This window comes from Nonomuraea candida (assembly GCF_000725485.1).
GTDB lineage: Bacteria > Actinomycetota > Actinomycetes > Streptosporangiales > Streptosporangiaceae > Nonomuraea > Nonomuraea candida.
Genome location: NZ_JOAG01000009.1, coordinates 54,122 through 111,792, shown reverse-complemented (window position 1 = coordinate 111,792; position 57,671 = coordinate 54,122). Strand labels below are relative to the sequence as shown.

Below are 57,671 nucleotides of genomic sequence, written 5' to 3'. Positions count from 1 at the left end.
CTCGTCGTGCTGGTGCTCGTGCTGGATCACCAGGCCGAACACGAAGCCGTCGCGGTGCAGCGGGGTGGGCCCCTCCAGGTCGATGGCGTCGAGCACGTCGAGGACGCGGCCGCGCACGCCCTCGATGTAGCGGCGGGCCTCGGCCGGGCGCAGGAACGGCAGGGCCGGGCGGTCTTTACGCGGGGTCTTGAACGCGTCGTAGATGTCGTCGATCTCCGGGCGCAGCGGCGTGATGCCCGCGGCGGCGCGCAGCACCCACAGCTCCTCGTAGTTGCCGACGTGCGCCAGGTCCCACACCAGGGGGGACATGAGGGGCGAGTGCTGGCGCACCAGCAGGTCGTCGTCCGCCTCGGTGTAGGCGAGCGAACGGTCGCGCACCGCGATCAGCTCGGCGGCGATGCGTTCCTTGAAGTCGTTCATACGCGTGCTCGTCCTCCGTCGTGAGGCCCGTCGTGAGGCCCGTCATGAGATCCGTCGTGGGGTCTGTGATCGAGTCCGGTGCCGAGGCCGGCACCCGGTCCGGGGTCGAGGCCGGTGCCGGTGCCGGCCGGCCGGGCGGGGGTGGGGTGGCGCGGGGCCGGGGGCAGCAGGTAGGCCGCCGGGGAGCGGCCGGTCGAGACGTGCCGGTCGGCGAACGCGGCCACCGCGCCGACCAGCTCGGGGCCCGCGCCCAGCCGGGGCAGCGCCTCCAGGGCGGCCCGGAAGCCCGCCTCGGCGGCCGTACGCAGCCGGGGATCGGCCAGCCCGCACCGCGCCGCCCGCTCCCACACCCCCCGGCACGCCTCCCGGTACCCGCCCCTGCCCGCCTCCCCGGACGCGCCGCGCCCCGCCGTCCGGGACGCGTCCCACCCCGCCTCCCAGGGCCCGCGCCGGCCCGCCGCCTCCCGAGACGGCAGCAGGGACGGCTCCAGGGCGGCCATGGCGGCGACGGCGGCGCGGTCGTCGGTGACGAGGGCGTGCGTGACGGCCGCGCACACCGGCCAGAGGTCCGGATGCTGCGCGTCCAGGTAGCGGATCTCCAGCCACCCCCGTGGCCGCACCGGCGGGAAGACGGTGGTGGCGTGGTAGGCGAGGTCCTCCAGGGTGGGCGTACGGGACGGACCGCCCCGCGTGGCGGCGCCGCGTTCGAGCCAGTCGCGGAAGGTCGAGCCGTCGCGGACGGGCCGGTAGTGGCCGGCGTGCTCGCGTACCAGCATGAGCCGGGCGTCCAGCAGGTACGCGGCCCAGTCGGCGGCGGGATCGCCCGTGACGGGCACGGGCATGGTCCTGGTCGGGTCGAGGCGGTCCCACACGGCCTGCCGGCCCGACATCCACCCGCACGGCCGGCCACCGCTCAGCGGCGAGTTGGCGAAGGCGGCCAGCAGCACCGGCCCGAACGCGTGCGCGCGCTCCCACCGCTCGGCGGGCCGCTCCCCCAGGTCCAGGTTGATCTGGACGGAGGCGGTCGAGCACATCATCAGCGCGCCGTACGGCACACCGAGGTATTCGGCCATCGCCGCGTAACGGGGCAGGTCGAGCTGGCGGCGGGCGGGCCGGACCGGATCGAGCCCCACCCCGGACAGCGACAGCCCGGCGGCGCGCAGCGAACCGCGCACCACGGCCACGTCGGCCGCCATCCGCGCCACCGCGTCGGGCAGCGGCCCCGCCGGCCCGGACAGCTCCACCTGCCCGCCGGGCTCGAACGTCACCCTGCTGCCTCCGGGCAGCTCGGCGGGCAGCAGCCGCCGGACCCGGTCCAGCGGCACCTGCCCGGCGGGGTCCGCACGATCCACGACCAGGAACTCCAGCTCCACACCCACCCGATCGGTGGCGGCCGGGACGTCCGTCCGGTCACCGGTGGCCGGGACGTCCGTCCGGTCGGCGGCGGGCTGGAAGCAGCGGCGGGCGAAAGCCGCGACCTCCGCGATGTCCCGCAACGGCGTGCTCTCGGCCGTAAGCCCGATCATCGTCTCCCCTTCGCCGGCTGCGCAGGCACGCGCGGTTGCGCGCGTGACTACAGACCCGGGAGGCGCGCGATCGTTACACCCGAATTTCCGTGTAACGGATGGGGGCCGGCGGGCACTAGGTCACATGGAGCGGGGATCACCGGGCTGCGACGAGGTGCTCGCGCTGCTCACCGACTATCTGGACGAGGCGCTCCCGGCCGACCGGCAGCCGGGCGTGGCGGCGCACCTGGACCGCTGCCCGCCGTGTTCCGCCGGGCTGGCGCGGCTCGTGGCGACGATCACGGCCCTGGCCGGGCTACGGGAGGCCGGCGCCCCCGCACCACTGCGCGCCCTCCTGCTGGAGCGCTTCGGCACGCGGGCCCGTACGGTCACCCCGCATGGGCGTCACGAACGACGGCACTCCTGAAAGACGGCCATGAACCGCAACGCCCGCGCCGAGACTCCCGGGCAGGAGCCGCACCCCCACGTCACCGAGGCTCCCGTCATGAGCGGCGGCGCTCGCGGAAGGCGGACATGAGGCGGTCGCGCACGTCGGCGGAGAGCTTCTCGGGGGGCTGGTCACCGAGGACGTTGATGGTGGCGCGGAACTGGTCGAAGTAGCGTTCGCACCCCTCGCAGCACGACAGGTGCGCGCGCACGCCCGCGCGGGAGGGCTGGTCGAGGGCGTCCTCGAGATAAGCGGTGAGAAGTTCCGCCAGTTCGTCGCAGGTGAACCGCTTCACGACGTTGACCGCCCTCGTCTCTGGAATGAACCGTTTCACTTATTGTCGCCGCTACCCGGCCCGATTGGGCCGCGAACTCATTCCGGCTGGGTGACGGACTCGTAGTAGGAGGCCAGCAGGCCGCGCACGGCGGTGCGGGCGCGGTGCAGCAGGACCCGCTGGTTGGCCGGGGAGATCTCCAGGATCTCGCAGACCTCGTCGGAGGTGCATCCCTCCACGTCGCGCAGGCTGATCACGACCCGCTGGCGCGGCGGCAGGCGGGCCAGCGCCTCGGCGATCAGCGCCCGCACCTCCCCCGCCAGCGCCTCGCCCTCGGGCGTCGGCCAGGCCGCGACCGGATCGGCGGGGCCGCCGGGCCCCTGCCCGGGCCCCCGGCCGCGCCCCCGGAACGAGCCCTGGCCGGGCTCCCCGTCCTGCTCGAACGTGCTCCACGGCAGCGTGCGGCTCTCCCGCACGCCCCGCTTCTTCGCGGTGTTGACCAGGATGCGGAACACCCACGTCTTGACCGAGGACCGCTGCTCGAAGGCGTCGATGCCGTCGATCACCGCCAGCCACGTGTCCTGGACGACCTCCTCGGCGGAGTGGTCGGTGGACACGTAGGACCTGGCGACCCGCAGCATGCCCCGGGACCAGGTGTCGAGCAGCGCCGCGAACATCGCCTCGTCGCCGGCGCGCAGGGCGCTGACGACGACGTCATCCGGGGGCAGCGCACCGCCCGCGAAAGACCCCACGATCGCTCCCCCTCCGGTCGAACGCCGCGTCATCACAACCTCGGGCCGGGGCCCGCGCCGCCCCCGGCTCGGGACGGCACGGCCCACGTTAATCTCCCCCACTGACGTTTCCCCGACTGCGTGCCGCCTAGCCGTGACATATGCGCATTGTGGAGATCTCGGTCCTGCCGGAACGGTCGGCTTCCGTGGCGGGCGGGGGGCAACACTGTGGCGCCCCCGCCCGCCGCCCACCACCCGCCACCCGGCGAGCGGTGTCGCTCGCCGGCCGGGTGGTGGCTAGCGCTCTCCGGCCGGTTCTCGTTCCGGGCCCTGGCGCGCGCCGTCCGGGACGACGGCGGCGCCGGAGGCGCCGGCCGGGGGAAGGGACTCGGCGCCGCCCGGGATGCGAGCGGGGCCGGGGACCTGCGCGGGGTCGGCGGTGACCCCGCGCAGGCGGTCGCGGCGGTTGGCGAGCAGGCTCGTGATCGTGACAGTGGTCAGGACCACGATGATCACCCCGAGCGAGGCCAGCGTCGGGATCTCCGGCACCCACGTCCAGATGCCGTGCCCCCAGTGCAGGATGAGCTTGACCCCGATGAAGGCCAGGATGACGCTCAGCCCGTGGTTGAGGTGGCGCAGCTTGGTCAGCACGCCCTGCAGCACGAAGTACAGCGCCCGCAGGCCGAGCAGGGCGAAGGCGTTGGTGGCGAACACCAGGAACGGGTCCTCGGTGACCCCGTACACGGCCGGCACCGAGTCCACCGCGAACACGATGTCCGTGGCCAGGATCGCCACCGCCGCCAGCGCCAGCGGGGTCAGCGCCCGCCGGCCCTTCTCGCGCACGACCAGCCGCGAGCCGCGGTAGTCGTCGGTGACCGGGATGAAGCGGCGGACCAGCCGGACCGTGCGCATGGAGGAGATGTCCACCTCCTGCTCGTGCCCGGAGAGCACGTCCTTGAGGATCTTCCCGGCGGTCACGATGAGGACCCCGCCGAACAGCAGGAACGCCCACGTGCCGCTCTGCAGCGCGGCGGCGCCCAGCCAGATGAAGATCGCGCGCAGGACGAGCGCCCCGACGATGCCGTACAGCAGCACCTGCCGGGCCAGCGCGGTGGGCACCGCGAAGGCCGCGAGCAGCAGCATGAACACGAACAGGTTGTCCACCGACAGCGACTTCTCCACCACGAACCCGGTGAGGAACTCGACCGCCGGCCCCGTCCCGTGGTCCACCCACAGGTAGACGCAGAAGAGCACGGGCAGCAGCAGGTAGAAGACCGACCAGCCGACCGCCTCGCGCATCCGCTCCTCGCGCTGACGGCGGGTCAGCATGAGGTCCAGCAACAGCAGCAGCAACAGAGCCGCCACCGTGATGCCCCAGAGAGTCGGAGATGCGATGGTACGCAAATCGACGGCATACGAAATTGTCCCCGCGGACATGGGATACCTCCCTCGAACGCCAGATCCGTTCGAGGTCTCCTTCACCCATGCGGGTGGTCGTCCGGGGACGCGCGGGACGTCCGTACTGACCGGGCCGACTCTTGCGAAGTACTCCCCTCGCGGGTTCAGAGTAGATCAAACGAGGACATCCCTCCACCCCGGGGGTACGAACCGGACCCGCCCTTGACGATCCAATTGAACGAATTTTTAAATTCGTTCATGGGACGCATCCCGGGAGTCACCGCCGCCGAGACGCGCGAGCGGCTGCTGCGCGCCGCCGCCGAGGCGTTCGCCGAGCGCGGCTACGACGGCACCCGCGTGGCCGACATCGCCGCGGCGGCGGGGGTGAGCAACGGTGCCCTGTACGCGCACTTCGGCTCCAAGGCCGACCTGCTCGTCTCGGCCCTGCGGGCGCACCGGAGGCTGCTGCTGTCCAGCCTGTTCTCGGCCGATCCCGACCGGTCGGCCACGGAGCTGCTGCTCGCGCTGGGCCGCGGCCTGACCCACACCGACGAGCTGCGCCGCCACCTCATCGTCGAGGCGCTGGTCGCCGCGCGCCGGGACGCGGACGTGGCGGGCGCGATGCGCGACTACCTGGGCGAGCGGATCGCCTGGCTGGCCGACGTCGTACGCTGCGGGCAGGCCGACGGCGAGCTCGACCCCGCGCTGTCCCCGGAGGCGGTGGGCACCTTCTGCCTCCTGCTGGGCATGGGCAGCACGCTCATCACCCCCGATCTGCACACCGTCGGCAACGACGAGTGGTCCGCGCTGCTCACCCGCGTGGTGACCGCCCTGGCCCCGCCCGCCGGCCCCACCACCGCGCCGACGGAGGCGACACCGTGAAACTGAGCATCGACCCCGGACGCTGCCAAGGGCACGGCCGCTGCCACACCCTCGCGCCCGAGCTGTTCGGCGAGGACGACGAGGGGTACGGGCAGGTGCTGGGCGACGGCCTGGTGCCGCCGGACGGGGAGCGGGCGGCGCGCCTGGCCGTGGCCAACTGCCCCGAGCGCGCGATCGACACAGGAGAGTAGCGCGAGGGTAACGCGGAAGAGCGGGCAGCGCGCCAGAGCGGAGAGCGGAGAGCGGAGAGCGGCGCGGGAGGGTGGAAATCGCCGTTCCCGTGGTGTTCGCTGGCGGTGCCCCGCCCGCCGGTGGCGGGGCGCCCCGGCAGAGGGAGAAGCCATGAGCGCCACGCCGCACCCCCTTGACCTGCTGACGCCCGGCGAGATCGCGGCCGCCCGCACCGTGCTGGCCGCCGCCGGGCTGGTCAAGGACACCACCCGCTTCGCCTACCTGGGACTGGCGGAGCCGGACAAGGACGCCCTGCTCGCGCACCAGCCCGGCGCCCCGGTCGACCGCAGGCTGCGCGTCCTGCTGTCCGACACGGGCGGCGCGGCCCCCCGCGACGTGATCGTCTCGGTCACCCGGGGGGCCGTCGACGCCGACCGCACGCTGGACCCCGCGACCGACGGCCAGCCGCCGGTGCTGGAGTCGGAGTTCGGGGTCGTCGAGGAGGTGCTCTCCACCGACGAGCGGTGGATCACCGCGCTCAAGAGCCGGGGCCTGGACGTCGCCCGGGTCAGGGTGGCGCCGCTGTCGGCCGGCGTGTACGCGGAGGAGTACCCCGGCGAGTCGGGCCGCCGCATCCTGCGCGGGCTGGCCTTCGTACAGGAGCACGAGAAGGACCACGCGTGGGCGCACCCGGTGGACGGCCTGGTCGCGTACGTGGACGTGCTCAACCGCACCGTGGACCAGGTGCTCGACTCGGGCCCCGTCCCCGTGCCGTCCGGATCGGGCAACTTCGACGACCCCGCCGTCACCGGCCCGGCGCGCACCACGCAGCGGCCGATCGAGATCACGCAGCCGGAGGGCCCCAGCTTCACGCTGGAGGGCAACCTGCTGCGGTGGGAGAACTGGTCGCTGCGCGTCGGGTTCGACGCCCGCGAGGGGCTGGTCCTGCACCAGCTCGCCTTCGCCGACCGGGACGCCGGCCGCGTGCGCCCGATCGTGCACCGCGCCTCGATCGCCGAGATGGTCGTGCCGTACGCCGACCCGTCCCCGGTGCGCTCCTGGCAGAACTACTTCGACGTGGGCGAGTACCTCCTCGGCCAGTACGCCAACAGCCTCGAACGGGGCTGCGACTGCGTCGGCGAGATCACCTACCTCGACGCCGTCATCGCCGACGAGCACGGCGCCGCCCGCACGCTGCCGAACGCGATCTGCCTGCACGAGGAGGACCACGGCGTCCTGTGGAAGCACTCGGACCTGTGGACGGGCTCCTCGGAGGTGCGCCGTCAGCGCCGCCTGGTGTTGTCGTTCTTCACCACGGTCGGCAACTACGACTACGGCTTCTTCTGGTACCTCTACCTCGACGGCGCCATCGGGTTCGAGGTCAAGGCCACCGGCGTGGTGTTCACCTCCGCCTACCCGGAGGGCGGGTCCGCGTACGCGACGGAGGTCGCGCCCGGCCTGGCCGCGCCCTACCACCAGCACCTGTTCTGCGCCCGGCTGGACATGGCGGTGGACGGGCCGGACAACCGGGTGGAGGAGGTGGAGGTGGCCAGGGTGCCGATGGGCCCGGGCAACCCGCGCGGCAACGCCTACACCTACCGCCGCACCCCGCTGACCAGGGAGAGCCAGGCCCAGCGCATGGCCGACCCGATCGCCGACCGCGTCTGGCACATCACGAACCCGGGCTCGCGCAACGCCCTGGGCCGCCCGGTCGCGTACGTCCTGCGTCCGGAGGGCCGGCCGGTGCTGCTGGCCGATCCGGGCTCCTCCATCGCCGCGCGGGCCGCGTTCGCCACCCGGCACCTGTGGGTGACCGCCTACGACCCGGACGAGCGCTACCCGGCGGGCGACCTGGTCAACCAGCACCCGGGCGGTGCGGGGCTGCCCGCCTTCGCCGCGGCCGACCGCGACCTGGACGGCCGTTCGCTGGTCGTGTGGCACGTCTTCGGGCTCACGCACGTGCCGCGGCCCGAGGACTGGCCGGTCATGCCGGTGGAGCACGCGGGCTTCACGCTCAAGCCCGCCGGCTTCTTCGACCGCAACCCGACCCTGGACGTCCCCGCCCACCACCTCCCCGCCCAGCACGGGCACGCCCAGCACGGGCACGCCGGCTGACCGGCCGCGCCGGCGGCAGAACCATGCGCGCCGGTCACACCGTTCTGGCGGGTGCGGCCGTGGAGGTGCGGGCCATCAGGTCGGGCTGGAAGATGACCTGGCGGTGCTCGTGGCCGTCGGGGTCGTTGGCCTCTTCGAGCAGGAGCTGGGCGGCGGTCTGGCCGAGCTGCTCGCGGGGCTGCCTGATCGACGACAGCGGCACCGCGGCCGCCGCGGCGAAGTCGATGTCGTCGTAGCCGAGGATGGCCAGGTCGGCGGGCACGCGCAGGCCGCGCAGCGTCATCTCCTGCAGCACCCCGATCGAGACCAGGTCGTTGGCGCAGAAGACGGCGGTGGGCCGCTCCTCCGGCGGCAGGTCGGCGATCCGCCTGCCGACCGTGCGGCCGGTGGCGACGGTGAGGTCGGGCAGCGCGATCACGGTCAGCGGGTCGTCGGGGCCGAGCACGCTCGCCAGGCCGTCGCGCCGCTCGCGCACCTGCCGGACGGTGAACGGGCCGCCGGCGAAGGCGATGCGGCGGTGGCCGCGCTCGCGCAGGTGCAGGCCGGCCAGCCGCCCGCCGAGCACGTCGTCCACGGCGACGGCGCAGCCGCTGCTGTGGATGGCGGAGCTGTCGAAGCGCACCACCGGGATGCCCCGGGAGACGAGCCGGCGCAGGCGCTCCTCCTCGCCGCTGTCGTTCACCGGCGTGATGAGCAGGCCCAGCGGGCGCTGCTCCTCGAACGTGTCCAGCAGGCTCGCCTCGCGGGCGGCGTCCTTGTTGCTGTTGAAGACCATCACGGTGACGTCGGCCTGCTGGGCGGCGGCCTCGACCCCGCGCAGCACGTCGATGAAGAACGGGTTGGCCAGGTCGAGCGCGACCACCCCGATGGTGCGGCTGCGCCCGGCGCGCAGCTGCCTGGCGGAGCCGTTGCGCACGTAGCCGAGCCGCTCGATCGCGTTCCGCACCCGGTGGAGGGTGTCGGGCGCCACCACCTCGGGGCGGTTGAGCACGTTGCTCACGGTGCCGACCGAGACCCCGGCGAGGCGGGCGACCTCTTTGATGCTCGACATCGTTCCTCGTGTCCCGTGAGCGGCGCGGCGCGCTGTGATCATAGCGCAGCGATCCCGTACGGTTCCGGAACGATTTGGTCACCCGATCGGTCACCGATAGTGATCTTGGGCGTCCCGGCTTGACCCCCGTGGTCATCCGTGCCTAGATCTGTAAGGTTCGCCCGCCCGACTCCCCCCGGAGGACATCCCTCATGGCATCGGCAGGAAAGAGCCGCAGATGCTGAACGACCCGGCCACGGAGCGGCGGGGGCGGGTGCTGCGGATCGTCGCGGTGCTCGCGGGCCTCCTCAGCCTGGCGCTGGCCGCCGTCCTCATGGGCCTGCCCGGCCCCTTCCGCACCCTCGACCCCGTCCCCGGTCACGCGCACGACGGGGAGCCCAGCAGGCGGCCCGTGGCCGCGCTCACCGCGCACCCGACGGCCTCGCCCCGCGCGACCGGCCCGTCCCCTTCCCTCGCGCCGCCGCCCCCGGCCGACCCGCCGCCTTCGACCGGCCTGACGGCCTCCGCCGACCCGCGGCCCGGCGGAGCCTCCGCGGCCAGCGCGCCGCCGGCCACGCCGCGCGCCACCCCCACGGCGGCCAGCGGCCGGAACGCCGTGCCGCCGTCCGGGAGCCGGGTCTCGCCGCGGCAGTCGCTGGTGATCCCCCCGGTCGCCCCCTCGCCCGCCAGGAAGCCGCGGCTGACCGTCCGGCGCGGCAGGATCGTGGTCCCGGCCCCGGCGCTCACCCTCGGCCCCGACCGGCTGCCGCCCGGCCTGACGGACGGGAACGCGGTCCCCGGCAGCGGGCCGGCCGGGAAGCCCGCCGCGGGCCGCGGCAGGTAGCCCCGCTCCCACGCGACGGCCCGCGGCAGGTAGCCCCGCTCCCTCGCGGCAACCCGTGGCGGGCCGCGGCGGGTGGCCCCGGCAGGCGGCGCGACCCGCTGAGGCGGTAGGGGGCGGCGCGGCGGGCACCGGTAGATTCGCTCTTCGGACCGGGCGTCACACCTGCCCGCCGATGCTGAAGGAGCCCCCGTGACCATTCCCCCTGTGCCTCCCGCTGTGACTCCGCCCGTGACTCCGCCCGTGACTCCGCCTGTGCCGCCCGCCGTGACCGGCGTCCATCCCGCGTGGCTGCCTCCCGAGGCGTTCCGCGCGGTCGGCTCGCGCCGCGTGCTCGTGCTCGGCGACGGCCCGCTGGCCGAGACCGTGCGGGCCGAGGTGGCGGACGCCTGCGCGCGGCACGGCGGCGCGGTGGCGGCCCCGGGCGAGGCGGCCGACCTCGTGCTGGCGCTGTCGTCCGGCGGCCCGCTGCCGCCCGCGGCGCAGGCGTTGCGCGGGCCCGAGGTGGGCGAGGAGGGCTTCGTGCTGGGCCGCCGTGACGGTGTCACGGCGGTGCTGGCCGACGCCCCGGCCGGCCTGTTGTACGGGTTCTTCGCGGTGGTGCGGCTCGGCGAGGAGGCGTTCGGCGACGGCCTGCCCGCCGGGACGCACCGGCCCGCGCTGGCCAGGCGCATGCTGGACCACTGGGACAACATCGAGGTGCACCCGGTGATGGGCCAGGTCGAGCGCGGCTACGCGGGCGGCTCGATCTTCTGGCGGGACGGCGTGCTGCGCGAGGACCTGACCCGGGTGCGCGCGTACGGCCGGCTGCTGGCCGCCTCCGGCGTCAACGCGGTCGCGATCAACAACGTGAACGTGCACGCCGCCGAGGCCCGCCTGCTGACCGACCGGCTCGGCGAGACCGCGGCGATCGCGGCGGAGCTGCGGCCGTACGGCATCCGGGTGCACCTGTCGGTCAACTTCGCCTCCCCCATCGCGCTCGGCGGCCTGGACAGCGCCGACCCGCTGGACGAGGGCGTGCGGGAGTGGTGGGCGCGCACGACGGAGCGGGTCTACGAGACCATCCCCGACTTCGGCGGCTACGTGGTCAAGGCCGACTCCGAGGGGCAGCCGGGGCCGTTCGCGTACGGGCGCAGCCACGCCGACGGCGCCAACATGCTGGCCGACGCGCTGGCCCCGCACGGCGGCGTGGTGTTCTGGCGCGCCTTCGTCTACGACCACCGTCAGGACTGGCGCGACCGCTCGACCGACCGCGCCCGCGCCGCCCACGACCACTTCGCGCCGCTCGACGGGCAGTTCAGGGACAACGCGATCCTCCAGGTCAAGTACGGCCCCATGGACTTCCAGACCCGCGAGCCGGTCTCCCCGGTGATCGCGGCCATGCCGGCCACCCGGCTGGCGGTGGAGCTGCAGGTGACGCAGGAGTACACCGGCCAGCAGCGGCACGTCTGCTACCTGGGCCCGCTGTGGAGCGAGGTGCTCGGGTTCCGCTTCTGGGGGCCGGACGGCCGCACGGTGGCCGACGTCGCCACCGGCGGCGGGCTGGTCGCGGTCTCCAACGTGGGCGACGACCCCTACTGGACCGGCCACCCCCTGGCCCAGGCCAACCTGTACGCCTTCGGCCGCCTGGCCTGGTCCCCCGGGCTCGACCCGGCCGCCGTGCTCGACGAGTGGATCGGCCTGACCTTCCCCGACGGGCCCGAGGAGGTGCGCGGCACGCTGCACGCGATGATGGACGACTCCTGGCGCACGTACGAGCGGTACACCGCGCCGCTGGGCGTCGGCTTCATGGTGCGCCCCGGCCACCACTACGGCCCCGACGTGGACGGCTACGAGTACACGCCGTGGGGCACCTACCACTTCGCCGACCGCGACGGCGTGGGCGTGGACCGCACCCGCGCCACGGGCACCGGCTACACCGGCCAGTACCCGGCGCCGTGGTCGGAGGTGTACGAGTCGCTGTCCGAGTGCCCCGACGAGCTGCTGCTCTTCTTCCACCACGTGCCGTACGAGCACGTGCTGCACAGCGGCACGACGGTCATCCAGCACATCTACGACACCCACTTCGCGGGCGCCGAGGAGGCGGCCGGCATCCGGCGGGCCTGGGAGAAGCTGGCCGGCTCGGTGGACCCGGCGCTGTACGCCCGGGTCCAGGAGCGGCTCGACGAGCAGGTGCGGTCGGCCGAGGAGTGGCGCGACCAGGTCAACACCTACTTCCTGCGCAAGTCGGGCGTGCCCGACGCGCACGGCCGCCGCATCTACTGACGGGTGAACCGCTGCTGGACCTCGGTGATCATGGCGCGGCTGTTCCACAGCAGGGTCGCCGCGAACGCCGAGGCCAGCAGCGCCAGCGCCGCCTCGGTGGCGGCCAGCGTGACGCCGGCCGCCACGATGAGCAGGCACGCGTTGGCCAGGGTGGCGGCGGGGAAGCGGCCCAGCGCGTACGCCGCCAGCTTGGCCACGTCGACCGCCCTGAACGCGAACAGCGAGGTGATGACCAGCGCGTTGACCACCCACAGCGTGCCGCCCGCCGCGAGGACGACGAGCAGCACCGCCCACCAGCCGGGCACGCCGGCCGCCGCGAAGTTGCTCAGGTTGGTCCCGACCAGGGCCAGCACGAGCAGCCAGGGCGCCCAGACCTTCAGGGCCGCGCCGAAGTTGAGCCGGTAGCCGCGCCAGAAGGCCGCCGCGGGGCGCAGCTCGGTCAGCTCGGTGCCGCGGTGGCGCAGGGCGTACAGGGCGGCGGAGAGCGCGGGTCCGGCGGGCAGCAGGCAGGCGGCCATCAGCGGCACGTTGGCGGCGTCCCGGTCGAGCAGGACCAACGCCACCAGGCCGGGCACGGCGGTGAGCAGGACCAGCAGCTCGACGATCAGCAGGGTGTAGACCAGCGCGGAGACCCGGGACAGCGGTCCGGTGCCGAACCGCCGCGTGCCCGCCGCCCCGCTCACCGCCGCCCCCGCACGACGCGGCCGCCCACGGCACGGCCCCTCACGGCACGGCCCCTCACCGGGCGGCCGTCTCTCGCGCGGCCACTCACCGGGCGGCCGTCTCTCGCGCGGCCACTCACCGGGCGGTCGTCCATCGCGTGCCCTCCTACAGGCCGAGGATCCGGCTGTCGTCCCACCACGGCGGGGTCTCGTCCGTCACCGGCGTCAGCTCGGCCAGCGTGACCTCGTGGCGGTCGAGCGTCAGGTCGAGCTCCACCACCCCGCCGGTGATCGGCAGGCTCCGGTGACGGCGGACCGGTTCCGCCGCTTCCCGGAGAATATCGAGCTGTTTGGGGTGTGGTGACCGGGGTCGCCCCATTTCGCACCAGGCCGCCCACGCGTTGCCCATCTCCTCGCTCACCGACGAGCGCAGCAGGAAGGCGGCCTGCCCCGGCATCGGGACGGACAAGCGCACGGTGTGCCCGGAGATCGCGGGACCGCCGGTGACGTCCACGGGCGCCCAGGCCAGCACGGTGACCCGGCCGGCGGCGTCCCTGGTCACCAGGTGGTCCTCGCCCCTGGCCAGGAGCTGGTCGCCCATCCGGGCCATGAACGCGTACAGGTGGTAGGTCGGCTTCTTGATCTGCCGGTGGGTCAGCAGGCCGAAGCCGCCGTGGAAGATCGAGGTCGGGATGCCGACCTCCTCGAACATGTCGCTGAACGTCCAGTACGAGAAGGAGTCCACCAGCTCGCCGCCCTCGGCCAGGACGGGCGCCAGATAGGCGGCGTTGAAGGCCGTGTCGTGGATCGGGTTGTCGGGGCGGTAGGAGGAGTTGAACTCGGTGATGTGCACCGGCAGGCCCTCCAGCGGGCCGCCCTCGACCTGGCGGCGCGTGGTGGCGAACTGCTCCAGCAGGCCGGCGGCCGGCCCCATCGTCTGGTGCACCCCGAACGGCACGTGCTGGGCCGGGCCGGAGGTGTAGGCGTGGCGGCTGAGGAAGTCCACCGGCACATCGCGGGAGGTGACGAAGTCGGCGAAACGCGGCATCCACTCGTCGGAGCCGGGCGAGATGGCCGGGCCGCCGACCTGGAGCGAGGCGTCCACGTCCTTGATCGTGCGGGCGGTGACCTCGTACAGGCGGTGGTAGGCGGCCTCGTCGGCGTCCTGCCAGAACTCCTTGAGGTTGGGCTCGTTCCACACCTCGATCGGCCAGCGGCGCACCCGGTCGAGGCCGTAGCGGTCGATCAGGTGGACGAGCGTGGCCCTGACCAGCTCGGCCCACTCCCGGTGGGAGCTGGGCGGGGTGACGTTGCCGCGCCACCAGAAGACGGTCCGGTCGCCGGAGGCCAGCCCCGAGGGCATGAAGCCCAGCTCCAGGAAGGGCTCGACGCCCAGCTCCAGGTAGGCGTCGATGACCTGGTCCACGTAGGTGAACGAGTGACGGACGCGCCGCTCGCCCTCGTACTCGTAGGGGCGGTGCACCCCGACGCCGTCGCTGAACAGGCCGTGGCCCCTGATGTGCCGGAAGCCGATCTCCCGCTGGACCAGCGCCAGCGAGTCCTGGTAGTCGCGCCGCAGCGCGAGGTCGAAGCGCCCGGTGCCGACGCAGAAGCGCCAGGCGCCGGACAGCCGCCCGGAGGGCTCGCCGGGGACGAGGTGTCGCATGGGTCAGTCCTTGAAAAGTAGGCGGCGTGAGCAGGCGGCGTGAGCAGGCGGCGTGAGCAGGCGGCCGGGCGCCCCCGGGCAGGAGGGGGCGGCCCGGCCGGGTGGGGAGATCAGCCGCCGTGAGCCTTCTTGAACCGCTCGTGGGCGCCGTTCACCAGGTTCACGTACTGGGTGGAGTTCTTGGACTCCAGCTCCTTGACGTAGGCGTCCCACTCGCCGAGGTCGCGCTCGCCCAGGATGAACTTGAGCGTGTTCTGGGTGACGTGGTCCTTGAGCGGCGTCTCCCAGAGCGAGACCTGGTCGCGCTCCTCCTCGCTGAGCGGGGCGGCCGGCTCGACGGGCCACTGCTTCCTGGCGTTCATCACATTCTGGAACTCCATCTCCTCGTCCGAGAACGTGGACTGGAGCAGCTTGGTGGGGCCGCCGTAGGCGAAGACGCCGTTGCCGAAGCCGAAGTCCTTCTGCAGGTGCTTGGGCGCGCCGGGGTTGAGCCCGACGTAGTCGACGTCGTCGGCCAGCTTGTACTTGTCACCCTCCTTGGTGTACGTCGTGCCCTCGACGCCCCACTTGGCGAACTCCAGGCCGGCGTCGGAGTACCACAGCCAGTCGATGAACTGCATCATGGCGACGAAGTTCTTGTTCTCCGTGGCCTTCTTGGAGATCATGATGCCGTTCTCCAGGCGGCTGGCGACCTTGACCTCGCCCGCCGGGCCGATCGGCACCGGGATCTTGACGATCTTGGCGTCCTTGTTGTTCTCGGTCAGCGGGCCCCGGTAGTCGTTGATCAGGGTCTGCGCGTTGGTGCTGATCACGAAGGACTTGCCGGAGATGAACTTCTGCTTGGCGGCCTCGTCCTGCTGGGTGAAGCTCTCGGGGTCGAGCAGCTTCTCCTTGACCAGCTTGTTGAGGTATTCCAGTGCCTGCTTGTACTGCGGCATCGCGCCGGTGTAGGCGAACTTGCCCTGCGCGGCGTCCCACGTCGCGTGCTGGTACTCCCAGCCGCCCTTGGTGCCGTACGCCTGCGCGATGAGCTTGATCAGGTTACCGCCGGGGGTCGGCACGCCCCACCGGTCGGTCATCGGGTAGAGGTCCGGGTACTCGGCCTTCATGGCCTTGAGCATGTTGTAGAAGTCGTCGAGGGTCTTGGGGACCTCGATCTTGAGCTTCTCCAGGATGTCGGTGCGCACCGCGAAGGAGTAGTCGGCCCAGGCGGCCTCGTGCAGGCCGGGCAGCAGGTAGATCTTGCCGTCGGACTGCATGATCGAGTTCAGCTCGGGCTGGAGCTGCCACTTGGCGACCTTGTCCTGGAAGTTCGGCATCAGGTTGAAGTAGTCGCTGACCGGCAGGATCGCGCCGGAGGCGACGAACGCCTCCTCCTGCGGGTGGTAGGTCTTCGGAATGATCAGCGGGGCGTCGCCGGAGGCGATGAGCAGGCTGCGCTTCTTCTCGTAGTCGCTCAGCGGCACCTCGACCGGCTTGAGCGTGACGTTGGTGCGCTTGGTCAGCTCCTGCCAGAACAGCCAGTCGGCCTTGTTCGGGTAGAACGAGTGGTTGTTGTAGAGCACGTCGAACGAGAGCGGCTCGGTGGCCTTGAACTGCTGGCCGACGCCGTAGCCGGCCATCGAGCCCGCCTTGTTGGCCGCGTCCGTCGCCTTGGCCGGGGTCTCGCTGTCGCTGCCGCAGGCGGTCAGGGCGAGGGAGGCGAAGGCGCCGAGGCCGAGGATCGCCTGACGCCGCGAAATCTCGCGCATGGGGGGAATTCCTTTCTGGGGGTTGAGAGGCGCCGGGAGGGTCAGCCCTTGACCGCGCCGAGCATGACGCCGGAGACGAAGTAGCGCTGGACGAACGGGTAGATGACCAGGATCGGCAGGACGGTGAGCACGATCGTCACCGCCTGGATGTTGGCCCCCGCCTGCGTCACTTCCGCGGCCGCCGCCCCGAAGGAGTCGGCGCCGGTGGCTCCGGCGATGAGGTTGCGCAGATAGACCGTCACGGGGAACAGGTCCGACTCGTTCATGTAGAGGAACGCGGCGAACCACGAGTTCCAGAACGAGACCGCGTAGAACAGGATCATCGTCGCGATGACCGCCTTCGACAGCGGCAGCACGATCTTCCACAGGATGCCGTAGGTGTTCAGGCCGTCGATCGCGGCGGCCTCCTCCAGGTCCTGCGGCAGGCTCTCGAAGAACGCCTTCATGACCAGCAGGTTGAAGACGCTGATCGCGTTGGGCAGGACGATCGCCCAGATCGAGTTCTTCAGGCCCAGGCCGCTGATCAGCACGTAGTTCGGGATCAGGCCGCCGGAGAAGAACATGGTGAAGACCGCGACGCCGACCAGGAACTTGCGGCCCTTGAGGTGCTTCTTGGACAGCACGTACGCGTAACACGTCGTCATCACCATCGCGATGACGGTCGCGACGACCGTGTAGACCACCGTGTTGCGGTAGTTCGTCCAGAACATCGGGTCCGACGCCACGATCTTGTACGTCGTGAGGTTGAACCCCTTGGGAATGAGGTTCACCTCGCCCGCGCTGATGGCGGCCTGGGAGCTGAACGAGCGGGCCAGGATGTTGACGAACGGATAGAGCGTCACCACCACGACCAGGGTCAGGATGACCCCGTTGAACCACTGGAAGACGCGGTAGCCCCGGGTCATGTCGTGCGTTGTCACCACAGGCTCGTCCCAACTGTGCGACGGGAGATCACATTGGCCGAGAGGATCAGGACCAGGCCGACCAGCGCCTCGAACAGGCCGATCGCCGCGGCGTAGCTGAAGTTGCTGGCCTCCAGGCCCATCCGGTACAGGTACGTCGAGATCACGTCGGCGGTCGGATACGTCAGCGGGTTGTAGAGCAGGAAGACCTTCTCGAAGCCGACCGCCATGAACGTGCCGATGTTGAGGATCAGCAGCGTCACCGCCGTCGGCCGGATGCCCGGCAGTGTCACGTGCCAGATCTGCCGCCACCGGGAGGCGCCGTCCATCCTGGCGGCCTCGTAGAGCTGGTCGTCGATGGTGGTCAGGGCGGCCAGGTAGAGGATGGTGCCCCAGCCGACGGTCTGCCAGACCTCCGAGCCGACGTAGATCGTCCGGAACCAGTCCGGGTCCTGCATGAACGAGATCTTCTCGCTGCCGATGTAGCTCAGGAACGAGTTGATCGGCCCGTCGATGGCCGTGATCTGCATGACGAGACCGGCCACGATCACGATCGACAGGAAGTGCGGCAGATACGACACCGACTGCAGGAACCGCTTCAGCGTGCGCCGGCGGACCTCGTTGAGCAGCAGGGCCAGCACGATCGGCAGCGGGAAGCAGAAGATCAGGGTCAGCGCGCCGAGGATCAGCGTGTTGCTGAACACGTTCCAGAACGTCGGGTCGTTCAGGAACATCTTCACGTAGCGCAGGCCCACCCACTCTTCGCCGAAGATGTTGCCGCCCGGCTCGAACTTCCTGAAGGCGATGATGTTGCCCAGCATGGGGGCGTACCGGAAGATCAGGAAGAACAGCAGCGGCAGCACCGCCAGCGAGTAGAGCTGCCAGTCGCGGCGCAGCGCGCGCCCCCAGGAGCTGCCGCCCTTGCGGCGGTGGCCCTTCGCCGCCGGCTCGGCGGCCTCGGGCTCCGGCGTCGTGCCGACGCTCAGCGTTTCGGATGTGCTCATCCTCGGCCCTCCGGTGGGTTGCGGTCGATGTGCGCCGGCGCCGTGAGCTGCCGCCGGTGGCCGACCTCGCGCTCGGCGCCGGTCAGGCGCAGCGGCAGCACCGCCGCGGCCCGCGCGCACGAGGGGCCGAGCCGCAGCTCGACGTCGCCCGGCTCGACGACGCGCCGGCCGTGCGCGCCGGTGAACGACGTGACGTCCGCCGGGACGGTGAAGGCCACCCGCGCGGACTCGCCCGCCTCCAGCGGCACGCGGGCGTAGCCGATCAGGCGCACCTCGGGCCTGGTCGTCTGCGCCACCGGGTCGTGCAGGTAGAGCTGGACGACCTCCGCGCCCGCGCGCGTGCCGGTGTTGCGCACGGTGACCTCCACGGCCACCTCGCCGTCCACCGCCCACTCGGTCACGCCGTCGCGGACGCGCGCCTGGCTCCACTCGAACGTGGTGTAGCTCAGGCCGTGCCCGAACGGGTAGGCGGGCGTCGGGTCCACCGACGACACCTCGCTGCGGCGGCCCAGCGGCGGGGCCAGGTAGGTGGCGGGCAGGCCGCCCGCGTCGCGCGGCACGCTGACCGGCAGCCGGCCGGACGGGTTCACCGCGCCGGTCAGCACCTCGGCCAGCGCCTGGCCGCCGCGCTGGCCAGGGAAGAAGCCGAACACGACGGCCTTGGCCGCGTCCACCTCGGGGCCGATCGCGTACGGGCGGCCGGCGAGCAGCACCAGCACCACCGGGGTGCCGGTCGCCAGCACGGCCCGCACCAGCTCGGCCTGCACGCCGGGCAGGCGCAGGTCGGTGGCGTCGCAGCCCTCGCCGGAGGTGCCGCGCCCGAACAGGCCCGCGCGGTCGCCGACGGCGAGCACGCACACGTCGCTGCCGGCGGCCAGGGCGGCGGCCTCGGCGATGCCGGAGGTGTCGGCGCCGGTGATGTCGCAGCCCTTGGCGTAGGCCAGGTCCGGCACCAGGCCGGCGAGCGCCTCGCGCAGCGACGGCAGCTCCATGCCGAGCCCGTGCTCGGGATGCGGGCCGACGTGCGCGGGGAAGGTGTAGCAGCCCAGCATCGCCATCGGGTCGTCGGCGACCGGACCGACGAGCGCGATCCGCCGCCCCGGGGCCAGCGGCAGCACGCCGTCCTCGTTGCGCAGCAGCACGATCGCCTGGCGAGCCAGGCGCAGGGAGACCTCCCGGCTCTCCTCGTCGTCGAGCCTGACCTCCTCGGCCGGGCCGGGCAGCGGCTGCCAGTCCGCGTCGAGCAGGCCCTGCTCGGCCTTCTGCGTCAGCACGCGGCGCAGCGCGCGGTCGATCAGCGCCTCGTCCACCGCTCCCGACTTGACCGCCTCGACCAGCGGCGCGCCGAACGTGTCCACCGTGGGCAGCTCGACGTCGATGCCGGCCTTCAGCGCGATCCCGGCCGCCTCCCCGCCGTCGGCGGCGACCTTGTGCAGCCGCTCCAGGAACCGGATGGCGAAGTAGTCGGCGACGACCGTGCCCTCGAAGCCCCACTCGTCACGCAGCAGGCCGGTCAGCAGGCTCTCGTCGGCCGCCACGGGCACGCCGTCGATCTCGGCGTAGGAGTGCATGACCGAGCGGGCGCCGCCCAGGCGCAGGGCGATCTCGAACGGCGGCAGCACGACGTCCGCCAGCTCCCGCCGCCCCATCGGGACGGGGGCCAGGTTGCGGCCGCCCCGGGAGGCGGAGTAGCCGGCGAAGTGCTTGAGCGTGGCGACGATCCCGGCGCCCTCCAGGCCGCGCACGTACGCGGCGCCGAGGGTGCCGACCAGGTACGGGTCCTCGCCGATCGTCTCCTCCGTGCGCCCCCAGCGGTAATCCCTGGTCACGTCCACCACCGGGGCCAGGCCCTGGTGGATGCCCGCGGCCCGCATGGAGCGGCCGATCCGTCCGGCCATCTCCTCCACCAGGTCGGGGTCGAAGGAGGCGCCCCAGCTCAGCGGCGTCGGGTACACCGTCGCCCGCCAGGCCGCGAAGCCCGTCAGGCACTCCTCGTGCACCTGCGCCGGGATGCCGAACCGGCTGGCCCGGACGATCTCGGCCTGGGAGGCGGCCAGCGAGCGCGCCCCGGCGACCGGATCGACCGGCGCGGTGCCGAACGGGCGCGTGAGCTGGCCCAGGCCCAGCCGGATGGCCTCGCCCCACTCGGGGCCCGCGCCCATGTCGGTCTGGTGGGGGGCGACGCCGCCCCCGGACGCGTCCGCGCCGACCCACACGCCGACGAGCTGGGCGATCTTCTCCTCAAGGGTCATGAGCGGGATGAGCGCGTCGGCCCGCTCGGCGGGCGACAGCCGTGCGTCCCGCCACAGCTCGCTCTCGCCGGACGCCGAGCGTGTGTCGATTGGTTCCTGGCCCCTCATGCCATCCCTTCGGCCATGACGGCGCCGCCCGCGGCGAGAGCGGGGGGTGTTACGCGGGAGTGACGCCGAAACTTTCAAGCAGATCTGTTTAATATTGCGGCAACATAAGGGGCCCGTTGTGGCCTGTCAAGAGTGGCAACAACCTGCTATGTTGCAGATCCTCCCGACGGCCGGTCCGCGCAAGCCGGCGGCTGGTCGAGGCTCGGGCGGGCGTTAAGTTGCCCGAAAGTTTCGGAAACTCGAGAGCGGGGCGCCGGATGACGAACACCGCACCTCGGTGGTCCGCACCGGCCCCGGCCGTCCCGTCACGACACGAGGGCCGCGTCCGGTCACGGCACGCAGGCCATCTCCCGTGACCTGCGGGTCCCGTGACGACGGGCGGGCCGCGTCCCGTGATGACATGCAGACTAGCGAGTGGCCGCCGCGCGGGCGGCGGCGGCCCAGTGCGGGGCGCCGGCCCGGCCGGCGACCTCCTCCGCTTTCCGGAAATGTCCGGCGGCCTGCTCGTGCCGTCCCAGGGCCGCGGCCAGGCGGCCGAGGTACAACGCGACCGGGCCGAGCGTGACCAGCCCGCTGCCCGCCCCCGCCAGCTCGTCCTCGGCGGGCAGCAGCCGCTCGTGGAGGCGCTCCATGGCCGCCCGGTCACCGGCCGTGACGGCGGCCACGGCGTGCAGGCCGGTCCTGGCCTCGAAGAGCAGGTCCTGCGGAGAGTCGGGGATCGCGGCGACGGCCCGCACCGCCTCCTCGCGCCGCCCCTCCCCGAACAGGGTCAGAGCCCTCCCCCACGCCTCGTACGGCCCCCACCTGCCGGCCGTCCCGTCCCACCGGTCGCCCATCGCGCCGGGGACGCCGGGGTCGTGCCCCGCGACGGCCCGCCGGGCCCCCGCAGCCGTCCCGGAGACGGCACCGGGCACGTCCAGGTCGTGCCCCGCGCCCTTCCGGGAGGCGGCACCTGGCGCGCCGGGGTCATGCTCCGCCACCCGCAGGCACAGCAGCGCGAGAGGCAGGATGCCCTCCTCGACGCCCGGCATGCCCGTGCCGCTGAGCCGGGCGGCCGCCGTCCGGTACGCCGCACGCGCCGCGTCACCCCCGCCGCCCCTCACGGCCAGGCGGAGGGCGGCGTACCAGGTGGTGAACACGCCGACGAGCGGCAGGTCGTACCGCTCGGCCAGGCGGTCGGCGGCGGCCGCGTGCCGGTCGGCGGCCTCCAGGTCGGCCAGCGCGGCCCTGGCCTGGAGCAGGACGAGATGCCCGAGCACCTCGAACGTCACCAGCCCGTCGTCACCGGCCGCCACCTCCAGCATCTCCGCGCCGATCGCGGCCCGCTCGGGCGCGAGGCCGGCCCGCTCGAAGGTCTGCATGTACCGGCCGTTGAGCGCGTACGCCAGCAGCGTGCGGTCGCCCAGGCGGCGGGCGATCGCCTCGGCCTCGCGCGCCGCCTCGGCCCCGCGCCGTGCCGGGTCGGCGCGCCGCTCCATGGCGATGGTGATCAGCAGCCGGGCGCGTTCGGCGTCGTGGCCGGTGGGCGGCAGGGCGGCCAGCGTACGCTCGGCGGCGGCGGCCAGCCGGGCCGACAGGGCGGGGTCGTCGTTGGCGGTCCAGACGGCGGGCACGTCGAAGGCGCCGATCACCCGCGCGGCCAGCACCGGATCGCCCAGCGCCTCGGCCGCCGCGGCCGCCTCCGCCCGGTGGCGGCGCGACTCGTGCAGCTCGCCGATCACGGCCAGCGCCCTGACCAGCCCCATGACCGCCTCCAGCCGCACCGGCCCGCCACCGGTACGGACCACCTCTCCTCCGGGCCACTCCTCTCCGGCCCCGCGGACCGTACCGCCGCCGGGGAGAACGGACTTCGCACCGCCGTCAGGAGAGCCCGCGGGGGTCGCGCGGTCGAGGGCGTCGAGGGTGGCGCGCCAGAGGCGGGCCGCCTCGTGCGGGGCGGACCTGCGCTCCGCCCGCTCGGCGGCGGCGCGGGCGTAGCGGGCGGTGCGGGCGGCGTCGGCCCTGCCCCCGGCGCGGACGCAATGGTGCGCGATGGTCTCCACGTCGCCGGGCCGGACGCGTTCGACGATCTCGGCGGCCCTGGCGTGCCAGCGGGCGCGGCGGGCGCGCGTGACGTCGTCGTAGAGCGTCTCGTGCACCAGCGCGTGGGCGAAGCGCAGCCGGTCGGCGTCCCGCTCGACGAGGAAGCCGGCGATCAGGGCGGACTCGACGGAGTCCAGGACCTCGTCCTCGTCGCCCGCCAGCGGGATCAGCACGTCGAGATCGACCTCCTGGCCGACCACGGCGGCCTGGCGGAGGTGGGTGCGCGCCGCCTCCGACAGCCCGGCCAGGCGGTGCCGGATGACGTCGCGCACGCCGGCGGGGACCGTGTGCAGCGCCGCGTCGCCCTCGCTCTCCCACAGGCGGGTGAGCTCCCGGACGAAGAAGGGGTTGCCGCCGCTGCGCGCGTGGATCGTCCGGGCCGCGCCGCCGTCGCCCGGGTCGCGGCCGGTGATGGTCTGGACCAGCTCGCGCACCTGGGGCTCGGTCAGGCCGCCCAGGTAGACGCGCGCCGGCTCGGCCCGCGAGATCCGGCCCAGCGCCTCCGACAGCCCGGCGGAGATCTCGGTCGAACGGTACGTGCCGACGATCAGCACCGGCGCCGCGCCCAGGTCTCCGGCCAGCGTGGTGAGCAGCGCGAGGGTCTCCTCGTCGGCCCAGTGCAGGTCGTCGAAGACCAGGAGCAACGGCGCCCGCCCGGCGACCTCGGCCAGCCCGGCGGCGATGGCGCGACGCCGCCTGAACCGCGCGGCCAGCGCCACACCCCCACGCCCTTCCGGGCCCCCTTCCTCCCGCCCCTCCCAGCGGTCTGTCTCCCGCCCTTCCCGGCGGGCCTCGCCCCGGCCTTCCCGGTGACCTGGCCGTCCGGGTGCGCCGGGGGGCTCGTGCGGGTCGGCGGGTGAGGGCTCAGGGGGCAGGTGGCCGGCCGCGGTGAGCTGGTCGCGCATCTGCGTCCACGGCCAGGCGGCGGGCGCGCCCCGCAGTTCGGGACTGGCGCCCCACGCGGCGGTCCAGCCGCCGGACGTCAGGCGCCGGGCCAGCATCCCGGCCAGCGAGGTCTTGCCCGCTCCCGCCGCACCGGACACCAGCACGAGCCTCGCCCGCCCGTGTGCCACGACGTCCGCCGCGACCCCTTCCAGTTCGCCCAGCTCCGCGACCCGCCCGACGAACGGATGCCCGCCCGGCTCCGCCCCCGACGAGCCAGAGGGCGGGGACTCCGGCCGGGAGGCGGACGCCGCTCCGGAGGCAGGCACCGGTCCTGAGGCGGGTGCCCCCGCCGGTCGGGGGGTGGAGGGTGCGGAGGGCGGGGTGTCGGTGAGGTGGGGGGACTGGAGGAGGATGTCGGATTCGAGGCGGCGCAGCGCCTCCCCCGGGTCCACCCCGAGCTCGGTCCGCAGCACCTCCCTGGCCCGCCGCAACTGGGCCAGCGCGTCGCCCTGCCGCCCCCTCCGGTACAGCCCCAGCGCGAGCAGCCGCCACCCGTCCTCGCGCAGCGGATGCCCCGCCACGTGCGCCTCCAGGTCGGGCACCGTCTCGGCGGCCCGCCCGGAGGCCAGGGCCGCCTCGGCGCGGCGTTCGACGGCCAGCAGCCGCAGCTCGTCCAGCCGGGCCGCCTCGCCGCGCGCCCAGTCCTGCTCGGCGAACTCCGCGTACGCCGGCCCCCGCCAGAGCCCCAGCGCCTCGGTGAGCAGGGTGTAGGCCTCCTCGGCCGGCAGCCGGGCGGCGCCGGCGACGGCGGACTCGAACCGCCAGGCGTCCACCGCCTCCGGCTCGGCGCGCAGCGCGTAGCCGGGAGGCGAGGTGACCAGGAGCCGCGCGGGGGTGCGCGGCGGGCGGCCGGGTTCGAGGGCCTTCCTGAGCGCGCCGACGAACGTCTGCACGGCCCCGAGCGCCCCTTCCCGCCGCTCCTCCCACAGGTCGTCGATCAGCCACGACACCGGCACGACCCGGCCCCTGGCGATCAGCAGCCGGGCCAGCACGGCACGGTGCCGCGCGCCCCCGAGCTTGACAGGGCCGTGGTCGTCGTCGGCCGTCAGCGGGCCCAGCACCCCGAAAGTCACCATCCTGACCTCCAAGTTATCCGCAGGTGGGAGCGGTGCGGCCATCGCTGACCCGCCACTGACCGGGCGCTGATCGGAGGACGGCAGGTTGGGTGACGTCACCGGCCGGACCACGGGCCGGGGCCGTCCAGACGGACGTCACGAACCTCGTACGGACACAGGGAGAGCCGACATGGCACCTCAGATCACCGGATTCACCCAGCGGCGCGTCACCGTCGCCGACGGCGTGGCGCTCAACGTCGCCGTCGGCGGCTCGGGCAGCCCGATCGTGCTGCTGCACGGCTTCCCCCAGACGCACCTGATGTGGCGGCACGTCGCCGCCGACCTGGCCGCCGACCACACCGTCATCTGCCCCGACCTGCGCGGCTACGGCGACAGCGACAAGCCCGCCGACACCGGCGAGACCTACTCCAAGCGCACGATGGCCGCCGACGTCGTCGCCCTGGCCGGGGCGCTCGGGCACGACCGGTTCGCGCTGGCCGGGCACGACCGGGGCGCGCTCGTGGCGATCCGGGCCGGGCTCGACCACCCGGAGGCCGTCACCCACCTGGCCTCCCTGGACGTGCTGCCGACGCTCGACTCCTGGGACGTCATGCGCGGCCGCTCGGCCGCCGTCGGGTTCCACCTGTACCTGATGGCGCAGCCCCCGGGACTGCCCGAGGCCATGATCAGCGGGGCGGCGGACGAGTTCTTCGGCTACTTCCTCGACCTGTGGGCCAACGACCCGAACGCGATCCCGGCCGACGTGCGCGCCGCCTACCTCAAGGCGTCGCGCGAGGCCGTGCCGTCGATCGTGGCCGACTACCGGGCCACGGCCACCGTGGACGTCGAGCACGACGAGGCCGACCGGCGGGCCGGACGGCGGCTGGGCATGCCGCTGACGGTGCTGCAGCAGGACTGGGGCGCGGCGCTGGGCTTCGACGCGGCCGAGCGGTGGCGGGCCTGGGCTGACGACCTCGACCACCGTACGGTCACCTGCGGCCACTTCATGGCCGAGGAGGCGCCGGCGGAGGTGGTCAAGGCCCTGCGCGAGCTGCTCACCCGGTAGCCACGCGTCTCCCGGCGGGCGGCGTCTACTGGCTCGCGGCGGGACGCGCCTCGTCGTACTCGACGGCGTAGTCCTGCTGCGAGCGGTCCTTGAGGGCCCAGGCCGCCACGACGCTGATCGCGGCGCAGATCGCCATGTAGATCGCGATGGACAGCGAGCTGCCGTACGTGGCGTACAGCCAGACCGCGATCAGCGGCGCGGGCCCGCCGGCCGTCACCGAGGCGAGCTGGTAGCCGAGCGAGGCGCCGCTGTACCGCAGCCGGCCGGTGAAGCTCTCGGCGATGAACGTGGCCTGCGGGCCGTACTGGATGTCGTGGATGGGCGCGGCCAGCACGATGGCCAGGAAGACCAGCGCGGGCACGCGCGTGTCGAGCAGCGGCCAGTAGACGAACGACCACACCACCATGAGGGCGGCGCCGATCATGTAGAGCCGCCTGCGTCCCACCAGGTCGGAGACGTAACCCCAGAACGGCACGGTGACCAGGGAGACCAGACCGGCGGCGATCACGTACGAGTAGACGTCGCTCCGCTCGAAGCCGAGGGTCGTGGTGGCGTAGGTGAGGATGAAGACAGTGAAGATGTAGAACGGCGCCTGCTGCCCGGTGCGCAGCAGCGCGCTGAGCACGATCTCCCGCCAGTTCCTGGCGATGACCAGCCGCACCGGCACCCGCTCGACCCGGTTCTCCCTGACGACCTTCTCGAAGACGGGCGTCTCCAGGATGCCGAGCCTGATGTAGAGGCCGATGGCCGCCATCACGATGCTGAGCAGGAACGGGATGCGCCACCCCCAGTAGGGGTGCAGCGGCTGGAACACCTCCAGGGCCAGGTAGCCGAGCACGAGCCCGACGGGCACGCCGAACTGCGGCCAGCTCCCCAGGAAGCCGCGCCGGCCGCCGCGCGTCCTGCCCCATTCGGTGGCCAGCAGCACCGAGCCGCCCCATTCGCCGCCGACGCTGATGCCCTGCAGCAGGCGCAGGAGGGTGAGCAGGATGCCGCCCCAGATGCCGATCTGCTCGTAGGTGGGCACCAGGCCGACGAGCGCGGTGGCGACCCCCATGGTCAGGAGGGTGATGATGAGGGTGGCCTTGCGGCCGATGCGGTCGCCGTAGTGGCCGAAGATCGCCGCGCCGATGGGGCGGGCGGCGAAGCCGCCGAAGTAGGTGCCGAGGGCGAGCAGCAGGCCCGTCGTGGGGTCGCTGGTGGGGAAGAACAGCTCCGCGAAGATGGTGCCGGCGGCGAAGCCGTAGAGGAAGAAGTCGTACCACTCGATCGAGGTGCCCACGGCGGAGGCGACCACCGCCCGCACCAGTTGCCGCCGCCTGCGCTGATCTGTCGCCTCTGATCCTCGCTGCTGGGCCATCTACCGCTCCTGGGGTAGGTCACGCCGTCAACCGCGACGGTACATGACGGGACATGGATGGTCACCAGGGCGAACACCGTTCCGCCCGGCCCCGCCGCGACTCCCGCGCGGCCTGATTCGGGGCGGCGTTTCGGGGGTAGCGGAAGGACGACGTCTCGGGAGGAGGGCAGAGCGATGCGTCCCATCGCCTCCGCCGCGCTGGTGCTGGCCGTGCTGGCCACGGGGTGCGCGAACGCGGGTTTCGACAAGGCCAACAGGATGCCGCAGAACGACGGCGCCAACGCCAACGTGGGCAAGACCCTGTCCCTGCGCAACGCCTTCCTCCTCGGCGGCGACGACCCGGCCTCGCCCCCGCCCCAGCTCCCCCTGTACGCGGTGCTGGTCAACGACGGGCAGCGGCCCGACCAGCTCGAACGGATCACCGTCGAAGGGGGCGGCGACGTGCGGCTGGCCGGTCCGGTCGCGCTGCCTCCCGGGCAGGCGGTCGGCATGAACAACCAGGTCATCGGCACGGTCACGGGCGCGCGCGGCAACACGGTGCCGATGACGTTCACCTTCCGCGAGGCCAAGTCGGTGCGCGTGATGGTGCCGGTCAAGGCGCGGATCGGCCAGTACGCGAGCCTCACCCCGTCGCCGGCGGGCCCGCCCTCGGCCACGCCCGGCGTCACCGAGCCGCCCAGCCCGGGGCAGACCAGCCCGACGAGCGGGCCGCAGAGCCCGTCGAAGAACCCGGTGCAGCCGGGCCCGGGCACCGACGTCCACCCGGAGTGACGGAACCGGCTCGCCGGCCGCCCACAGTGACGGAACGGGCTCGCCGGCCGTCCGCAGTGACGGAACGGGCTCGCCGGTCCGCCCGCAGTGACGAGGCCGCTCCGGGGGCGGCGGGCACGGCGCGTCAGCCGAGCGTCTCCCCCAGGGTCGCGGCGGCCCGGCGGACCAGCTTGCCGTACTCCGCCCGCAGCTCCTCCGTCATGCGGCTGGCCGGCGTCGAGACGCTGAGGCTGGCGACCGGGCCGGCCGGGCCGAGGATCGCGGCGGCGACGGCGGCGATGTCGGAGCGCCACTCACCCCGGTTGTCGGCGTAGCCGCGCTCGGCGACCGCCGCCAGCTCGGCCCGCAGCAGGCGCGGGTCGGTGATCGTGGTGTCGGTGTAGCCGGGCAGCTCGGCGAGCGTGCGGTCGAGATGGGCCAGGACGGCCTTGCCGTTGGCCGAGGCGTGCAGCGGCAGCCGGGTGCCCAGCGGCAGCACGATGCGCAGCGGCTTGTCGGTCTCCAGCCGCTCGATCAGCACCACGGCGTCGCCCTCGGGCACCATCAGGTGGATCGTCTCGCCGGTGCGCTGCCGCAGCTCCTCCATGACCGGCACGGCCGCGTCGCGCAGCCCCAGCTCGGTCCTGCGGGCGAGGCGTAACGCCTTGCTGGTCACCTGCCAGCGCGTGACCTCGCCCCCCGGCCTGATCCAGCCCGCCTCGTGCAGCGTCACGAGCGAGCGCTGCACGGTGCTCTTGGGCAGGCCGAGCGCCCGGGCCAGCTCGCCCACGCCGATCGGCTGGCGGGCGGCGACCTCTTCGAGCACACGGAGGGCGTTGATCACGTTCTGCATGCATTGACTCCTCTGGGGGGTGATTTTAATGTTAATGAACCGCTACACGGCACGCCGTGCCGTGTCATGGCACGGAGGTGGCAAGACAGTGGGCCGGCACTTCCTGCAGATCCCTGGGCCGACCAACGTTCCCGACCGGGTGCTGCGCGCGATCGCCCGGCCCACGATCGACCACCGGGGCCCGGCGTTCGCCGCGCTAGCGGGCGAGCTGCTCGAACGGCTGAAGACCGTCTTCCGCACGGCGGGCCCCGTCGTGATCTATCCGTCGTCGGGGACGGGGGCGTGGGAGGCGGCGCTGGTCAACACGCTGTCGCCGGGCGAGAAGGTGGTCGCGTTCGAGACCGGGCACTTCTCCTCGTTGTGGTGCGAGATGGCCGCCAGGCTCGGGCTGGTGGTGGACCTCGTGCCCGGCGACTGGCGGCACGGCGCCGACCCCGGCGCGCTGGCCGCGCGGCTCACGCCCGACGTGGCCGCCGTGATGGTGGTGCACAACGAGACCTCGACCGGCGTGCGCAGCCGCGTCCCCGAGCTGCGCGCCGCCCTCGACCGGGCCGGGCATCCCGCGCTGCTGCTGGTGGACACGATCTCGTCGCTGGGCTCGATGGACTACCACCACGACGAGTGGGGCGTGGACGTGACCGTCGGGTGCTCGCAGAAGGGGCTCATGCTGCCGCCCGGCCTGGGGTTCAACGCGGTCAGCGAGAAGGCGCTGGCGCGGCGGGGGCGGCTGCCGCGCTCGTACTGGGACTGGGAGCCGGTCATCGCGGCCAACCGGCGCGGCTCCTTCCCGTACACGCCGCCCACCAACCTGCTGTACGGCCTGCGCGAGGCGCTGGTGATGCTGGCGGAGGAGGGCCTGGAGGCGGTCTTCGCCCGGCACGACCGGCACGCCGAGGCGACCAGGCGGGCGGTGCGCGGGTGGGGGCTGGAGGTGCTCTGCGCCGACGAGCGCGAGCACTCCAGCTCGCTCACCGCCGTGCTGCTGCCGGACGGGCACGACGCCGACGCGGTCAGGCGGCTGATCCTGGAGCGGTACGACATGTCGCTCGGCACCGGGCTGGGCCGGCTGGCCGGGCGCGTCTTCCGCATCGGGCACCTCGGCCACTTCAACGACCTCATGCTGGCGGGCACGCTGAGCGGGGTCGAGATGGGCCTGGCGGGAGCCGGGGTGCCGATCAAGGAGGGCGGGGCGCGGGCGGCGCTGGCGTACCTGGAGAAACCGGCCGGCCCGCCAGGCGCGGGCGCGGCAGGCGCGGGCGCGGCAGGCGCGGGCGCGGCGGGATCGGACGGCGCGGCGGGCGCGGAGGGGGTCGGATGAGCCTGGCCCGCGCGCTGGGCCCGCTCCTGGCCGGCGACGTCAGGGACGACCCGTACACCAGGCACCTGTACTCCTCCGACGCCAGCATGTACGCCATCGAGCCGCTCGCCGTCGCCTTCCCCCGGCACGCCGACGACGTCCAGGCCCTGGTGGCGGCCTGCGGCGAGCTGGGCGTGCCGGTGCTGCCGCGCGGCGCGGGCACCAGCCTGGCCGGACAGACGGTCGGCGCGGCCGTGGTCGTCGACTTCTCCCGGCACATGAACCGCATCCTGGAGATCGACGGCCGGACCGCCAGGGTGCAGCCCGGCGTGGTGCAGGACCAGCTCAACCGGGCCGCCCGCCGGCACGGCCTGATGTTCGGGCCCGACACCTCGACCAGCGACCGGGCCACGATCGGCGGCATGATCGGCAACAACTCGGCCGGCAGCCACTCCGTCCGCTACGGCTCCACCATCGACCACGTCCAGGCGCTGCGCGTGGTGCTGGCCGACGCCACCACGCCCGACCTGGCCACCGACGCCCGGCTGAAGGCGGCGGTCGCCGGCGTGCTGGACGGGCTCGACCTGTCGGGGTTCCCACGCTTCTGGCGCCACTCGGGCGGCTTCCGCCTCGACGCCGCCGCCGGCGGAGACCTCACCAAGCTGATCGCCGGCTCCGAGGGCACGCTGGCCGTGGTGACCGAGGCCACCGTGGGCCTGGTGGACCTGCCCCGGGCCAAGGCCATCGCCGTCGGCCACTTCACCTCCACCCCGGCCGCGATCGCCGCCACCTCCGACGCCCTGTCCCTGGGCGCCGCCTCGGTGGAGCTGCTGGACAAGGCCATCCTCGACCTGTCCAGGCGGCGGGTGGACTACGCCGGGCTCGGCGGCCTGCTGGCGGGCGAGCCGGAGGCGCTGCTGTTCGTGGAGTTCTTCGGCGACGCCCCCGCCGAGGTGGCCGACCGCGTGGACAGGCTGGCCGCCGCCTGGAAGGCGAACGGCCACGGCTACCACACGCTCAAGGCCGTCACCGCGCGGGAGCAGGCGGCCGTGCTCAAGGTGCGCAAGGCGGGGCTCGGCCTGCTGATGGCCTCCAGCGTGGGCAGCCGCAGGCCGCTGGCGTTCGTGGAGGACACGGCCGTGCCGCCGGAGCGGCTGCTGCCGTACGTCGAGGAGTTCGCCGCCGTGCTCGACCGGCACGGGCTGCGGGCCGGCTTCTACGGCCACTGCTCGGTCGGCTGCCTGCACATCCGCCCGTTCGTGGACCTGCGCGCGCCCGGCGAGATCGGCCGGATGCGGAAGGTGGCCGAGGAGATCGCCGACCTGGCGGCCAGGCACGGCGGCGTGAACTCCAGCGAGCACGGCGACGGGCTGGCCCGCTCCGAGTTCAACCGGCGGCTGTTCGGCGACCGGATCTACGAGGCGATGCGGCAGGTCAAGCACGTCTTCGACCCGCACGGCCGGCTGAACCCGGGCAAGATCGTGGACGCGCCGCCCATGACCGAGCACCTGAGGGACCCGGCGGCGCCCGAGCCGCGCCCGCTGGCCACCGCCCTGTCGTTCGGGCCGGGCGGCCTGCACGGGGCGGCCGACCGGTGCATGAACATCGCCGTGTGCCGCAAGGACGACACGGGCGTCATGTGCCCGTCGTACATGGCCACCCGGGAGGAGGAGCACTCCACCAGGGGCCGGGCCAACGCCCTGGTCAAGGCGCTGTCCTCGCCCGATCCGGGCGCGGAGCTGGGCGACGAGCGGCTGCACGGCATCCTCGACCTCTGCCTGGAGTGCAAGGCGTGCCAGTCGGAGTGCCCGCTCGGGGTGGACATGGCGGCGATGAAGAGCGAGTTCCTCCACCAGTACCAGGCCGTGCACGGCGTGCCGGCGCGGGCGCGGGCGTTCGGCGCGATCAGGACGCTCAACCGGCTCGGCTCGGCCACCGCGCCGCTGTCGAACTGGCTGGCCGCCGCCGTGCGCGGGCCGCTCGGCCTGAGCACCCGGCGCCCGCTGCCGCGCTTCCGGCGGGACAACCTGGTGCGCTGGTTCGCCCGCAGGAAACCGCCACGCCCGGGCGGCGAGCAGGCGCGGGAGCCCGGGACGGCGCGGGAGACGCGGAAGCCCGGGACGGCGCGGGAGACGCGGAAGCCCGGGACGGCGCGGGAGGTCATCCTGCTGGCGGACTCGTTCACCACCTACACCGAGCCGGCCGTCGGCCGCGCGGCCGTGGAGCTGCTGGAGCGCGCCGGCTACCGGGTGCGCCTGGCCGCCGAGGGCTGCTGCGGCCGGGCCGCCATCTCCAAGGGCCTGCTCGACCGGGCGCGGGCGACGGCCGGCGATCTGCTCACCCGCCTGTCCGGCTCGGACGCCCCGATCGTCGGCCTGGAGCCGTCCTGCCTGCTGACGCTCAAGGACGAGTACGCCGCCCTGCTCCCGGGCGACCCCCGCGTGGCGGCGGTGGCGGCCCGCGCCCGGCTCGTCCCCGAGCTGCTCGTCGCGGCCGTCGACGAGGGCTCGCTGGTCCTGGGCGACGCGCTGCGCGGGCGCGAGATCCTCCTGCACGGCCACTGCCACGAGAAGGCCGTCACCGGCACCGCCGCCACCCTCGCGCTGCTGTCCAGGATCCCCGGCGCGAAGGTACGGGAGATCGACGCCGGCTGCTGCGGCATGGCCGGATCGTTCGGCTTCGAGGCCGAGCACTACGACCTGTCCATGAAGATCGGCGGCCTCCGGCTCTTCCCGGCGATCGCCGCGTCCGGGCCCGGCGTCCTGCTCGCGGCCACGGGGGTCTCCTGCCGCCAGCAGATCGCCCACGGTGCGGGACGCGCCGCCCGCCATCCGGTCGAGCTCGTCCATCGGGCGGCCGGCCTGCCATGACGTTCGGGGGAGATCGGAGTACGCAGTGTCCGCAGAACTCCTGTCCATTCTCGCCCTTATCGTCATGTTCGTCGTGGCCACGATCTTCCCCGTCAACCTCGGGGCGCTGGCCCTCGTCGGCGCCTTCCTGGTCGGCACGCTGGCCGCCGGCATGGAGACCGACGCCATCCTGGACGCGTTCCCCGGCAGCCTGTTCGTGATCCTCGTCGGGGTGACGCTGCTGTTCGCGATCGCGACCGGCAACGGCACGGTGGACTGGCTCGTACGGGCCGCCGTGCATCTCGTACGGGGCCGCCTGGCCGCCATCCCGCCCGTCGTGTTCGCCATCTCCGCCCTGCTGACGGCCGTGGGCGCGCCGGCCCCGGCGGTGGCGGCGATCCTGGCGCCGGTCGCGTTCGGGTTCGCGGCCGACCACCGGATCCACCCGATGCTGATCGGGCTCATGGTCGCGCACGGGACGCAGGCCGGGGCGTTCTCGCCGATCAGCGTGCTGGGCGGGATCGTGAACGGGGTCACCCGCGAGTCGAACCTGCCCGCCGACGACCTGGTGCTCTTCCTGTCCAGCTTCGCCTTCAACACCGCCGCCGCCGTGGCCGTCTACTTCGTCTTCGGCGGCCGCGACCTCGTACGCCGAGGCGCCATCACCCCCGCCCCCGCCCCCGCCCCGGCCCCCACCCCGGCCCCGGCCACGGCCGGCGGCGCGGGGAGCGCGGTCGCGCGTGAGGCTCCTGCGGGCGCCGGCACCGAGGCCGCCTGTGAGGGCACGGGCACCGAGGTCCCCCGTGAAGGCGCGGGCACCGGGGTCGCCCGTGAGGGTGCGGCCGGTGGCGGGCTGCGGCTGACCCCGCACCAGGCGCTGACGCTGGCCGGCATCCTGGCGCTCTGCGTGGCCGTGCTGGCGTTCAAGCTGGACGTCGGCCTGACCGCCGTCACCGTGGCGGTCGTCCTGTCCCTCACCTCCCCCCGGTCCGGCAAGGGAGCCGTGGAGAAGGTGGCCTGGCCGACCGTGCTGCTGATCTGCGGCGTCGTCACGTACGTGGGCGTCCTGCAGGAGATCGGCACCATCGGCTACGTGGGCTCGGCGGTGGCCGCGATCGGCATCCCGCTGCTGGTGGCGCTGCTCATCTGCTACGTTGCCGGCGTCGTGTCGGCCTTCGCCTCGACCGTGGGCATCCTGGGCGCGCTGGTGCCGCTGGCCGTGCCGCTGCTGTCGCAGGGCACGCCGGGGCCGATCGCGATGATCGCGGCGCTGTCGGTGTCGTCGGCGATCGTGGACGTCAGCCCGTTCTCGACCACGGGCGCGCTGCTGGTGGCCAACGTCAGGGGCATGCGGCGGGAGGTCTTCTACCGCAGGCTGCTCGCGTACGGCGCCGTGATCGTCCTGGCCGGCCCCCTGGCCGCCTGGGCCGTCCTGGTGGCCCCCGGCCGGCTCGGCTGACCCCGGCCCGCCGCCGAGGCCGGGCTCAGTGCTCGCGCGGGGCGCGGCGGGCGGCGGCGTCCGGGCTCGCGCGGGCCCGGCGCGCGTCAGGGTTTGCGGGCGACGCCGCCCAGCCACCACGAGGTCCCGCCGGCCGGCTCCGAGCGCCACTGCCCCACCCCGACCAGCCCCGGCGCCACCAGGTCGAGCCCGTCGAAGAAGGCCTCGATCTCCTTGCGCGGGCGGAAGTGCAGCCCGCCGTTGTAGAGCGCGCGGGTCCGGGCGATGCGCGGGTCGTCCGGCACGCCCCCGTCCGACAGGTGCGTGATCACGACGTGGCTTCCGGAGGGCAGCCGGTCGAGCAGGCGGTGCACGAGCCCGGCCGGGTCGTCGGAGCCGGGCACGAAGTGCAGGACCGCGATGAGGATCACCGCCACCGGCCGGTCGAGGTCGATCAGCCCGGCCAGGTCGGGGGCGGCGAGGATCGCCTCCGGCTCCCGGACGTCCCCCGCGACGACGGCGGTGCCGAGACGCCGGCCCAGCAGCGCGCGGGAGTGCGTGAGGACGATGGGGTCGTTGTCCACGTACGCGACCTTGGCGTCGCGGTCGATGAGCTGCGCGACCTCGTGAACGGGCCGCTCGGCCGGAATTCCGGCCCCGATGTCGACGAACTGGCGGATGCCCGCGTCCCCCGCGAGGTATTCCACCGCGCGGACGAGGAATTCCCGGTTCTCCATGGCCGCGACCCGCACCTCGGGCGCCATCGAGAGCACGGTCTCGGCGGCGGCCCGGTCGGCGGCGAAATTGTCCTTGCCGCCGAGGAAATAGTTGTAGATCCGCGCCGCGTTCGGGGTCCTCGAATCGACCCCCGGTAACCCTGCCTCATTCTCCGACATATCGCAGAGAATAGATCATTTGGGTCTTGGCAGAAACGGTTCACTTACGGGATCTTGTCCGAATGGACCACGCGGTGGTGTTCGGGGCCGGGCTGGCGGGCCTGCTGTCCGCACGAGTGCTGGCCGACGGCTTCACGCGCGTCACGGTCGTCGAACGCGACCGGCTGACCGGGGGACCCCGGCGGGGCGTGCCCCAGGGCAGGCACGCGCACGCGCTGCTGCCGCGCGGCCGGCAGATCATCGACGAGCTGTTCCCCGGGGTGGTGGCGGAGCTGGTGGCGGCGGGGGCGGTGCCGTACCGGCCGCTGGAGCAGGCGCGCATGGTGCTCGGCGGGCAGCGCATGTGCCGGGCCGAGACGCCGGAACGCGGCCTCGCGCTGACCCGGCCGTTCCTGGAGGACCACGTGCGCCGGCGGCTGCTCGCGCTGCCGAACGTCACCCTCCTCGACGGCTGGGACGCCGTCGCCCCCGTCGTCCGCGACGGCGCGGTGACCGCCGCCCGCATCGCCCGCGCGCCGCACGACCACCGGGTGCTCGACGCCGCGCTGGTCGTGGACGCGATGGGCCGCGCGGGGCGGGCCGCGACCTGGCTGGCCGAGGCGGGGCCCGGGCGGCCGCCGGTGGAGGAGGTCGAGGTGAACGTCGGCTACGGCACCTGCTCCCTCGAACTCCCCGACGACGCCCTGGGCGGCGACCTCCTGCTCCTCGTCGGCGCCACGCCGGCCAACCCGCGCGGCATGGCGCTGTTCCGCGTCGAGGGCGAGCGCTGGATCCTCAGCGCGGGCGGCATGTGCGGCGACCATCCGCCCACCGACCCGGCGGGCTTCCTCGACTTCGTGGCCACCGTGGTCCCCGCCGCGATGACGGACGTGATGCCCGCCCTGCGCGCCGCCCCGCCACCCGGGCGGATCCTGCCGGCCCGCTTCCCGAAGGCGGTCCGCCGCCGCTACGACCGCCTGCGCGCCCCGCTGCCCGGCCTGATCGCGGCCGGCGACTCGACGTGCAGCGTCGATCCCCTGTACGGCCAGGGCATGAGCGCCGCCGCCCTCCAGGCCGTCGCCCTGCGCGACACCCTCGCCCGGGGCCGCCACGACCTGGAGCGCCGCTACTTCCGCGCCGCCCGGCGCGCCACCGAGCCCGTCTGGCAGCTCGCGCTCACGGCGGACCTGGCCTTCCCCGGCGTCCCCGGCGCGCCGCCCCTGCTGTCGCGCCTGGCCGGCCGGTACGTGGCCCGCGTCCAGCGCGCCGCCACCCGCGACCCGTCGTGCGCGCTGGCCTTCGCCCGCGTGGTCGGCCTCATGAACCCGCCCTCGGCCCTGATGCGCCCGGCCGTCATGCGCGCGGCCGCCCGCCACGGATCACCCACGGTCCGGAAGGACCGGAATCGCCGCCGCTTAACCGATTCATAGCGTACGCCGCCGTAACGCAGGGCGATTCACCCCAGCTCATCCCCCCGACGAGGCGCCCGAATCTGACAAAGCACCCCGTGAACCAGTTAACCAAGATCTTGACGCCTGCCGACCGCGTCTATAGCGTCCCCATTCGCTACCGCATGTCACCCCCTGGAGGCGCATGATGCGGAAACGGGGACGGCCTTTACGACGCTCCCTCGCGGCTCTCACCTCGTCCTTGGCACTCGCCTGGTCCCTCGTGCCGGCCCCCGCACAGGCGGCGGAGCTGTCACCGGCGCCGGCCCCGGCCGCCCGGGCGACGCCACCGGCCCTGGCCATGACCCCGCCGATGGGCTTCAACAACTGGAACGCCTTCGGCTGCGACGTCAACGAGAAACTGATCAAGGAGACGGCCGACGTCCTCGTCTCCAGCGGCCTGAAGGACCTCGGCTACCAGTACGTCAACATCGACGACTGCTGGTCCCTGCGCGAACGCGGCCCCGACGGCAGGCTCGTCCCCGACCCCGTGAAGTTCCCCAGCGGGATCAAGGGCGTGGCCGACTACGTCCACGGCAAGGGCCTCAAGCTCGGCATCTACGGCGACGCCGGCACCAAGACCTGCGCCGGCTACCCCGGCAGCCTCGGCCACGAGGAGCTGGACGCGCAGACCTGGGCGGACTGGGGCGTCGACTACCTGAAGTACGACAACTGCAACAACCAGTCGGACGGCTCGCAGGAGGACTACGTCCGGCGCTACACCGCCATGCGCCAGGCCCTCGACAGGACCGGGCGGCCGATCGTGTACTCCATCTGCGAATGGGGCACCTCGCGGCCCTGGACGTGGGCGAAGGGCGTCGGCCACCTGTGGCGTACGACGGGTGACATCAGCGACGACTGGGCCAGCGTGCGCTCGATCATCCGGCAGAACGCGCCGCTGGCCGCGTACGCGGGGCCGGGGCACTGGAACGACCCCGACATGCTGGAGATCGGCAACGGCGGGATGACCGCCACCGAGTACCGCACCCACATGAGCATGTGGGCCATGATGGCCGCGCCGCTGATCATCGGCACCGACCTGCGCAAGGCCACCCCCGAGACCCTGGCCATCCTCGGCAACCGGGAGCTCATCGCCATCGACCAGGACCGGCTCGGCGTGCAGGGCGCGGTCGTCTCCGACGCCGGCGGGCTGATGGTGCTGGACAAGCCGCTCGCGAACGGCGACCGGGCCATCGCGCTGTACAACTCCACCGACACGCTGGCCACGGTCAGCGTCGCGACGGGCGAGACGGGGTTGCGGGCCGCGCGGGCGTACCGGCTGACGGACGTCTGGACGGGGCGTACGACGCAGGTCAGGTCCACGATCTCGGCGGCCGTGCCGGCGCACGGCACGGTCGTCTACCGCGTCCGGCCATTGCGCGACGCCTCCTCCGTGGCCCCGGCGGTCACGGTCGGCGCGGAGCTGGGCACCGTCGTGCCCGGCCCGGCCGGCGGCGGCGAGCTGACCACGGCCGTCACCAACCGCGGCGTCGGCGCGATCCGCGACCTGTCGGTGTCGGCGCGGGTCCCCGACGGGTGGACGGCCACCGCGACGACCGAGCGCCGGCGCGCCCGGCTGGGCACGGACGCCACGCTGGAGACGGCCTGGCGGATCGGCGTGCCCGCGGCCACCCCGGCGGGCCGCTACCCGATCGACGTCACCGCCTCCTACACCTGGGGCCCCAGACGGCGGCCGGCGGTCACGTCCAGCCGGGTCGTCGCCGTGGTGGTGACCGCCCCCGGGGACGGGCGCCGGCACCTGAGCACGATCGACCCCGTCACCAGCGTCAACGCCATCGGGCCCGTCGAGACCGACCAGAGCAACGGCGGCGCGCTGGAGAACGACGGCAGCCTCATCACGATCGGCGGCCGGGTCCACACGCGCGGCCTGGGCACCACGACCGGCAGCGAGCTGCGCTACTACCTGGGCGGCCGCTGCTCCCGGCTGGTCACCGACGTCGGGATCGACGACACGGCGGCGGGCGGCCCGGCTGCGTCCCCGGCCACGTTCACCGTGTACGCCGACGACGCGGCGGTCGCCACCAGCGGCCCCGTCTCCTCCGGCGCGGCCGAGCCCCTCACCGCCGACCTGACCGGCGCGGCCTGGCTGCGCCTGGTCGCCGAGTCGGCGGCGCCCGGCGTGCCGGCCGACTGGGCGGCACCGGTGCTGACCTGCGGCGGCGTGCCGGACGACAGCCCGGTCCTGCCGGAGTCGCAGACGCTGTTCTCCTTCGAGTCCGGCACCGACGACTTCACCATCGCCAACCCCGGCGACGGCGGCACCGTGGCGCAGTCCCCGCTCTTCCACACCGACGGCGCGCACGGCCTCAAAGTCTCCACTCCCGTCGCCGGCAACTGGTTCGGCCGGGCGCTGGCCGCGCCGCTCGACCTGAGCGGCAAGACGATGCTGAAGTTCGACGTCAAGGCCGGGGACGTGGGCACCGTCGGCGAGATCGCCGTCCAGATGGGCGAGAACTGGACCTGGTGCCAGGGCGGCCTGTGGACCTGGACCAACGCCGGCGCCAGCAGGACCGTCACCGAACGCTTCGACCAGATCAGCTGCCCCGTGGGCGTGACCCTCGACCCCGGCGACATCCGCGCGGTGTGGGTGTTCCTCAACACGGGCGGTGACGTCCACATCGACAACCTCCGCGCCGAGTGACCCGGCCGGGGAGCCCCCTCTCCCCGGCCACCCGCCCGTGCCGGGCGCGGCGTCTCACGCGCCCGGCACGGGGTGGCCGAGGGGGGAGAGAGGGTCAGCGGTACGCGGTCGCCTGGAGGCTGTAGAGGTCGGCGTAGAGGCCGCCCTGCGCCATCAGGGTCTCGTGGTCGCCCTGCTCGGTGATGCGGCCGTGGTCGAGGACGTAGATGCGGTCGGCGTAGCGCACGCTGGCCAGGCGGTGGGTGATGAGCAGGACGGTGCGGCCGTCGGAGTGGGCGCGGATGCGCTCGAAGAGGGCGTGCTCGGCGCGGGCGTCGAGGGCGGCGGTGGGCTCGTCGCAGATGAGCAGGGCGGCGTCGCGGTGGAAGCCGCGCGCCACGGCGATGCGCTGCCACTGGCCGCCGGACAGCTCGCAGCCGTCTTTGAAGCGACGGTCGAGCAGGGTGCGGTAGCCGTGCGGGAGCTCGGCCACGACCTCGTCGGCCCCGGCCACGGCGGCGGCGGCGCGCAGGGCGGGCTCGCCCTTGTCGGTGCCCATGGTGATGTTGTAGCGGGCGGTCAGCGGCCAGCGGGTGTGGTCCTGGGCGATGACGGCGGTGCGCAGGCGCAGCGCCTCGGGGCTGACCTGGCGCAGGTCGGTGTCGTCCCAGCGGACGGTGCCGGTGTCGGGTTCGTAGACCCCGACAGGATCTTGGCCAGGGTGGTCTTGCCCGAGCCGTTCTCGCCCACGAGGGCGATCACCTCGCCCTGCTTGATCTCGACCGACACCTCGCGCAGGGCGGGCGTGTCGGCTCCGGGGTAGGTGAAGGTCACCTTCGAGGCCGAGACGCACTCGAAGCCGTCGGGGACGGCGCCCGGGCGCGGGCCCGGCAGGCGTCGCTCGGCCTCGGTGCAGAAGTCGAGGAAGTCGGTGAAGTAGAGGCCCTCCTCGTAGAGCTGGTTGGTGGCGTACATCAGGTTGGCCAGCGAGGTCTGGCCCGAGCGGATGGCCAGGACCGCGGTGCCGGCCACGGCGAGGGGGATCGCGGCGACCGCGAGCAGGACGCCCAGCGCGACGTAGACGAGGGCGGCGCCGAGGCCGCCGAGGGCCTCGCCGACGAGCCGCGTCGCCATCTGCCGCCTGGCCAGGCGGAGCATGACGTCCTGCTGGGCCTTGGCCACCGCGTCGTACATGCGCAGCAGGAAGCCGCGCATCGTGAACGCGCGCACCTCGGCCGCGGACGAGCGCTCGGCCAGCAGGTCGGCGATGATCCACTTGCGGCGGGTGGCGGGGATCAGGGCGTACATCGTCGCGTAGCGCATGCGGGCGCTGCGCACCGCGGCCCAGGCGTCGGGCAGCACGGCCAGCAGGAGCAGCGGGAGCAGGACCGGGTGCAGCACGCCCAGCACGCCCGCCGCGGCGACGATGCCGACGGCGGCCGAGACCACCTCGACGGCCGAGGTCACGACCGCGCCGGCCATGGACACGCCGCGGCTGCCCGCGCGCTCCATCGAGTCGTGGAAGTCGGGGTCGTCGTAGGCGACCAGCTCGACCTGGCTGGTCAGGCCGTAGAGGCGGGCCTCGGTGAGCCGGGCGATCTGGGGGGTGAGGCGGGACTGCGCCCAGCCCGCGAGGGCCTGCGTCGTGGTGCGCAGCACGGCCGCGCCGCCGACCAGGGCGAGGCTGGGCAGCGCCGCCAGGACGCGGTCGGGGGTGGGACCCTCGCTGAACAGGGCGGTCAGCACGCCGGTGGTGGCCAGCAGGCCGAACGCGGTGAAGACCCCTCCGAGCAGGTTGAGCCCGACCGTGGCGAGCGTGTCGCGGGGGCTGGCGCGCCAGGCCAGGCCCAGCGCCTGGGCGACGAGCGAGGGGAGCCGTCTGGCGATGGCCAGGAAGCCGACCTCCGCCATCTTGTCGGTGTGGGCGTACCAGCCGGAGAAGGAGATCTCGCCGAGTTCGAGTGGCTCGTTCTGCATGCATTGAGTGTGCACGCGGCCACTGACGGTTTCATTGCCCGCGACCGCCACTATGGTCAGAGCCGCTGTCATGTAAGTTTCACCGCCGGTTGACGGCCGATTTGAACGTTGTAATACTCCCCCACGAATCAGCCGCCCTTCCGTCGGCCCTCCCGGCTCGTCGCCCACGTTTCCCCAGGTCAGATGCTTGTCATCGAATGAATCGATTCAGCAGGCGGATCGGCGGGTGGCCCACCCACCACAGGAGCTGAGCATGCGAAGCAGCACGACCAGGCTCAGGAACAGGTCCCGGCTCGGCGTCAAGGGCGTCGCGGCCGGGCTCACCGCGGTCGCGCTCGTGGCGACCGCGCCGTCCGCCCCGGCGGCCGGCGCCACCGGCACGACCCGGACCACGCAGGCCGCACAGACCGCGCAGACAGCACAGAGCGCGCAGACAGCACAGACTACGCAGACAGCACAGACTACGCAGACAGCACGGACCGCGCAGGCCGCGACCGCCGCCGGGCAGGCGTCGGGGAGCGCGCTGGCCTGCGGCGACGGGTCCTTCAACGCGGAGGCGGTGCTGAGCGGCGGCACCTGGACCGCGCGCAACGGCGGCAGGACCGTCTACACCGGAAGCAGCATGTTGTCGGCCATGCAGGCGGCCGTCAACAGCCTCACCGCCGGCCGCACCTCCAAGCAGCGCGTCGTCGTGCGCGGCTCCGGCTCGATGAGCGCGGGCTCGCGGCTGTCCCTGCCCAGCTACACGGTGCTCGACGTCTGCGGCACCGTGAACGTGACCGGCTCCGGCTCCGGCGACCAGGCCGTCGTGTACGCCAGGGGCGTCACCGACGTCGAGGTCCGGCACCTGACCGTCACCGGCGCCCCGCTGTACGGCATCTTCGTGCGCAACGGCGTCAACGTCACCCTCGGCCAGATCGACCTGCGCCTGACCCGTGGCCTCGGCATCCGGATCGACAACCACGGCGACCGCAGCGTGCGCACCAGGAACGTGCGCATCGACAACGTCTACGTCTCGGGCACCAGCACGCACGGCGTGGAGACGTACGGCGTGGACGGCCTGACCGTCGGCACCGTCACGGCCCGCAACACCGGCCACTCGGGCCTGCTGCTGAACGACACCATCAACGCCAACGTCACCACCGTGGACGCCCAGGGCGCGGGCGCCGGCACCGGCTACGCCGCCTTCCGCATGGCCAACAGGAACGGCCGGATCGGCAGCGGCTATCCCACCAACATCCGCGTCGGCCAGGTCATCGCGCACGGCGGCGGGCGGGGCGTCTTCTGCGTCTCCGAGAGCGGCGGCGCGGTCATCGACCGGGTCGACATCGCGCAGACCGGCAACAACGCCATCCTCATCGAGAACTGCCACAACGTGAACATCGCCGCCCAGGGCGGCACCGTGGCCGGCCCCGGCGACATCCGGCTCGCGGCCCGCTCCGAGTTCCCGAACACCTCCGACATCGTCATCCAGAACCTGACGGTGACGAACTCCGCGATCACGGAGAACCCGTGCGGCGTCAACACGACCTTCCGGAACAACACCCTGGTCAACAGCCGTCAGTCGATCTGCTGAGCCGCCATATCACGGTGATAGGGGCAAGTTGATACGTCTCCGGGACGAGGGGGTGCGCATACCGTCACAACACCCCCAACTCCTGGAGGAGGCTCCGTGTCAAGACCTCTTCGCACCATGCTCTCCGTCGTCCTGAGCCTGGCGTTCCTGCTGGTCACCGCACCGGCGCAGGCCACCGCACTGGTCACGGTGCTCAGGTACGACGCCAGCCGGGCCGCCGAGTTCACCGCCACGATCGACCAGGCGGCCCAGGTCTGGAACTCCAGCGTCGTCAACGTCCGCCTGATCAAGGGCTCGCCGGCCCACTTCGTCGTGTACGCCGACAACGGCTGGCCCAGGGCCCTGCCCACCAGCCTGGGCCGGGGCACGATCTGGATGGGCCGGCAGGCGGTCAACCAGGGCTACTACCCGCTGCGGATCGCCACCCACGAGATCGGCCACATCCTGGGCCTGCCCGACCGGCGCACCGGGCGCTGCACCGACCTGATGTCCGGCTCGAGCGCGCCCGTGAGCTGCCGCAACGCCAACCCCAGCGCCGCCGAGCGGGCTGAGGTGGACGGGAACTTCGCCGGCGGCACGCCGCTGGTCGAGTTCGGCAGGCTGCACGAGGAGAGGTGACCCCCTCGGCCCCGCCCCCGTGCGGGGGCGGGGCCGAACCCCCGAGGCCCCGAAGGGCCGGGCGTTCGTCAAGTGCAGGTGTAGCCGGAGGGCAGGGCCGTGTCGCCGTTCGGGCGGCTCGACTGGAAGCCGAACGACGTGCTCGCGCCCGCCCCCAGCGCTCCGTTGTGCCCGGCGTTGCGGGCGGTGACGGTCCGGCCCGACACGGTGATCGCGGCGTTCCAGGAGCCGGTGATCGTGTGCCCGGCCGGCAGGGTGAAGGTGACCGTCCAGCCGGTCCTGGCCGTGGTGCCGGTGTTGGTCACGGTGGCCTGGACGACGTACCCGCCGCCCCACTGGCTCTGCGTGGACGGGGCGACCGCGCAGCCGCCGCCGGGGCCGTCTCCCGGCGTGGCCACCGTCACCGTGCCCGAGCGGGGCGAGCGGTTGCCCGCCGCGTCCTCGGCGTACACGGCGAAGGTGTAGGACGTGTCCGGCGTCAGGCCGGTGAGCGAGGCCGAGGCGGTGGCGGAGGTCGCCGCCACCGTCTCGCCCGAGCCCTGTAAGCGGACCACCTCGTAGCCGGTCACGCCCACGTCGTCGGTGGCGGCCGGCCAGGTGAGGGTGGCCGAGGTGGAGGTGACGGCGGAGGCGACGGGCGTGCCGGGCGCGCTGGGCGGGCTCGTGTCGTCCTCTCCCCCGGGCTCGTACGTCAGCCCGAACCCCTGCGGGAACAGCGGCGTCTTGCCGTCGCCGGCGTTGATCGGCTGCTGGGAGGCGCTGCTCATCCAGGTCATGGGCAGCTTGCCGGTCGGCTGCGCGGCGCCGAAGAGCACGTCGGCGACGCCCTGCCCCTCGGTGCCCGGCAGCCAGGCGGCGACCAGGGCGTTCCAGCCGGGGAGCTGGGCGGCGATGTCCATGGGACGGCCGGAGACGAGCACCACGACGACCGGCACGCCGGAGGCGCGCAGGGTGGCGAGGGTGTTGAGGTCGGCGCTGTCCAGGCCGAGCGAGCCGGGGCGGTCGCCCTGGGTCTCGGCGTACGGGGTCTCGCCGACCACGGCGACGGCCACCCGGTAGGAGCCGTCGATGCCGCTGCCGTCGCGGCTGTAGGTGACGGTGGCGCCGGAGCCGACCGTGTTCCTGATGCCCTGGAGGATGGTGGTGCCGGGGGTGATGTTCCCCGACGAGCCCTGCCAGGAGATGGTCCAGCCGCCGCTCTGGTTGCCGATGTCGTCGGCGCTCTTGCCCGCCACGAAGATCTTGCCGCCGGTCCTGGCCAGGGGCAGCAGGCCGCCGGCGTTCTTCAGCACGACCTGAGACTTGGCCACGGCCTCCCGCGCCAGCGCCCGGTGCGCGGCGCTGCCCACGGTGGAGGTGTACGACCGGTCGGTGAGCGGCTTCTCGAACAGCCCGAGCTCGAACTTCTTGGTCAGGATGCGGCGTACGGCGTCGTCGATCCTGGCCGTCGTGACCCGCCCGGCCTGCACCTCGGCCCGCAGCAGGTCGATGAACTGCCGCCACGCCGTGGGCGCCATGACCATGTCGACGCCGGCGTTGACGGACGTGCGCACGTCGTGCGCGGAGATGCCCTGGGCGCCGTCGATCTGGTCGATGCCGTTCCAGTCGGAGACCACGAACCCGTCGAAGCCCAGCTCGCCCTTGAGCACGGTGGTGATGAGGTACTGGTGCCCGTGCAGCTTGGTGCCGTTCCAGCTGCTGAAGGAGATCATCACGGAGCCGACCCCGCGCTCCACGGCGGCCTCGAACGGCGGCAGGTGGATCGCCCGCAGCTCGGACTCCGGGAGCTGGGTGTCGCCCTGGTCGACGCCGCCGGTGGTGCCGCCGTCGCCGAGGTAGTGCTTGGCGGTGGCCAGGACCGAGGCGGGCCCGTCGAGCGACGCGCCCTGCATGCCGGTGATGATCGAGGCCATCGAGGAGGGCAGGTCGGGCGTCTCGCCGAACGACTCGTACGTGCGCCCCCACCGGTCGTTGCGGGCCACGCAGAGGCAGGGGGCGAAGTTCCAGTCGATCCCGGTGCCGGACACCTCCTCGGCCACGGCCCGGCCGATCCGCTCGACGAGCGCCGGGTCGCGGGTGGCGCCGAGGCCGATGTTGTGCGGGAAGATCGTGGCGCCGACGACGTTGTTGTGCCCGTGCACGGCGTCCACGCCGTAGACGAGCGGGATGCCGAGGGGCGTGGCCAGGGCGGCGTTCTGGAACCGGTCGTACATGTCGGCCCAGCCCGTCGCGGTGTTCGGCGACGGCGCGGAGCCGCCGCCGGACAGCACCGACCCGAGCCGGTACGTGGTGACGTCGGACGTGCTGACCGAGCCGCGCTCGGCCTGGGTCATCTGGCCGAGCTTCTCGTCCAGCGACATCCGGGACAGCAGGTCGGCGACCCGGGTGGGCACGGGGAGTGAGGGGTCCTGGTAGGGGAGGTCGGCGCCCGCCACGGTCACGGCGGTGGAGGCCGTCACCGGGGACAGCGCCGGGGGCGCCACGGACATGGCCGCGGCGACGAGCACCAGCGCGGCGGCCCTGCTCGTCCATCTTCTGCTCGGGTTGCTCATTGGCACGCTGCTCCGCGCTCGGCTCGAAGGGTGTTTTGGGAGCGCTCCCAAACGCACTGTAGGTGACAACTGCCGAGTTTCCCGGCCCCGCCCGCCGCGCCCCGCCGCCCCTCCCCGGGCACCAGGGAAAACGGCGCCCGATCCGGTGAAACTTTCACCCCCGCTTGACCCTCCGCCCGGAGCGGGGTGCGTGCGCTCAAGGGCAGGAATCGGTCATCACTCGATCAATGCCCTGAAGCCTCCCCCGGCCGCCGTCCGGACGTTGCCTATCGTCGCCAGTGTCGGCAGCGGTACGACCGGCCACGGGGGCCTCATGACGGGTGGACGAACGTCGCGCGGATGGACGCGTCGCGCCCTTCTGCGCGCCGCCGGCGGGTCCGCCCTGGTCTCGGGGCTGCCGCCGGGCCGCGCGGCGGCGGCCGCCCCGGGGCACGCGGAGCTGCGGGCCCGGTGGCGGACGCTGCTGCTCGGCACGGGCTTCGACCCCGGGGCGGAGCCGTACCGGGAGGTGCTGGCGCGGCTCGGCACGACGGCGGACGGGCACCGGGAGTCGATGGCGCCCGAACGCGGCTCGCTCTGGCCCGGCCTCGGCTACGCCGGCTCGGACGAGCGGGCGCACACCCTGTCGGCGAACCTGCACGAGAGCTTCGCCAGGCTGCGCGTGATGGCCGAGGCGTACGCGCAGCCCGGCACCGGCGTGACCGGCGACGCCGCGCTGGCGGGCGGGGTGCTGGCGGGCCTGGACCACCTGCTGGCCGACGCCTACCACCCGGGCGTCACGCCGTACGGCAACTGGTGGCACTGGCGGATCGGCGGCCCGCAGGCCCTGCTGGACACGGCGCTGCTGATGGGCGGCCGGCTGACCGCGCGCCGGGCGGCGGCCTGCCGGGCGGCGGTGGACGCGTTCGTGCCGGAGCCGGTGGTGGCGCGCTACGAGGGCACCAGCACCGGCGCGAACCGGGTGGACCTGCCGCTGTGCCGATGATCACCGCCCGGTACGCCGAGCCCAGAAGGCTCCTCCTCCTCCTCGGCGCGCTCCCGATCGCCGGGTTCGCCGCCTGGGGCGTCGCCCACCTGGCCGCGCTCTCGGGGGCGATCGAGGGCCGCCCCTACGACATGTCGGCCGCCTGGCTGGCCTCGTTCCTGCTGTTGTGGTGGATGCCGCACCGAGAACCGGGGCAAGCGCTTCGCCCAGATTCACGTGCTGGCCGAGGACGACGGCGACGTCTTCCTCACCCTGGACAGCGACTCGATCCTCGACCGGCACGCGGTCAGGGAGGGGCTGGCCCCGTTCGCCGACCCCCAGGTGCAGTCGGTGGCCGGGCACGTGCTGGTGCTGAACCGCACGGCCAACCTGCTCACCCGGATGACCTGCGTGCTGTACCTGCCCTTCACGCGCGGCCTGCGCAGCGCCCAGTCGGTGCTGCGGCGGGTCACGATCAACTCCGGCACGCTGGCCTTCTACCGGGCGAACGTGGTGCGCCGCTGCGCGGGCGCGTACGAGAACGAGCACTTCCGCGGCCGGCCGATGCAGATGAACGACGACTCGATGCTCACCTCGCTGCTGACCTTCGCGCTCGCGCCGCTGGCCTCGCTCTGGCGGCTGCTGGTGCTGCGCCCGATGTACCTGTACGCGCTGCTGACCTGCTGGCGCGTCAACCGCTGGGGCACGCGCGGCGGCGTGGAGGTCTCCCTGACGACGGCCGCCGTGTAGGCCGTGTAGGCCGTGCAGGCCGTGCAGGCGGCGATCCGCGGGTCCTGGAAAGGCCGAACCCCCGGCCGCCGGGTGCGGCGGCCGGGGGTTCGTCACTGCGCGGAGGTTCAGCCGGTGAAGCCGACCGCCGTGTAGTCGTAGTAGGCGTAGCCACGCGCGCCCCAGTTGGCGAGCGTCTTCTTCACGGCCCAGATGTCGGGACGCTGGTACAGCGGGATGGTGTGCACCATGTCCCAGATGAGCTTGTCGGCCGCGTTGGCCAGCTCGATCGCCTTGGCCGGGTCGGTCTCGTCCACGGCCGCCTGGATGGCGGCGTCCACGGCCGGGTCGCTGGCCTTGGGGAAGTTGCTCTCGGAGCCGGTCTTGTAGATCTGCGGCAGGCTGCCCAGCGGCAGCGGCGTGCCGATCCAGGAGAACGGCACCAGGTCGAAGTCGCCCTTGATGATGAAGTCGTTGAAGAACTTGTCATCGGGGACCGGGCGGATCGTGACCTTGATCCCGGCCTCCTTGAGCATGGCCTGGGTCAGCTCACCCTCGGTCTTCGCGGTCGCGACGCTCGCCGGGATGACGAAGTCGAGCGCGAACTCCTTGCCGTCCTTCTTGCGGAACTCGGCGCCCGACTCCTGCTTCCAGCCGGCCGCGTCGAGGAGCTGCTTGGCCTTCTCCAGGTTGTACTTGCCGAGGTCGCCGGAGTTGTCGACGTAGCCCTTGTGGTTGTTCATGAAGACGTGGTTGCCGAGCGTCTGCAGCGGCCACTCCATGTCCTTCAGGTCGGACTGGGTGATCACGTCACGGTTGATCGCGTACTGGACGGCCTGGCGGACCGACTTGTCCTTCAGGAACTCGCTGGAGTTGTTGACCGTGATGTGCCGCCAGTTCGGGCTGAGCGCCTTGCGGATCTCGGCGTTCGGCACCTGCTTGGCCCGCTGCAGGTTGGCCGGGTTGCCGGCCTCGATGTAGGCGGCGTCGATCTCGCCGTTGGCGAAGGCGTTCACCTCGGCCGAGCCGTCGGCGATGGCCCGGAAGATGATCTTGTCGAGCTTGGGCTTGCGGCCCCACCAGTTGTCGTCACGCACGAGCGTGAGCGTCTTGGTGCCCTCGTCGATCTTCTCGACCTTGAAGGGGCCCGCGGTGACCGGGATCTTCTGGTTGTAGTCGCTGTCGTTCGCCTTGGGGGTGCTGACGTGCTTGGCGGGCATGAGGTGGCTGGTGCCGCGGTTGTAGAGGCCCTGCCACTCGGAGTACGGCTTGGTGAAGGTGACGACCGCGACCTTGTCGGAGTCGCCCTTCTTCACCGACTCGATCTTGTCCCAGCCGTCGGTGGAGGCCGGCTTGTAGGCCTTGTCCTTGCCGTTCTGCGCCTTCCAGCCGGCCTCGAAGTCCTTCCAGGTGATCGGCGTGCCGTCCGACCACTTGGCCTTGTCGTTGATGGTGTAGGTGATGGTCTGCTTGCCGTCCACCATCTCGTTCTTCACGTCGGTGACGTAGTCGGCGTTCGGCGTGAACGAGGCGTTCTCGTCGGCCATCATGATCTGCGGCAGGATCGGGTCGAGCATGGTGGCCGTGTCGGCCTGGTTGCCGTCGACGTGGTACGGGTTCCACTGCGTCGGCCACTGCCCGATGGCGAGAGTGAGCGTCCCACCGTCCTTGACCTGCTCGTACGGCACGGGGTTGATGCTGATGGCCGGAGTCTCCGTCATCTGCTGCTGAGCCTGCTGCGACTGCGCGGCGTTCGGCTTCTTGTCAGAGCTGCCGCCGCCTCCGCCGCAGGCCGCCGCGGCCAGGGCCAGGACCGCCAGCCCAGCGGCCGCACGGTGATGAACCTTCACTCTTCCTCCTGATTGTCCGAGGCCGTGATGACCTCGATCTCCTCCGCGTAATGGCAGGCGGCGCCGTGGTCCACGGCGTTCGCCTGCTGAACCACCGAGGGCTCCTCGTCCACACACCGCTGCCGTTCCGCCTCGTTCAGGCGGGCGAACTTGGGGCAGCGGGTGCGGAACCTGCATCCAGACGGCGGGTTCGCCGGGCTGGGCAGGTCGCCTTCGAGCAGGATGCGCTTGCGGGTGCGTTCCATCTCGGGGTCGGGCAGCGGGATCGCCGACAGCAACGCCTGTGTGTAGGGATGCGCGGGACGGTCGTAGACGTTCGCGACCGTCCCGATCTCGGCGATCCTGCCCAGGTACATGACGGCGACGCGGTCGGCGAGATGCCGGACCACGGCCAGGTCGTGGGCCACGAACAGGTAGGACAGGCCCAGCCTGTTCTTGAGCTCCTCCAGCAGGTTGATCACGCCTGCCTGGATGGAGACGTCGAGCGCGGACACCGGCTCGTCCAGCACCAGCAGCTTCGGCTCCAGCGCCAGCGCGCGGGCGATGCCGATGCGCTGCCGCTGGCCGCCGGAGAACTGCTGCGGGTAGCGCTCGGCGTGCTCCGGCGCCAGCCCGACGAGCTGCAGCAGCTCCGCCACCTTGGCGGCGACGTCCTTCTTGCCGTGCGCGCGCAGCGGCTCGGCGATGATGTCGCCGATCGGCATGCGCGGGTCGAGCGCGGCCATGGGGTCCTGGAAGACGATCTGCAGGTCCCTGCGCAGCGCCTTGCGCGCGGCCTTGTCGAGCGTGGCGCTGTCCTTGCCGAGCACGACCACCCGGCCGTCCTGCGGCGGCTCCAGCTGCATGATCTGCTGCAGCGTGGTGGTCTTGCCGCAGCCGGACTCGCCGACCAGGGCCAGCGTCTCGCCCTCGGCGATGTCGAAGGAGATGCCGTCGACGGCGTACACGGTGCCCACGCGGCGCTTCATGATCGCGCCCTTCATGAGCGGGTAGTGCCGCTTCATGCCGTCGAGTTCGAGCACGGTGGCGCGCTCGGCGCGCGGCACGTTCACGACCTCGCTGGGCGGGATGACCGGCACGGGGAACACGTCGGCGCCGGTCAGGCCCTTGTGCTCGATCTCGTGCGCGCGGATGCACGCGACGTGGCGGCCGCCGCCGAAGGGGACCAGCGCCGGCTCCTCCTCGTCGCACATGTCCACCTTCATCGGGCAGCGCGGCGCGAACGGGCAGCCGGGCGGCAGCGCCGCGGGCGAGGGCGGGTTGCCCTCGATCGGCACCAGCGCCCCCTCCTCGCCGTCGATCCTGGGGACCGAGGCGAGCAGGCCCATCGTGTACGGCATGCGGGGCCGGTAGTAGATGTCGTCCACCGGCGCCTGCTCGACGGGCCGGCCGGCGTACATGACGAGCACCCGGTCGGCCATGCCGGCGATGACGCCCAGGTCGTGGGTGATCATCACGATGCCGGCGCCCGTCTCCTGCTGCGCCGTCTTGAGCACCTCCAGGACCTGCGCCTGGATGGTGACGTCGAGCGCGGTGGTCGGCTCGTCGCAGATCAGCAGGTCGGGGTCGTTGGCGATGGCCATCGCGATCATCGCGCGCTGCCGCATGCCGCCGGAGAACTCGTGCGGGAAGGCCTTGGCCCGCAGGTCCGGGTTCGGGATGCCGACGAGGTCGAGCAGCTCGACGGCGCGCTTGATCGCCTTGTCCTTGCCCACCTTCTGGTGGACGCGGACGGCCTCGGCGATCTGGTCGCCGATCGTGTACACGGGCGTGAAGGCCGACAGCGGATCCTGGAAGATCATGCTGATGGCCTTGCCGCGTACCTTGACCAGCTCCTCCTCCCGCAAGCCGAGCAGCTCCTGGCCGTGCAGCTTCACCGAGCCGCTGACCGCGGCGTTCTTCGGCAGCAGGCCCATGACCGCCAGCGAGGTCACGGACTTGCCCGAGCCGGACTCGCCCACGATGCCGAGCACCTCGCCGCGCTCGACCTCGTAGCTGACGCCGCGCACGGCCTCGATGCCGCCGGGGAAGGTGACGGTGAGGTCCTTGACCTCCAAGATGCTCACGAGTTGCTCCCCGGGTCGAGTGCGTCACGCAGTCCGTCGCCGATCAGGTTCACGCTGAGCACCAGGGCGACCAGCAGGCCCGCGGGGAAGGCGAACAGCCAGGGGTAGCCGGTGGCGTTGCGCGAGCCCTCCGCGATCAGCGTGCCGAGCGAGACGTCGGGCGGCTGGATGCCGAAGCCGAAGAAGGACAGCGCCGCCTCGCCGATGATCGCGCCGCTGACGTTGAGCGTCGCGTCGATGATCAGCAAGGAGGACAGGTTGGGGACGATGTGCCGGAAGATGATCTTCCAGCGCGGGATGCCCATGTAGACCGCGGCCAGCACGTACTCGCGCTCGCGCAGCGAGAGCGTCATGCTGCGCACCACCCTGGAGGTGACCATCCAGGAGAACGCGGCCAGCAGCACCACGAACCACAACCAGGAGGCGCCCTCCCGGAGCCGCGGCGAGACGATCGCGATGATCAGGAAGCTGGGCAGGACGAGCAGCAGGTCCACGCCCCACATGAGCACGCGGTCCACCCAGCCGCCGAAGTATCCGGCGAACGCGCCGACGATGGCGGCCAGGCCCGTGGAGATCAGCGCCACCAGCAGGCCGATGACGATCGACTTCTGCATGCCGCGCAGCGTCACCGCGTACATGTCCTGGCCGATCGCGGTGGTGCCCCACCAGTGGTCGGCGTCGGGCGCCGACATGAAGGCCATGAAGTCCTTGTCGGTCCAGTCGTAGGCGCCGCAGAAGGGCCCCACGTAGGCCAGCACCACCAGCAGGATCAGCGCGATGAAGCCAAAGCGGGCCTGCTTGTTGCGCACCAGGCGCCTGAGGACGACTTTCGATCGCATGTCAGTTCACCCGCACCCGAGGATCGAGGGCCGCCACCAGCACGTCCGACAGGAAGGACGCGACGAGGATGCACACGGCGGCGAAGAAGGTCACCGCGGCCACGGAGTTGACGTCGTTCTGGTTGATCGAGTCGACCAGCCAGGCGCCCATGCCGTGCCAGGAGAAGATCTTCTCCGTGAACGTGGCCCCCGTGAACATCGTCCCGAAGGCGAAGGCGAAGTAGGTCGCCGAGGGGATCAGCGCGGTCCGCAGCGCGTGCTTGACCAGCGCCGTCCTGCGCCGCAGGCCCTTGGCCATGGCGGTGCGGACGAAGTCCTGGTTGAGCACGTCGAGCATCATGTTGCGCTGGATCCGGCTGTAGAAGGCGATCGAGCCGAGGCTGAGCGAGATCGTCGGCAGGATGAGGTGGTTCAGCCGGTTGAGGAACTGGTCCCAGCCGGTGAGCCGGGGGTTGTACTCGCCGGTGTACTCGATGAGCGTGAACCCGAGCCCTCTGTTGACGTTGTACGTGCCGATCGCCAGCAGCGTGGCCAGCACGAACACGGGGATCGCCATGATCACGAAGGAGCTGACACCTATTAACCGGTCACTGAGCTTGTACTGCTTCACCGCCGAGAACGCGCCCAGCGCCACGCCCAGGGCGAAGCCCAGGATCGTGCCGATGAGCAGGAGACGCAGGCTGACCATGATGCGACGGCCCATCTCGCTGTTGACGGAGCCGCCGTTCCAGGTCTTGCCGAAGTCTCCGGTGACGACACCCTTGGCCCAGGTCGCGTAGCGCTCGAGCACGGGTGTCTTGTCGTTCAGGTTGTAGGCATCAAGTGTGGCGTCGATGACCGCCTCGGGCACCGGGGGCTGACGCCCCTCGTACGCGGCCCGCGGGTTCATGGTGGTGGCCGCGAGCATGTACGCCAAACTAGCCGCGATGGCGACCAAGATCACATTTATTGCCAACCTGCGGAGCAGGTACTTGCCCATCACTCTCCGTTCGCGCTGACCGAGGGCGCGAACATCCGGTTGGAGAAGCGCCCCCGCAACGAAAACCCATCTCGCATCGTGGAATTTTCACGTGTCGTCGGGATGGCGATCGATCCGGAGAATATAAGCAAAAATATAACGACCTGAAATGGTGGAATATAACGGTAAGGTCAACCGCAAAAGATCGACACGGCCGGACGGTCCCCTCGAACACCCACCTGACCTGCGCCGACACGGTCCCTCGGAGGGGCTGTGACACCGCCCGCACGGGGGGTTATGTCACAGAATCCGGACATAAATTGCCCGACGCGCAAGTGATCCACATCATATTCCCTGGGGCCCGGCTGTGAGCACGAATCGATCACCCCCGCCACGCGCTCACGGCCGCTCGCCGTTGACGGGCGCGCCGCCGTCCGGCCGGGTTCGGGTCAGGCGTGGAGCCTCGAACGCCCCCTCGCACAGCCGGGCCGTCAGCTCGACCCCGGCCCCGGCCGCGCCGGCGCTAGAGCCGGTACGCCCGGCGGGCCGCGCCGGCGAAGACCTCGGCCCGCTCGTCCGCCGACAGCCCGGCGCACAGGTCGCCGGCGGCCCGGGCGACCTGCGCGTAGTCGGCGGCGAGCAGGCAGACGGGCCAGTCGGAGCCGAACATCACCCGCCCGGGCCCGAACGCCTCCAGCACGACCTCCGCGTACGGCCGCAGGTCGGCCGTCCGCCACGACCGCCAGTCGGCCTCGGTGACCAGGCCCGACAGCTTGCAGTAGACGTTGGGCCGGGCGGCCAGCTCCCGGATCCGGCCGCGCCACGGCTCCAGCTCGCCGGAGGCGATCGGCGGCTTGGACAGGTGGTCGAGCACGAACGTCAGCTCGGGCAGCGCGCTCACCGTCTCGATGGCGGCCGGGAGCTGGTGCGGCAGCGTCAGCAGGTCGTAGGCCAGCCCGGCGGCGGCCACGGCGGCCAGCCCGCGCCGCACGTCGGGCCGGATCAGCCAGGCCGGGTCGGGCTCGGACTGCACGCCGTGGCGCACGCCGACCAGCCCGCCGGGCAGGGCGGCCAGCGTGTCGGCGGCGTCGGGCGCGGTCAGGTCGATCCATCCGACCACCCCGGCGACCAGCTCGGACCCGGCGGCCAGGGACAGGAACTCGCGGGTCTCGTCGAGGTCGGGCAGCACCTGCACCAGCACGGTGCCGGTCACGCCCGCCGCGGCGGCGGGTCCGGCCAGGTCGTCGAGGGTGAACGTGCGGCGCACCGGCGCCATCTTGGCGGAGTCCAGCCAGGCGTGCGGGCGGGCGGACAGGTCCCAGACGTGGTGGTGGGCATCGATGTGACTCACACCACCGCAAGCTAGCAGATATCCCATGTTTCCCACAGAAACAGGAGTGATCAACGGTGACCGACGACGGTTGGCCGGCGCTCAGGCGTTGGCGGGATCGTGCTGGGCGAGCCACTCCTCACGGGTGATCGCGTACTCGACCTCACCCAGCTCGCTGCCGGGCAGCGGCTGCTCCCACTCCAGGTGGAACGTCCGGACGTGCCGCATGCCCACCGCGTTCATCGTCGCGCGGGAGGCCGCGTTGACCGCCATCGTCTCGGCGAACACGCGGCTCAGCCCGAGATCCTCGAACCCGTGACGCAGCAGCTCCCGGGCCCCCTCGCTGGCCAGCCCCTGCCGCCAGCAGCGCCGCAGCAGCCGATACCCCAGCTCGGCCTGCCCCTCGACGGGGCCCTGATCATCGCGCGTGGGCGGCTCCAGCAACCACCAGCCGACGAACCGCCCCGCCACGAACCCGGCCCAGAACCCCAGCCCCGGCGCCTCCTCCGCGACGGCCAGCCGCCGCCGGTGGAGCTCCGTCACCTCCTCGGGACCACGCGCCCGTCCGTCGCCGAGGTAGCGCATGACCTCGGGATCGCCGTCGAGCTCGATCTCGTGCCCGAGGTGCTCGTCGGCCAGCGGGACGAGCTCAATACGGCCGGTACGCAGAATCGCCTGAGACATGATCGCCATTCTCCCGCCCGGACCGTCCCCGGTCATTCCCTTTTCCACCAGCCATCGGACCCGGCATGGACCGCTCTCGGCTGGAGCACGCACGCGTCACCGTCCCGTACACCAAGGGCACGGACAGGCCGCCGGAGCCAATCTCGCGAATTCCCGTCACTTTCGGTGAACAGTTCGATACGCTACGTCGCATGCCGTCCCCCCAACATGACGCTCTCGTCCAACTGTTCTCCGATCGCCCCCAGCTGGTGACGGAGATCCTGCGCGACCTCATGCACGTGGAACTGCCCGACACTCCGCTCATCCAGCAGGAGGAGCGTACGTTCAACACGCGCATCTCCAGCGACATCGAGCCTGACCTGGTCTTCACCCTGGGGCCACGGCAGAGCCCCCTGCACGCGATCATCGTGGAAGTGCAGCAGGACAAGAAGAAGGAGTCTCTGCAGCTTGCCCGCTACGCCGCCGCCGCGTGGCTGATGCTGCGCTGCGACGTCACGGTCCTGGTCGTCTGTCCCAACCAGTCAGACGCCGACCATTACGCGCAACCCCTCGAAACCGGGCTGAACGGCTACCGTTTCCAGCCCCGGGCGGTGGGGCCGAGGGACATTCCGGCCATCATCGACCCTCAGGAGGCTGCGGCCGACCTGCCGCTCGCGGTCATGTCCGTCATGACCCAAGGCCGCGACCGCAAGGTCGTCGAAGCGTTCGCGGCGGCACTGTGCACCGCCTCCGATGAACACGCTACGAAGTACTATGAATACGCGTACAGCATGTCCGGGTACGAAATCCGCGAGATCCTGGAGGAGATCATGGCGTCCACCGCTTGGCCGGTCTACAGCCCCTTCGCCCGCGAACACTTCGGCCGCGGCCGCGAAGAAGGCAGGGCCGAGGGCAGGGCAGAAGGCAAGGCGGAGGGCAGGGCTGAAGGCAAGGCGGAGGGCAGGGCTGAAGGCAAGGCGGAGGGCAAGGCGGAGGGCAAGGCCGAGGAGGCCGTCCAGTCGTTGCTGCTCGTGCTGAACGCCCGAGGTCTTGACGTCTCAGAGGAAACCCGCGCCATGATCACCAACTGCAAAGACCTCACACAACTCCACACCTGGCTCCTCCGCGCCGTCACCGCCCGCACACCCCAAGACCTGTTCAACGAACCCAGCACACACCACCACCACCAGGGCGACGAGTAGGACCGTTCGCTCATGTGTGATCCCGGCTGCAGGCCAGCAGCCGGGGACTTCGCAGCTCTGTCGGCGCGGATGCGAAGAAGGCCGAGATCGTCATACATCACAGACCAGGCCGACCGTCACTTCAGCCGGGCATTCATCGCGGGGAGCCACCGGGGTCCTGGTGGTGGGTGGAGGTGATGCGGTGGGTGATCTCCTGGATCACCTGGTCGGTCAGGGCGGAGGTCGTGAGGCGGGTGCGGCCGTGGGGGCCGGGCTCGAAGGCGGTGGCGCCGTTCTCCCCCACCACGACCCGCCCCTCCCGGCTGAACGTGAACAGGTCCGGGGTCAGGAGGGTCAGCGCGGCGATCGGGTCATGAGGATGGTTCCACTGCTCGTTACGGACCCGCCACCACTGCTCGATCTCCGCCGCGAGCGCCTGCCCAAGGGGACCGGCCGTCGCGATCGCGGACACGTCGGCGGCGGTCATCCGGACGGCGGTGGTGATCTCCAGGCCGGTGACGGTGATCGGGGCGCCCGAGTCGAAGACGACGGCCGCGGCCTCGGGGTCGCAGGCGAGGTTGTGCTCCGGCGCGGGGCCGTCGAAGCGGCCGCCCATGATCCACAGGTGGCGTACGTCGCGGGCGAAGGCGGGTGAGGCGGTGATCGCGCGGGCGAGGTTGGTGAGCGGGCCGACCGCCACCACGTCCACCTCGCCGGGCGCGCCGGTCACCCGGTCCACCAGGTACGCCACCGCGTCCCCCTCGTCCACCGCCTCCTCGGCGAGGTCGGGGAACAGGCGGCCCTCGTGCCCGGCCCACCGGACGTCACGGCCGGTCAGGGTCCCGGCGGAGCCGGGCAGCACGGTCAGGGCACGGCCGGCCAGGCGGGCCAGGCGCTTGGCCAGGCGGGCCCGCAGCGGCGTGTCGCCGTAGACGGTGGTGCAGCCGAGCAGGTCCACCTCGGGCGAGCCGAGCAGGACTGCCAGGGCCAGGGCGTCGTCCACGTCGGTGCCGAGGTCGGTGTCGAAGATGACGCGCCGGGTCGATGCAGCAGCCATGCTGCCCCTTCTACCACCGCCGGCCCTCGAAGTCCGCACATTGGGAACGATCAGGAGCCGGTGCCGGGGTCGTCATCGCCGCTCGTCCATGGGACGGCCCGCCCGGACCCCTTCCACCGCAGCCACCCGGCCCGGGCCCCTTCCACCGCAGCCGCCCGCCCCGGCCTTCGCCGAGCGGGCCGCCCTTGCGGAGCGGGGCCGCCGGTCGGGTCAGTGCGAGGTCGTGA

43 protein-coding genes and 1 pseudogene (2 of these 44 running past the window's edge) are annotated in these 57,671 nt (G+C 72.6%); 18 read left to right on the top strand and 26 right to left on the bottom strand.

Going from position 1 to position 57,671, the window contains the following annotated elements; genetic code table 11:
* Positions 1 to 420: the start of an ergothioneine biosynthesis protein EgtB gene (gene egtB / locus IO39_RS08840; protein ID WP_043618898.1), read on the bottom strand. 873 nt of this gene lie to the left of the window's left edge; the window shows 420 of its 1,293 coding nt (coding positions 1–420); its start codon is at positions 418 to 420; its stop codon lies off the left edge, out of view.
* Positions 417 to 1,946 carry a glutamate-cysteine ligase family protein gene (locus IO39_RS52355; protein ID WP_084772523.1) on the bottom strand — a complete coding sequence of 510 codons (1,530 nt, stop codon included), beginning with the start codon at positions 1,944 to 1,946 and terminating at the stop codon, positions 417 to 419. Before IO39_RS52355 ends, egtB begins: the two co-directional genes overlap by 4 nt.
* A gap of 124 nt (positions 1,947 to 2,070) precedes the next feature.
* On the opposite strand from IO39_RS52355, the gene IO39_RS55975 reads away from it, so the two are divergent.
* On the top strand, positions 2,071 to 2,352 hold the full coding sequence (locus IO39_RS55975) for an anti-sigma factor family protein (RefSeq protein WP_043618896.1): 282 nt from the start codon (positions 2,071 to 2,073) through the stop codon (positions 2,350 to 2,352).
* Between the two features lie 76 nt (positions 2,353 to 2,428).
* Here the strand turns inward: IO39_RS55975 and IO39_RS08825 are convergent, their stop codons facing one another.
* From IO39_RS08825 to IO39_RS08815, 3 genes are all read right to left on the bottom strand, one after another.
* Entirely contained in the window at positions 2,429 to 2,668 is a 240-nt protein-coding gene (locus IO39_RS08825) for an anti-sigma factor family protein (RefSeq protein ID WP_043618894.1), read from the bottom strand.
* 77 nt (positions 2,669 to 2,745) lie between these two features.
* Positions 2,746 to 3,399, bottom strand: a complete 654-nt coding sequence (locus IO39_RS08820; RefSeq protein ID WP_043618892.1) for an RNA polymerase sigma factor — start codon at positions 3,397 to 3,399, stop codon at positions 2,746 to 2,748.
* 276 nt (positions 3,400 to 3,675) lie between these two features.
* Positions 3,676 to 4,815, bottom strand: coding sequence for a TerC/Alx family metal homeostasis membrane protein (locus IO39_RS08815; protein WP_084772518.1), 1,140 nt, complete (start codon positions 4,813 to 4,815; stop codon positions 3,676 to 3,678).
* A gap of 219 nt (positions 4,816 to 5,034) precedes the next feature.
* Here IO39_RS08815 and IO39_RS08810 point away from each other — a divergent pair, with 219 nt between their 5' ends.
* From IO39_RS08810 to IO39_RS08800, 3 genes are all read left to right on the top strand, one after another.
* Positions 5,035 to 5,658, top strand: coding sequence for a TetR/AcrR family transcriptional regulator (locus IO39_RS08810; RefSeq protein ID WP_043618889.1), 624 nt, complete (start codon positions 5,035 to 5,037; stop codon positions 5,656 to 5,658).
* A complete protein-coding gene (locus tag IO39_RS08805) occupies positions 5,655 to 5,849 on the top strand; it encodes a ferredoxin (RefSeq protein ID WP_043618886.1) in 195 nt (64 codons plus the stop codon). The genes IO39_RS08810 and IO39_RS08805 overlap by 4 nt, the downstream gene beginning before the upstream one ends.
* 151 nt (positions 5,850 to 6,000) lie before the next feature.
* Positions 6,001 to 7,944 (top strand): primary-amine oxidase, encoded by a 1,944-nt coding sequence (locus IO39_RS08800; protein ID WP_043618883.1) that lies wholly within the window; start codon positions 6,001 to 6,003, stop codon positions 7,942 to 7,944.
* Positions 7,945 to 7,978: 34 nt separating this feature from the next.
* On the opposite strand, the gene IO39_RS08795 is transcribed toward IO39_RS08800, so the two are convergent.
* On the bottom strand, positions 7,979 to 8,995 hold the full coding sequence (locus IO39_RS08795; protein ID WP_043618881.1) for a LacI family DNA-binding transcriptional regulator: 1,017 nt from the start codon (positions 8,993 to 8,995) through the stop codon (positions 7,979 to 7,981).
* Positions 8,996 to 9,212: 217 nt separating this feature from the next.
* Here IO39_RS08795 and IO39_RS08790 point away from each other — a divergent pair, with 217 nt between their 5' ends.
* A complete protein-coding gene (locus IO39_RS08790; RefSeq protein WP_043618878.1) occupies positions 9,213 to 9,818 on the top strand; it encodes a hypothetical protein in 606 nt (201 codons plus the stop codon).
* Between the two features lie 240 nt (positions 9,819 to 10,058).
* Positions 10,059 to 12,080 carry an alpha-glucuronidase gene (locus IO39_RS08785; protein WP_245641870.1) on the top strand — a complete coding sequence of 674 codons (2,022 nt, stop codon included), beginning with the start codon at positions 10,059 to 10,061 and terminating at the stop codon, positions 12,078 to 12,080.
* On the opposite strand, the gene IO39_RS08780 is transcribed toward IO39_RS08785, so the two are convergent.
* From IO39_RS08780 to IO39_RS08750, 7 genes are all read right to left on the bottom strand, one after another.
* Entirely contained in the window at positions 12,074 to 12,763 is a 690-nt protein-coding gene (locus IO39_RS08780) for a DUF624 domain-containing protein (protein ID WP_043618873.1), read from the bottom strand. The two genes, IO39_RS08785 and IO39_RS08780, sit on opposite strands and share 7 nt — an antisense overlap.
* Positions 12,764 to 12,908: 145 nt before the next feature.
* The gene (locus IO39_RS08775) at positions 12,909 to 14,408 is read right to left on the bottom strand and encodes a GH39 family glycosyl hydrolase (RefSeq protein ID WP_043618870.1); all 1,500 of its coding nucleotides are present in this window, start codon (positions 14,406 to 14,408) and stop codon (positions 12,909 to 12,911) included.
* A gap of 110 nt (positions 14,409 to 14,518) precedes the next feature.
* Positions 14,519 to 16,159: an ABC transporter substrate-binding protein gene (locus IO39_RS08770; RefSeq protein WP_043618868.1), complete on the bottom strand. Its 1,641-nt coding sequence runs from the start codon at positions 16,157 to 16,159 to the stop codon at positions 14,519 to 14,521.
* Positions 16,160 to 16,200: 41 nt separating this feature from the next.
* Entirely contained in the window at positions 16,201 to 17,079 is an 879-nt protein-coding gene (locus IO39_RS08765) for a carbohydrate ABC transporter permease (RefSeq protein ID WP_211266941.1), read from the bottom strand.
* Positions 17,076 to 18,065 carry an ABC transporter permease gene (locus IO39_RS08760; RefSeq protein ID WP_043618864.1) on the bottom strand — a complete coding sequence of 330 codons (990 nt, stop codon included), beginning with the start codon at positions 18,063 to 18,065 and terminating at the stop codon, positions 17,076 to 17,078. The genes IO39_RS08765 and IO39_RS08760 overlap by 4 nt, the downstream gene beginning before the upstream one ends.
* A complete protein-coding gene (locus IO39_RS08755) occupies positions 18,062 to 20,425 on the bottom strand; it encodes a beta-xylosidase/alpha-l-arabinosidase (RefSeq protein WP_043618862.1) in 2,364 nt (787 codons plus the stop codon). The genes IO39_RS08760 and IO39_RS08755 overlap by 4 nt, the downstream gene beginning before the upstream one ends.
* Before the next feature lie 407 nt (positions 20,426 to 20,832).
* The gene (locus tag IO39_RS08750; RefSeq protein WP_043619321.1) at positions 20,833 to 24,528 is read right to left on the bottom strand and encodes an ATP-binding protein; all 3,696 of its coding nucleotides are present in this window, start codon (positions 24,526 to 24,528) and stop codon (positions 20,833 to 20,835) included.
* Between the two features lie 169 nt (positions 24,529 to 24,697).
* Here IO39_RS08750 and IO39_RS08745 point away from each other — a divergent pair, with 169 nt between their 5' ends.
* Complete coding sequence (locus IO39_RS08745) at positions 24,698 to 25,573, top strand: alpha/beta fold hydrolase (RefSeq protein WP_043618859.1); 876 nt, start codon at positions 24,698 to 24,700, stop codon at positions 25,571 to 25,573.
* 25 nt (positions 25,574 to 25,598) lie between these two features.
* Here IO39_RS08745 and IO39_RS08740 read toward each other — a convergent pair whose 3' ends face one another.
* Entirely contained in the window at positions 25,599 to 26,933 is a 1,335-nt protein-coding gene (locus tag IO39_RS08740; RefSeq protein WP_043618856.1) for an MFS transporter, read from the bottom strand.
* A gap of 174 nt (positions 26,934 to 27,107) precedes the next feature.
* On the opposite strand from IO39_RS08740, the gene IO39_RS08735 reads away from it, so the two are divergent.
* The gene (locus IO39_RS08735) at positions 27,108 to 27,704 is read left to right on the top strand and encodes a hypothetical protein (RefSeq protein ID WP_043618853.1); all 597 of its coding nucleotides are present in this window, start codon (positions 27,108 to 27,110) and stop codon (positions 27,702 to 27,704) included.
* A 124-nt stretch (positions 27,705 to 27,828) separates the two neighbouring features.
* Here IO39_RS08735 and IO39_RS08730 read toward each other — a convergent pair whose 3' ends face one another.
* Positions 27,829 to 28,536 carry an IclR family transcriptional regulator gene (locus tag IO39_RS08730; RefSeq protein ID WP_043618849.1) on the bottom strand — a complete coding sequence of 236 codons (708 nt, stop codon included), beginning with the start codon at positions 28,534 to 28,536 and terminating at the stop codon, positions 27,829 to 27,831.
* An 88-nt stretch (positions 28,537 to 28,624) separates the two neighbouring features.
* On the opposite strand from IO39_RS08730, the gene IO39_RS08725 reads away from it, so the two are divergent.
* Genes IO39_RS08725 through IO39_RS08715 form a run of 3 tightly spaced genes read left to right on the top strand, consistent with a single transcriptional unit; the run spans position 28,625 to position 34,141 of the window.
* Entirely contained in the window at positions 28,625 to 29,854 is a 1,230-nt protein-coding gene (locus tag IO39_RS08725; RefSeq protein ID WP_245641869.1) for a pyridoxal-phosphate-dependent aminotransferase family protein, read from the top strand.
* Positions 29,851 to 32,703, top strand: a complete 2,853-nt coding sequence (locus IO39_RS08720; RefSeq protein WP_043618846.1) for an FAD-binding and (Fe-S)-binding domain-containing protein — start codon at positions 29,851 to 29,853, stop codon at positions 32,701 to 32,703. Before IO39_RS08725 ends, IO39_RS08720 begins: the two co-directional genes overlap by 4 nt.
* A 25-nt stretch (positions 32,704 to 32,728) precedes the next feature.
* Positions 32,729 to 34,141 carry an SLC13 family permease gene (locus IO39_RS08715; RefSeq protein WP_043618843.1) on the top strand — a complete coding sequence of 471 codons (1,413 nt, stop codon included), beginning with the start codon at positions 32,729 to 32,731 and terminating at the stop codon, positions 34,139 to 34,141.
* 86 nt (positions 34,142 to 34,227) lie between these two features.
* Here IO39_RS08715 and IO39_RS08710 read toward each other — a convergent pair whose 3' ends face one another.
* Positions 34,228 to 35,016, bottom strand: coding sequence for an SAM-dependent methyltransferase (locus tag IO39_RS08710; protein ID WP_043618841.1), 789 nt, complete (start codon positions 35,014 to 35,016; stop codon positions 34,228 to 34,230).
* A gap of 62 nt (positions 35,017 to 35,078) precedes the next feature.
* On the opposite strand from IO39_RS08710, the gene IO39_RS08705 reads away from it, so the two are divergent.
* Together IO39_RS08705 and IO39_RS08700 are read left to right on the top strand one after the other, a co-directional pair.
* The gene (locus tag IO39_RS08705; RefSeq protein ID WP_052422615.1) at positions 35,079 to 36,425 is read left to right on the top strand and encodes an FAD-dependent oxidoreductase; all 1,347 of its coding nucleotides are present in this window, start codon (positions 35,079 to 35,081) and stop codon (positions 36,423 to 36,425) included.
* Positions 36,426 to 36,645: 220 nt separating this feature from the next.
* Complete coding sequence (locus IO39_RS08700) at positions 36,646 to 39,105, top strand: NPCBM/NEW2 domain-containing protein (protein ID WP_169789034.1); 2,460 nt, start codon at positions 36,646 to 36,648, stop codon at positions 39,103 to 39,105.
* Positions 39,106 to 39,199: 94 nt separating this feature from the next.
* On the opposite strand, the pseudogene IO39_RS57530 reads toward IO39_RS08700, so the two are convergent.
* Positions 39,200 to 40,059, bottom strand: a pseudogene (locus IO39_RS57530) (ATP-binding cassette domain-containing protein).
* A 1,255-nt stretch (positions 40,060 to 41,314) separates the two neighbouring features.
* Between IO39_RS57530 and IO39_RS08690 the strand changes: the two are divergent.
* Positions 41,315 to 42,637 carry a hypothetical protein gene (locus tag IO39_RS08690; RefSeq protein WP_245641868.1) on the top strand — a complete coding sequence of 441 codons (1,323 nt, stop codon included), beginning with the start codon at positions 41,315 to 41,317 and terminating at the stop codon, positions 42,635 to 42,637.
* A gap of 96 nt (positions 42,638 to 42,733) precedes the next feature.
* Positions 42,734 to 43,255, top strand: coding sequence for a snapalysin family zinc-dependent metalloprotease (locus IO39_RS08685; RefSeq protein ID WP_211266940.1), 522 nt, complete (start codon positions 42,734 to 42,736; stop codon positions 43,253 to 43,255).
* Between the two features lie 68 nt (positions 43,256 to 43,323).
* Here the strand turns inward: IO39_RS08685 and IO39_RS08680 are convergent, their stop codons facing one another.
* A complete protein-coding gene (locus IO39_RS08680; protein WP_245641867.1) occupies positions 43,324 to 45,807 on the bottom strand; it encodes a glycoside hydrolase family 3 N-terminal domain-containing protein in 2,484 nt (827 codons plus the stop codon).
* Between the two features lie 313 nt (positions 45,808 to 46,120).
* On the opposite strand from IO39_RS08680, the gene IO39_RS55970 reads away from it, so the two are divergent.
* Together IO39_RS55970 and IO39_RS08670 are read left to right on the top strand one after the other, a co-directional pair.
* A complete protein-coding gene (locus IO39_RS55970) occupies positions 46,121 to 46,792 on the top strand; it encodes a hypothetical protein (RefSeq protein ID WP_043618838.1) in 672 nt (223 codons plus the stop codon).
* A gap of 216 nt (positions 46,793 to 47,008) precedes the next feature.
* Positions 47,009 to 47,521 carry a glycosyltransferase family 2 protein gene (locus IO39_RS08670; protein WP_052422613.1) on the top strand — a complete coding sequence of 171 codons (513 nt, stop codon included), beginning with the start codon at positions 47,009 to 47,011 and terminating at the stop codon, positions 47,519 to 47,521.
* 107 nt (positions 47,522 to 47,628) lie between these two features.
* On the opposite strand, the gene IO39_RS08665 is transcribed toward IO39_RS08670, so the two are convergent.
* From IO39_RS08665 to IO39_RS08640, 6 genes are all read right to left on the bottom strand, one after another.
* Positions 47,629 to 49,350: an ABC transporter family substrate-binding protein gene (locus IO39_RS08665; RefSeq protein WP_043618835.1), complete on the bottom strand. Its 1,722-nt coding sequence runs from the start codon at positions 49,348 to 49,350 to the stop codon at positions 47,629 to 47,631.
* A complete protein-coding gene (locus tag IO39_RS08660) occupies positions 49,347 to 51,416 on the bottom strand; it encodes an ABC transporter ATP-binding protein (protein ID WP_043618832.1) in 2,070 nt (689 codons plus the stop codon). The genes IO39_RS08665 and IO39_RS08660 overlap by 4 nt, the downstream gene beginning before the upstream one ends.
* Positions 51,413 to 52,255, bottom strand: coding sequence for an ABC transporter permease (locus tag IO39_RS08655; protein WP_043618829.1), 843 nt, complete (start codon positions 52,253 to 52,255; stop codon positions 51,413 to 51,415). The genes IO39_RS08660 and IO39_RS08655 overlap by 4 nt, the downstream gene beginning before the upstream one ends.
* A 1-nt stretch (position 52,256) precedes the next feature.
* Positions 52,257 to 53,234, bottom strand: coding sequence for an ABC transporter permease (locus IO39_RS08650; protein ID WP_043618825.1), 978 nt, complete (start codon positions 53,232 to 53,234; stop codon positions 52,257 to 52,259).
* 502 nt (positions 53,235 to 53,736) lie between these two features.
* Complete coding sequence (locus IO39_RS08645) at positions 53,737 to 54,564, bottom strand: amidohydrolase family protein (RefSeq protein ID WP_043618823.1); 828 nt, start codon at positions 54,562 to 54,564, stop codon at positions 53,737 to 53,739.
* Between the two features lie 81 nt (positions 54,565 to 54,645).
* Positions 54,646 to 55,227, bottom strand: a complete 582-nt coding sequence (locus tag IO39_RS08640; RefSeq protein WP_043619302.1) for a GNAT family N-acetyltransferase — start codon at positions 55,225 to 55,227, stop codon at positions 54,646 to 54,648.
* 65 nt (positions 55,228 to 55,292) lie between these two features.
* On the opposite strand from IO39_RS08640, the gene IO39_RS08635 reads away from it, so the two are divergent.
* Positions 55,293 to 56,408: an RpnC/YadD family protein gene (locus IO39_RS08635; RefSeq protein ID WP_157548058.1), complete on the top strand. Its 1,116-nt coding sequence runs from the start codon at positions 55,293 to 55,295 to the stop codon at positions 56,406 to 56,408.
* A gap of 133 nt (positions 56,409 to 56,541) precedes the next feature.
* Here the strand turns inward: IO39_RS08635 and IO39_RS08630 are convergent, their stop codons facing one another.
* Both IO39_RS08630 and IO39_RS08625 read right to left on the bottom strand, forming a co-directional pair.
* Entirely contained in the window at positions 56,542 to 57,444 is a 903-nt protein-coding gene (locus tag IO39_RS08630; protein WP_052422611.1) for a nucleoside hydrolase, read from the bottom strand.
* Positions 57,445 to 57,654: 210 nt separating this feature from the next.
* A protein-coding gene (locus IO39_RS08625; RefSeq protein ID WP_043618820.1) for a hypothetical protein crosses the window boundary here: on the bottom strand, positions 57,655 to 57,671 show its 3' end. The gene runs 640 nt beyond the window's last position; only the last 17 of its 657 coding nucleotides appear in the window; its start codon lies off the right edge, out of view; it ends in the stop codon at positions 57,655 to 57,657.

Bases quoted from the DNA above. Each gene is read 5' to 3' on its own strand.
- IO39_RS55975 (WP_043618896.1), top strand. From the start codon at position 2,071: ATGGAGCGGGGATCACCGGGCTGCGACGAGGTGCTCGCGCTGCTCACC.
- IO39_RS08640 (WP_043619302.1), bottom strand. From the start codon at position 55,227: ATGTCTCAGGCGATTCTGCGTACCGGCCGTATTGAGCTCGTCCCGCTG.
- IO39_RS08635 (WP_157548058.1), top strand. From the start codon at position 55,293: ATGGACCGCTCTCGGCTGGAGCACGCACGCGTCACCGTCCCGTACACC.
- IO39_RS08810 (WP_043618889.1), top strand. From the start codon at position 5,035: ATGGGACGCATCCCGGGAGTCACCGCCGCCGAGACGCGCGAGCGGCTG.
- IO39_RS08770 (WP_043618868.1), bottom strand. From the start codon at position 16,159: ATGCGCGAGATTTCGCGGCGTCAGGCGATCCTCGGCCTCGGCGCCTTC.
- IO39_RS08815 (WP_084772518.1), bottom strand. From the start codon at position 4,815: ATGTCCGCGGGGACAATTTCGTATGCCGTCGATTTGCGTACCATCGCA.
- IO39_RS08740 (WP_043618856.1), bottom strand. From the start codon at position 26,933: ATGGCCCAGCAGCGAGGATCAGAGGCGACAGATCAGCGCAGGCGGCGG.
- IO39_RS08745 (WP_043618859.1), top strand. From the start codon at position 24,698: ATGGCACCTCAGATCACCGGATTCACCCAGCGGCGCGTCACCGTCGCC.
- IO39_RS08690 (WP_245641868.1), top strand. From the start codon at position 41,315: ATGCGAAGCAGCACGACCAGGCTCAGGAACAGGTCCCGGCTCGGCGTC.
- IO39_RS08795 (WP_043618881.1), bottom strand. From the start codon at position 8,995: ATGTCGAGCATCAAAGAGGTCGCCCGCCTCGCCGGGGTCTCGGTCGGC.
- IO39_RS08630 (WP_052422611.1), bottom strand. From the start codon at position 57,444: ATGGCTGCTGCATCGACCCGGCGCGTCATCTTCGACACCGACCTCGGC.
- IO39_RS08775 (WP_043618870.1), bottom strand. From the start codon at position 14,408: ATGCGACACCTCGTCCCCGGCGAGCCCTCCGGGCGGCTGTCCGGCGCC.
- IO39_RS08705 (WP_052422615.1), top strand. From the start codon at position 35,079: ATGGACCACGCGGTGGTGTTCGGGGCCGGGCTGGCGGGCCTGCTGTCC.
- IO39_RS08730 (WP_043618849.1), bottom strand. From the start codon at position 28,536: ATGCAGAACGTGATCAACGCCCTCCGTGTGCTCGAAGAGGTCGCCGCC.
- IO39_RS52355 (WP_084772523.1), bottom strand. From the start codon at position 1,946: ATGATCGGGCTTACGGCCGAGAGCACGCCGTTGCGGGACATCGCGGAG.
- IO39_RS08710 (WP_043618841.1), bottom strand. From the start codon at position 35,016: ATGTCGGAGAATGAGGCAGGGTTACCGGGGGTCGATTCGAGGACCCCG.
- IO39_RS55970 (WP_043618838.1), top strand. From the start codon at position 46,121: ATGACGGGTGGACGAACGTCGCGCGGATGGACGCGTCGCGCCCTTCTG.
- IO39_RS08755 (WP_043618862.1), bottom strand. From the start codon at position 20,425: ATGAGGGGCCAGGAACCAATCGACACACGCTCGGCGTCCGGCGAGAGC.
- IO39_RS08680 (WP_245641867.1), bottom strand. From the start codon at position 45,807: ATGAGCAACCCGAGCAGAAGATGGACGAGCAGGGCCGCCGCGCTGGTG.
- IO39_RS08735 (WP_043618853.1), top strand. From the start codon at position 27,108: ATGCGTCCCATCGCCTCCGCCGCGCTGGTGCTGGCCGTGCTGGCCACG.
- IO39_RS08750 (WP_043619321.1), bottom strand. From the start codon at position 24,528: ATGGTGACTTTCGGGGTGCTGGGCCCGCTGACGGCCGACGACGACCAC.
- IO39_RS08800 (WP_043618883.1), top strand. From the start codon at position 6,001: ATGAGCGCCACGCCGCACCCCCTTGACCTGCTGACGCCCGGCGAGATC.
- IO39_RS08650 (WP_043618825.1), bottom strand. From the start codon at position 53,234: ATGGGCAAGTACCTGCTCCGCAGGTTGGCAATAAATGTGATCTTGGTC.
- IO39_RS08720 (WP_043618846.1), top strand. From the start codon at position 29,851: ATGAGCCTGGCCCGCGCGCTGGGCCCGCTCCTGGCCGGCGACGTCAGG.
- IO39_RS08655 (WP_043618829.1), bottom strand. From the start codon at position 52,255: ATGCGATCGAAAGTCGTCCTCAGGCGCCTGGTGCGCAACAAGCAGGCC.
- IO39_RS08760 (WP_043618864.1), bottom strand. From the start codon at position 18,065: ATGAGCACATCCGAAACGCTGAGCGTCGGCACGACGCCGGAGCCCGAG.
- IO39_RS08790 (WP_043618878.1), top strand. From the start codon at position 9,213: ATGCTGAACGACCCGGCCACGGAGCGGCGGGGGCGGGTGCTGCGGATC.